General features: G+C 63.4%; 43 protein-coding genes and 1 pseudogene (1 of these 44 only partly in view). 30 read left to right on the plus strand and 14 right to left on the minus strand.

Translation table 11 applies throughout. The features are described 5' to 3' along the window. Nucleotides 1–134 precede the first annotated feature (134 nt). Nucleotides 135–1505 (minus strand): exodeoxyribonuclease VII large subunit, encoded by a 1371-nt coding sequence (locus tag FLM52_02110; protein ID NVN54599.1) that lies wholly within the window; start codon nt 1503–1505, stop codon nt 135–137. A 427-nt stretch (nt 1506–1932) separates the two neighbouring features. Between FLM52_02110 and guaB the strand changes: the two genes are divergently transcribed. Then, nucleotides 1933–3402, plus strand: coding sequence for an IMP dehydrogenase (gene guaB / locus FLM52_02115; GenBank protein ID NVN54600.1), 1470 nt, complete (start codon nt 1933–1935; stop codon nt 3400–3402). Nucleotides 3403–3566: 164 nt separating this feature from the next. Continuing rightward, a complete protein-coding gene (gene guaA, locus FLM52_02120) occupies nt 3567–5141 on the plus strand; it encodes a glutamine-hydrolyzing GMP synthase (GenBank protein NVN54601.1) in 1575 nt (524 codons plus the stop codon). A gap of 188 nt (nt 5142–5329) precedes the next feature. On the opposite strand, the gene FLM52_02125 is transcribed toward guaA, so the two are convergent. The 5 genes from FLM52_02125 to FLM52_02145 all read right to left on the minus strand — a co-directional run bounded on the left by FLM52_02125 (nt 5330) and on the right by FLM52_02145 (nt 9271). Continuing rightward, nucleotides 5330–5947, minus strand: a complete 618-nt coding sequence (locus FLM52_02125) for a hypothetical protein (GenBank protein ID NVN54602.1) — start codon at nt 5945–5947, stop codon at nt 5330–5332. Further along, the gene (locus FLM52_02130; protein ID NVN54603.1) at nt 5944–6951 is read right to left on the minus strand and encodes a DUF3500 domain-containing protein; all 1008 of its coding nucleotides are present in this window, start codon (nt 6949–6951) and stop codon (nt 5944–5946) included. Before FLM52_02130 ends, FLM52_02125 begins: the two co-directional genes overlap by 4 nt. A 324-nt stretch (nt 6952–7275) precedes the next feature. Beyond that, on the minus strand, nt 7276–8166 hold the full coding sequence (locus tag FLM52_02135; protein ID NVN54604.1) for a pseudouridine synthase: 891 nt from the start codon (nt 8164–8166) through the stop codon (nt 7276–7278). Nucleotides 8167–8408: 242 nt separating this feature from the next. Beyond that, nucleotides 8409–8723: a hypothetical protein gene (locus tag FLM52_02140; protein ID NVN54605.1), complete on the minus strand. Its 315-nt coding sequence runs from the start codon at nt 8721–8723 to the stop codon at nt 8409–8411. Between the two features lie 203 nt (nt 8724–8926). Next, complete coding sequence (locus tag FLM52_02145) at nt 8927–9271, minus strand: hypothetical protein (protein NVN54606.1); 345 nt, start codon at nt 9269–9271, stop codon at nt 8927–8929. A 321-nt stretch (nt 9272–9592) separates the two neighbouring features. Between FLM52_02145 and FLM52_02150 the strand changes: the two genes are divergently transcribed. The 3 genes from FLM52_02150 (at nt 9593) to FLM52_02160 (ending at nt 13367) form a co-directional block, all read left to right on the plus strand. Beyond that, nucleotides 9593–10027 carry a hypothetical protein gene (locus FLM52_02150; protein ID NVN54607.1) on the plus strand — a complete coding sequence of 145 codons (435 nt, stop codon included), beginning with the start codon at nt 9593–9595 and terminating at the stop codon, nt 10025–10027. 1137 nt (nt 10028–11164) lie between these two features. Beyond that, nucleotides 11165–12565 carry an ATP-dependent RNA helicase DbpA gene (gene dbpA / locus FLM52_02155; GenBank protein ID NVN54608.1) on the plus strand — a complete coding sequence of 467 codons (1401 nt, stop codon included), beginning with the start codon at nt 11165–11167 and terminating at the stop codon, nt 12563–12565. Nucleotides 12566–12794: 229 nt separating this feature from the next. Beyond that, entirely contained in the window at nt 12795–13367 is a 573-nt protein-coding gene (locus FLM52_02160) for an N-acetyltransferase (GenBank protein NVN54609.1), read from the plus strand. 474 nt (nt 13368–13841) lie between these two features. Here the strand turns inward: FLM52_02160 and FLM52_02165 are convergent, their stop codons facing one another. Beyond that, nucleotides 13842–15200 carry a NarK family nitrate/nitrite MFS transporter gene (locus tag FLM52_02165; GenBank protein NVN54610.1) on the minus strand — a complete coding sequence of 453 codons (1359 nt, stop codon included), beginning with the start codon at nt 15198–15200 and terminating at the stop codon, nt 13842–13844. Nucleotides 15201–15751: 551 nt separating this feature from the next. Between FLM52_02165 and FLM52_02170 the strand changes: the two genes are divergently transcribed. The 3 genes from FLM52_02170 to FLM52_02180 all read left to right on the plus strand — a co-directional run bounded on the left by FLM52_02170 (nt 15752) and on the right by FLM52_02180 (nt 18374). Next, a complete protein-coding gene (locus tag FLM52_02170; protein NVN54611.1) occupies nt 15752–16327 on the plus strand; it encodes an ANTAR domain-containing protein in 576 nt (191 codons plus the stop codon). Nucleotides 16328–16377: 50 nt separating this feature from the next. Continuing rightward, nucleotides 16378–17586, plus strand: a complete 1209-nt coding sequence (locus FLM52_02175) for an ABC transporter substrate-binding protein (protein ID NVN54612.1) — start codon at nt 16378–16380, stop codon at nt 17584–17586. A gap of 167 nt (nt 17587–17753) precedes the next feature. Further along, nucleotides 17754–18374, plus strand: a complete 621-nt coding sequence (locus tag FLM52_02180; protein NVN54613.1) for a TetR family transcriptional regulator — start codon at nt 17754–17756, stop codon at nt 18372–18374. A 130-nt stretch (nt 18375–18504) separates the two neighbouring features. On the opposite strand, the pseudogene FLM52_02185 reads toward FLM52_02180, so the two are convergent. Next, nucleotides 18505–18654 (minus strand): annotated as a pseudogene (locus FLM52_02185) (NAD-dependent dihydropyrimidine dehydrogenase subunit PreA). A gap of 201 nt (nt 18655–18855) precedes the next feature. Then, nucleotides 18856–19749, minus strand: a complete 894-nt coding sequence (locus tag FLM52_02190; protein NVN54614.1) for a LysR family transcriptional regulator — start codon at nt 19747–19749, stop codon at nt 18856–18858. 285 nt (nt 19750–20034) lie between these two features. Between FLM52_02190 and FLM52_02195 the strand changes: the two genes are divergently transcribed. From FLM52_02195 to FLM52_02240, 10 genes are all read left to right on the plus strand, one after another. Further along, a complete protein-coding gene (locus tag FLM52_02195; GenBank protein NVN54615.1) occupies nt 20035–21144 on the plus strand; it encodes an S-(hydroxymethyl)glutathione dehydrogenase/class III alcohol dehydrogenase in 1110 nt (369 codons plus the stop codon). Nucleotides 21145–21266: 122 nt separating this feature from the next. After that, nucleotides 21267–22130 (plus strand): S-formylglutathione hydrolase, encoded by an 864-nt coding sequence (gene fghA / locus FLM52_02200; protein NVN54616.1) that lies wholly within the window; start codon nt 21267–21269, stop codon nt 22128–22130. A gap of 687 nt (nt 22131–22817) precedes the next feature. Next, nucleotides 22818–23999 (plus strand): GlxA family transcriptional regulator, encoded by a 1182-nt coding sequence (locus tag FLM52_02205; GenBank protein ID NVN54617.1) that lies wholly within the window; start codon nt 22818–22820, stop codon nt 23997–23999. Between the two features lie 275 nt (nt 24000–24274). After that, a complete protein-coding gene (gene mtgA, locus FLM52_02210; GenBank protein NVN54618.1) occupies nt 24275–25045 on the plus strand; it encodes a monofunctional biosynthetic peptidoglycan transglycosylase in 771 nt (256 codons plus the stop codon). Between the two features lie 248 nt (nt 25046–25293). Next, nucleotides 25294–26304, plus strand: a complete 1011-nt coding sequence (locus FLM52_02215; protein NVN54619.1) for a membrane dipeptidase — start codon at nt 25294–25296, stop codon at nt 26302–26304. Nucleotides 26305–26417: 113 nt separating this feature from the next. After that, nucleotides 26418–26954 (plus strand): hydrocarbon binding protein, encoded by a 537-nt coding sequence (locus FLM52_02220; protein ID NVN54620.1) that lies wholly within the window; start codon nt 26418–26420, stop codon nt 26952–26954. 287 nt (nt 26955–27241) lie between these two features. Then, nucleotides 27242–29320 carry a dimethylglycine demethylation protein DgcA gene (gene dgcA, locus FLM52_02225; protein NVN54621.1) on the plus strand — a complete coding sequence of 693 codons (2079 nt, stop codon included), beginning with the start codon at nt 27242–27244 and terminating at the stop codon, nt 29318–29320. 89 nt (nt 29321–29409) lie between these two features. Beyond that, the gene (locus tag FLM52_02230) at nt 29410–31629 is read left to right on the plus strand and encodes a DUF3483 domain-containing protein (GenBank protein ID NVN54622.1); all 2220 of its coding nucleotides are present in this window, start codon (nt 29410–29412) and stop codon (nt 31627–31629) included. Beyond that, complete coding sequence (locus FLM52_02235; protein ID NVN54623.1) at nt 31626–33116, plus strand: electron transfer flavoprotein subunit alpha/FixB family protein; 1491 nt, start codon at nt 31626–31628, stop codon at nt 33114–33116. Before FLM52_02230 ends, FLM52_02235 begins: the two co-directional genes overlap by 4 nt. Nucleotides 33117–33149: 33 nt before the next feature. Continuing rightward, the gene (locus FLM52_02240) at nt 33150–34055 is read left to right on the plus strand and encodes an electron transfer flavoprotein subunit beta (protein ID NVN54624.1); all 906 of its coding nucleotides are present in this window, start codon (nt 33150–33152) and stop codon (nt 34053–34055) included. 103 nt (nt 34056–34158) lie between these two features. On the opposite strand, the gene FLM52_02245 is transcribed toward FLM52_02240, so the two are convergent. After that, nucleotides 34159–34935, minus strand: coding sequence for a DUF4174 domain-containing protein (locus FLM52_02245; GenBank protein ID NVN54625.1), 777 nt, complete (start codon nt 34933–34935; stop codon nt 34159–34161). Nucleotides 34936–35478: 543 nt separating this feature from the next. Here FLM52_02245 and FLM52_02250 point away from each other — a divergent pair. Further along, on the plus strand, nt 35479–35871 hold the full coding sequence (locus FLM52_02250) for a DUF4168 domain-containing protein (protein ID NVN54626.1): 393 nt from the start codon (nt 35479–35481) through the stop codon (nt 35869–35871). 169 nt (nt 35872–36040) lie between these two features. On the opposite strand, the gene FLM52_02255 is transcribed toward FLM52_02250, so the two are convergent. After that, the gene (locus tag FLM52_02255; GenBank protein ID NVN54627.1) at nt 36041–37630 is read right to left on the minus strand and encodes a BCCT family transporter; all 1590 of its coding nucleotides are present in this window, start codon (nt 37628–37630) and stop codon (nt 36041–36043) included. Between the two features lie 438 nt (nt 37631–38068). Between FLM52_02255 and FLM52_02260 the strand changes: the two genes are divergently transcribed. From FLM52_02260 to FLM52_02270, 3 genes are all read left to right on the plus strand, one after another. Continuing rightward, on the plus strand, nt 38069–39832 hold the full coding sequence (locus tag FLM52_02260; GenBank protein NVN54628.1) for an NADH-quinone oxidoreductase subunit F: 1764 nt from the start codon (nt 38069–38071) through the stop codon (nt 39830–39832). Further along, a complete protein-coding gene (locus tag FLM52_02265; GenBank protein ID NVN54629.1) occupies nt 39829–42855 on the plus strand; it encodes a molybdopterin-dependent oxidoreductase in 3027 nt (1008 codons plus the stop codon). Before FLM52_02260 ends, FLM52_02265 begins: the two co-directional genes overlap by 4 nt. A gap of 264 nt (nt 42856–43119) precedes the next feature. Next, nucleotides 43120–43359, plus strand: a complete 240-nt coding sequence (locus FLM52_02270; GenBank protein ID NVN54630.1) for a hypothetical protein — start codon at nt 43120–43122, stop codon at nt 43357–43359. Nucleotides 43360–43500: 141 nt separating this feature from the next. Here FLM52_02270 and FLM52_02275 read toward each other — a convergent pair whose 3' ends face one another. Further along, complete coding sequence (locus tag FLM52_02275; GenBank protein NVN54631.1) at nt 43501–44130, minus strand: flavin reductase family protein; 630 nt, start codon at nt 44128–44130, stop codon at nt 43501–43503. A 1443-nt stretch (nt 44131–45573) separates the two neighbouring features. Between FLM52_02275 and cyoA the strand changes: the two genes are divergently transcribed. Genes cyoA through cyoE form a run of 5 tightly spaced genes read left to right on the plus strand, consistent with a single transcriptional unit; the run spans nt 45574 to nt 50378 of the window. Further along, a complete protein-coding gene (gene cyoA, locus FLM52_02280; GenBank protein ID NVN54632.1) occupies nt 45574–46542 on the plus strand; it encodes a ubiquinol oxidase subunit II in 969 nt (322 codons plus the stop codon). A 3-nt stretch (nt 46543–46545) separates the two neighbouring features. Next, nucleotides 46546–48555: a cytochrome o ubiquinol oxidase subunit I gene (cyoB, locus tag FLM52_02285; GenBank protein NVN54633.1), complete on the plus strand. Its 2010-nt coding sequence runs from the start codon at nt 46546–46548 to the stop codon at nt 48553–48555. A gap of 2 nt (nt 48556–48557) precedes the next feature. Next, on the plus strand, nt 48558–49184 hold the full coding sequence (gene cyoC, locus FLM52_02290) for a cytochrome o ubiquinol oxidase subunit III (protein ID NVN54634.1): 627 nt from the start codon (nt 48558–48560) through the stop codon (nt 49182–49184). Continuing rightward, nucleotides 49181–49510: a cytochrome o ubiquinol oxidase subunit IV gene (gene cyoD / locus FLM52_02295; protein ID NVN54635.1), complete on the plus strand. Its 330-nt coding sequence runs from the start codon at nt 49181–49183 to the stop codon at nt 49508–49510. The genes cyoC and cyoD overlap by 4 nt, the downstream gene beginning before the upstream one ends. 13 nt (nt 49511–49523) lie before the next feature. Then, nucleotides 49524–50378 carry a protoheme IX farnesyltransferase gene (gene cyoE, locus FLM52_02300; GenBank protein ID NVN54636.1) on the plus strand — a complete coding sequence of 285 codons (855 nt, stop codon included), beginning with the start codon at nt 49524–49526 and terminating at the stop codon, nt 50376–50378. 146 nt (nt 50379–50524) lie between these two features. On the opposite strand, the gene FLM52_02305 is transcribed toward cyoE, so the two are convergent. Beyond that, nucleotides 50525–51808, minus strand: coding sequence for an aromatic ring-hydroxylating dioxygenase subunit alpha (locus FLM52_02305; GenBank protein ID NVN54637.1), 1284 nt, complete (start codon nt 51806–51808; stop codon nt 50525–50527). Between the two features lie 620 nt (nt 51809–52428). Between FLM52_02305 and FLM52_02310 the strand changes: the two genes are divergently transcribed. Both FLM52_02310 and nhaC read left to right on the plus strand, forming a co-directional pair. Beyond that, a complete protein-coding gene (locus FLM52_02310) occupies nt 52429–53538 on the plus strand; it encodes a hybrid-cluster NAD(P)-dependent oxidoreductase (protein NVN54638.1) in 1110 nt (369 codons plus the stop codon). 198 nt (nt 53539–53736) lie between these two features. Continuing rightward, nucleotides 53737–55269, plus strand: a complete 1533-nt coding sequence (gene nhaC, locus FLM52_02315) for a Na+/H+ antiporter NhaC (protein NVN54639.1) — start codon at nt 53737–53739, stop codon at nt 55267–55269. A gap of 559 nt (nt 55270–55828) precedes the next feature. Here the strand turns inward: nhaC and FLM52_02320 are convergent. Next, complete coding sequence (locus tag FLM52_02320; GenBank protein NVN54640.1) at nt 55829–56719, minus strand: AEC family transporter; 891 nt, start codon at nt 56717–56719, stop codon at nt 55829–55831. 373 nt (nt 56720–57092) lie between these two features. Between FLM52_02320 and FLM52_02325 the strand changes: the two genes are divergently transcribed. Continuing rightward, nucleotides 57093–57671 carry the 5' portion of a serine hydroxymethyltransferase gene (locus FLM52_02325; GenBank protein NVN54641.1) on the plus strand. It continues 732 nt past the right edge of the window, so only the first 579 of its 1311 coding nucleotides appear in the window; it begins with the start codon at nt 57093–57095; the stop codon falls past the right edge of the window.

The raw sequence follows: 57671 nt of genomic DNA on the forward strand, positions 1-57671 counted from the left end.
AAGTGTGAGATCAAAAGCGGCTCGCTGTGGCGGACGTGAAACGCCCAAGAATAAGCCCCGTTACCGGTTCTGGTAGCGGGGCTTTTTTCGTCTTGTTCTCGTCTTGTTCTCGTCAGTCCGAGGCAAGACAGGGCTCAGGGGCGCGGCTTGTAGCGGCGTTTGACCTCGACGGCGAGGCGGCCTTCGCCGAGGCGGATCGAGAGCATCTCACCGGGCTGGGTCTGGTGGGCGGCGCGGATGACCTTGCTGTCGCCATGTGCTGGTGTCGAGTGACTGCCGACGCGTTCGACGATGGCGTAGCCGCGGCTGAGTACATTGAGCGGACTGACCGCATTCAGCGCACGCATCGCGCCTTCCAGGCGTTCGCGGTCGGCGGCCAGACGGCGGGGCAGGGTGTTGTTGAGGCGCGGGGTCAGCATCGCCAGTTGCTGACGATGACGCTGGATGTCGCGCGCCGGGCTTGCCTGCTGCAGGCGCCGGGTCAGCTGGTCGGCCTTCTGCTGCTCACTGGTCATGCGCATGCGCACTGCAGTGTGCAGGCGGCGTTCCAGCTCGCGGGCACGCTGGCGCTGGGTCTCGAGCTCTCGGGCCGGATGACGCAGGCGTGAACGGGCGTGATCCAGACGTTGCGCCGCCTGATCGAGACGGGCACGCTGCGCGCGCCACAGGCGCTGCTTGAGGGCGGTCAGCTGCTGCACCTGGGCGAGCTGATCAGGATATAGCGCCTCGGCAGCGGCGGAGGGCGTCGGCGCGCGCAGGTCGGCGGCCAGCTCCGCCAGGGTGGTGTCGGTCTCGTGGCCGATGGCCGCCACCACCGGCAGGCGCGAGTGGAAGATGGCGCGCGCCAGATGCTGGTCATTGAAAGCCCACAGGTCTTCCAGGCTGCCGCCGCCACGTGTGATCAGCAGAGCATCACAGTCGCTGTCGCGATTGGCCATCGCCACCGCGCGAATCAGCTGCGGCACCGCCTGCGGCCCCTGCACGGCGACCGGCAACACGCTCAGCTGCGCCTGCGGCCAGCGCTTGCGCGTCACCGCGATCACATCCTGCAGCGCCGCACCGGTGGCGGAGGTGATCACGCCCAGATGGCGCGGCGGATGGGGCAGGGCGCGCTGATTGGCGAACACGCCCTCGGCCGCCAGTTGCTCCTTGAGGCGCGCCAGGCGCGCCAGCCACTCCCCCAGCCCCGCCTGCTGCAATGCCTCGACGATCAACTGATAGTCGCCGCGCGCCTCGAACAGTGACACCTTGGCGCGCACCCGCACCCGATCTCCGTCCTTGGGCTTCTCGCGCAGAAACTGGGCACGGCTCTTGAACAGCGCACAGCGCACCTGGGCGTTGTCATCCTTGAGCGTGAAGTAGCAGTGGCCGGAGCGCGGCTGCGAAAAGCCCGAGATTTCCCCCTCGATCCAGAGCTCCCCCAGGCCTCGCTCCAGCAGGCCCTTGGCCTCGCGGTTGAGCTGGGTCACGCTGATGGCGTTGGCGGCAGACGAGGTTTCGAACACGCGACTTTCCTTGTGCTGGAGCTGACGGGGAGCTTGAGTGAGGGCGACTATTGAAGTTGTGAAGCACTGAAGCTGGTGAAGAGAACAAGACAATGATGCCACAGGCGAGAAGCGAGAGACGATCCAAGGCGACCCATCGGGATGCGCTGGATAGCACCCAGCGAGGCGCGGCCCTGGCAAGGTGACTCACCGCCCGCCAGCCCGCAGGCCGCGTCATCCGTGGCTTTAGTTGACCAGATGGTCAATGCCGTCGGGACGAGGTGTCGCGAGATTGATAGCCTGCGACGTTTGTCTCGGGCGTGGCGAATGGGTTATCATGGGTGATTACCTCGCAGCAATCGCAAGAACCGTAGTCATGGCGCCTGTCCCACGGGCCCTGCACTGCGGCTTTCGCGCATCCCTCATAAACTGCTACTGGGCGTTCGACATGCTACGTATAGCGCAAGAAGCTCTGACGTTTGATGACGTTCTTCTCGTCCCCGGCTACTCCGAGGTCCTCCCCAAGGACGTCAGCCTGAGATCACGTCTCACACGCGACATCAGCGTCAATATCCCGCTCATCTCCTCTGCGATGGATACCGTCACCGAAGCTCGCCTGGCCATCGCCATGGCGCAGGAAGGTGGTGTCGGCATCATCCACAAGAGCATGAGCATCGCCCAGCAGGCCGCGGAAGTCCGCAAGGTCAAGAAGCACGAAAGCGTCATCGTGCGTGACCCGGTCACTGTCAGCCCGAAGGCCAAGATCCAGGATCTGCTGGCAATGTCCGAGGAGCATGGCTACTCCGGCTTCCCGGTGGTTGAGGGTGAATACCTGGTCGGCATCGTGACCGGTCGCGACATGCGCTTCCAGCCTGACTTCAGCGATACCGTCGCCGGCATCATGACCGGCCGCGACAAGCTGGTCACCGTACTGGAAGGCACGCCGCTGGATCAGATCAAGGCCAAGCTGCAGGAAAGCCGCATCGAGAAGATGCCGATCGTCGATGACGAATTCCGCCTGCGCGGCCTCGTCACCGTTCGCGACATCGAGAAGGTCAAGACCTACCCGAACGCGGCGAAGGACAGCAATGGCAGCCTGCTGGTGGGCGCCGCCGTCGGCACCGGCCCGGAAACGCCGGACCGCATCGCGGCACTGGCCGAAGCCGGCGTTGACGTCATCGTCGTCGATACCGCGCACGGTCACTCCAAGGGCGTGATCGACCGCGTCGCCTGGGTCAAGGAGCACCACCCGAAGATTCAGGTCATCGGTGGCAACATCGCGACCGCCGAAGCTGCCATCGCCCTGGCGGAAGCCGGCGCGGACGGCGTCAAGGTCGGCATCGGCCCGGGTTCCATCTGCACCACGCGTATCGTCGCCGGTGTCGGCGTGCCGCAGATCAGTGCCGTCGCCAACGTCGCGGCCGCCATGGCCAAGTACGACGTGCCGGTCATCGCCGATGGCGGTATCCGCTTCTCCGGTGACATCGCCAAGGCCATCGCCGCAGGCGCCAGCATCGTCATGATCGGCGGTCTGCTCGCCGGTACCGAGGAAGCGCCGGGCGAAGTCGAGCTGTTCCAGGGCCGTACCTACAAGGCGTATCGCGGCATGGGTTCCATGGGCGCCATGTCCCAGACCCAGGGGTCCAGCGACCGTTACTTCCAGGACAAGAATGCCGGCGTCGAGAAGCTGGTGCCGGAAGGCATCGAAGGCCGCGTGCCCTACAAGGGCATGATGAGCGCCATCGTGCACCAGCTGATGGGCGGCCTGCGTGCCTCCATGGGCTACACCGGTAGCCAGACCATCGAAGAGATGCGCACCGTGCCGCAATTCGTGCAGATCACTGGTGCCGGCTTCGCCGAATCCCACGTCCACGACGTGCAGATCACCAAGGAAGCGCCCAACTATCGGCGCGACTGAGACATAGCGAAGCGCGACGCAAAGCGGGAGCCCTACACGGGTTCCCGCTTTGCTTAGGTCGAGAAAACTTCTTCCCCGGCGGTTTCGGGGGCCGGAAGGAGACGACGCCGCGCTCCCTCGCAGCTCCGAAGCGGGTCACATGACTCCCCAATGAGAGACTGAAGATGCAAGACATCCATTCCCACAAGATCCTGATCCTCGATTTCGGTTCCCAGTACACACAGCTGATCGCGCGTCGCGTGCGTGAGCTGGGCGTGTTCTCCGAGGTGCGTGCCTTCGACATCACTGAAGAAGAGATCCGCGAGTACAACCCCAACGGCATCATCTTGGCCGGTGGCCCGGAATCCGTCACCGAGCTGGACTCGCCGCGTGCGCCCGAGTGCGTGTTCGAGATGGGGCTACCGGTGTTCGGCATCTGTTACGGCATGCAGACCATGGCCGAGCAGCTCGGCGGCAAGGTCGAAGGCTCCAACGTGCGCGAATTCGGCTATGCCCAGATTCGTGTCGACGGTGAGTCCGCGCTGTTCAAGGACATCAAGGACCACCTGGACGACGAAGGCCGCCCGCTGCTCGACGTCTGGATGAGCCACGGTGACAAGGTCGCGAAGATCCCGGAGACCTTCACCGTCACCGCCTCCACCCCGAGCTGCCCGATCGCCGCCATGGCGTGGGAAGAGAAGCAGTTCTACGGCGTGCAGTTCCACCCGGAAGTCACCCACACCCTGCAGGGCCAGCGCATCCTCGAGCACTTCGTGATCGAGATCTGCCAGTCCGAGCGCCTGTGGACCCCGGCCAAGATCATCGAAGACCTGACCGATCGCGTTCGCGCCCAGGTCGGTGACCGCAAGGTGCTGCTCGGCCTGTCCGGCGGCGTCGACTCCTCCGTGGTCGCGGCGCTGCTGCACAAGGCCATCGGCGACCAGCTGACCTGCGTCTTCGTCGACAACGGCCTGCTTCGCAAGAATGAAGGCGACCAGGTCATGGAAACCTTCTCTCGCCACATGGGCGTCAAGGTCATCCGTGTTGACGCTGAAGATCTCTTCCTCGGCAAGCTGGCTGGCGTCAGCGACCCGGAAGCCAAGCGCAAGGCCATCGGCAACACCTTCATCGAAGTGTTCGATGCCGAAGCCGCCAAGCTGACCGAAGTCGACTTCCTCGCCCAGGGCACCATCTACCCGGACGTGATCGAATCCGCCGCCAGCAAGACCGGCAAGTCCCACGTCATCAAGTCCCACCACAATGTCGGCGGCCTGCCGGACGACATGAAGATGGAACTGGTCGAGCCGCTGCGCGAACTGTTCAAGGACGAAGTCCGCAAGGTCGGCCTCGAACTCGGCCTGCCGTATGACATGGTCTACCGTCACCCCTTCCCGGGGCCGGGTCTGGGTGTGCGTATCCTCGGGGAAGTGAAGAAGGAATACGCGGACATCCTGCGTGAAGCCGACGCCATCTTCATCGAAGAACTGCACAACTTCGGCTGGTATCACAAGACCAGCCAGGCGTTCGCCGTCTTCCTGCCGGTCAAGTCCGTCGGCGTCGTCGGCGATGGCCGTCGTTACGAGTGGGTCATCGGTATCCGTGCCGTCGAGACCGTCGACTTCATGACGGCCCGCTGGGCGCACCTGCCGTATGAGCTGCTGGAGAAGGTCTCCAACCGCATCATCAACGAGCTGGAGCATGTCTCGCGCGTCACCTATGACGTCAGCAGCAAGCCGCCGGCCACCATCGAGTGGGAATGATCGCCTGACGATCACCCCTCGCTGAGCTGACGCAGCGTTCTGTCGAGACGGTCTTTAGAACCGATCAAGACGAGAACGCAGCAAGCAAAAAGCCCTTCTGGCCATTGGCCGGAAGGGCTTTTTTGTGGGCGCGATTCAGGAAACGCTTACCGGCTTGTTTATGCCAGCTCGGCTCATTCCTGCTCGACTCATTCCTGCTCGACTGGCGCCTGTCTGGCTTTCTGCAAATTCAGTCGGACGCCGTGGGCGGAGTGGAAGAAGCCGAAGCCGGCCAGTGGGCGGGTGTCGCCATCAGGGGTCTGCCAGTAGACATCGGCGCGGTGGTTGCGGACTTCGTGCATCACGGCGTCGTATTTCAGCAGCAGGGAGTCCGGTTCGGCCTTGTCGGTCTTCACGTTCCATTGCGTGACGACCAGCACGTAGTCGCCAAGTTGTGGCTGATAGGTGGATGCGAGGCGCGCTCCCACCAGTTGCAGCGTCAGTTGTGTGTGATTCGCTGACAAGGCGAGGTGGTGACTGAGATAGTCGCCGAGTTGATCCACCAGTGGCTGCGGCAGGGGCTGGCCTGGTGCCTGCTCACCAAGGGCTGCCAGTTCCGGCGCGGCGATCAGCAGATCCTCGCGCGGGAACTGGAGCGTGAGGTGCAGCGTGTGCTGCGGTTGCTGCTCGAATGTCAGCACGCTGCCGGGCAGGGCGTGGGCGTGAGCCGTCTCGATGAGGCCGCCTCCCGCCCCGCTGGCCCCGTGGCCGAAAGAGATCATGACAAGGGCGAGCAGGGCGGTGCGCCAGGAAACGCGCCGGCTCATTCGGTCTGGCCGCCGTAGTCGTCGGTGCGATCCCGCCATACCGAGTGCGGGTGGTTGCCGATCTTGTCGGTGGACTTGTTCGACTGCAACGAGAATTCGATCCACAGCGAGGGGCCGTGGAGACGCACGTAGTCATTCTCGGCGCTGACCTGCGGCGTGCCGGAGAAGCCGAGATAGGTCTCGGGAAGTTCGGAGGTGTACTTCTCCATGTAGGCCGCGGCTTCGGGGGCGGAGATGTCGTCCACGTAGGACTCGATGGCCGTCAGCAGCAGCGCTTGCTGGTCATCATCCAACTCGGAAACCGGCAGGCCTTCATAGCTTTCGGGGATGGCGTCGTCGGCCTGGGGGCCAGCGAGGATGTCGCGGTAGGTGCCTTCCAGCGTGGCCTCGGCCTTCTGGTCATCGGAGAGCGAGCTCAACAGGGTGGCGAAGGCATCGCGCTCCTGGGTCAGCGGCTCGTTCACGCGACCGTTCATCTCGAAATAGGGGAAGGGTTCCACGCCCCGGAAGGAGGGCGTGGCCCCAGCCAGCTTGCCGTCGGTGTAGGTGTTGGCGAAGGCCATGTGGTGGCCGCCGTAGTACAGCTCCCAGGTGCCGGTCTCGCCGGGCGTGCCGAGGAGGGCGAACTTGGTGTTGTAGGAGGAGTAACCGGCCTTGTAGTCGGTGCTGACGGTGTTGATGTAGTCATCGGCGTTGAGCGTCTGGAGCATCTCGTCGAAGCCTTCATCGGGCGCGTGGCCGGTGGCTTCCAGCATGATGGCCTTGACCAGTCCGCGCTGCTTGATGTTCAGCTCGCCCAGTAGCACGCCGGGGCGTTTCGGGAAGGCACCGGCTGGCAGATTGCTCCAGTTCTCGGCCTCTGCGAGGGAGTAGTCATGCTGCAGGTTCTCGAGAAGATCATCGGAGATATCGGCCTTGAGCAGATCGATCAGACACAGCATGCGCTCGTAGCCCGGCGTATCGCCGCACTCGGCGGCGCTCTCGGGTATGGGCACGCTCTGCATCTGGGTGCTGGTATCGCCCATGCGCGCACGCAGCGCCTCGCTCAAGGCCTGGTCTTCCGCTGACATCGGCGGCGGTCCGTCGTGGCCGGGCGGCGGCCCGTCGTGCCCTTGTTGTGCGAGGACGGGGAAGGACAGGAGCGCGGCCAGCGCGGCTCCTCCGGTCACTGCGAGACGTCGGGACATCGGTAGGCCTATTTTCCGGGGGCGAAGGAAAACCTTAGCCCGCCTGACGTCGAGCAGGAAGCTTTCGTCAGATGATTTCTTTGTGCACATGCCGTGGCCTGTGCGTCGGTAGGCGATGACAGCCACGGGCCATGCCACGGCTCACGCCAGTGTCAGGTCACCGTCGTATTCGAAGCGTCTTTCCTCGCCGCTGACAGGGTCAATGAACTCGAACCCCTTGGAGAGCAGCTGCAAGGGGCGCGCGTAGTCATCCGGCGAGAGCGGTTGCAGCTCGGGGTAGTAGCGGTCATTCAGGATCGGCCAGCCCAATGACTGCATGTGCACCCGCAGCTGATGGCGTCGTCCGGTGATGGGGTGCAGCTCGAACAATGCCCGGCTGCCACGCTGGTCTATGCAGCGGATCACGGAGTGGCTGTTGGCTGAGCCTTCAGTGACATGAATGCGGAAGCGCTGCTCGCTCTGCTCAAGACGTTTCTTCACCTCCCACTGCTGGCCCACCAGGGACTCATCGCTGTGTGTCTCGGCGATGGCCTGATAGGTCTTGTGGATATTCCGTGATTTGAACAGTTGATGGTAGAGGGGGCGCGTGTCGGGATTGACTGAGCACAGCACCAGCCCTCCCGTGACTCTATCCAGGCGATGCACCGCCTGCAGCGCCTCTATTCCGGTACTGTCGCGCAGGCGCTGCTGCAAGCACTCGTTCACGTACAGACCGCCAGGCGTTACCGGCAGAAAGTGCGGCTTGTAAGCCACCAGAATGTGCTCATCCTGATAGAGCACCTGCTCCGCGAAGGGAATGCTCGGCTCGCTTGCCACCTCGCGGTAATAGAACACGCGAAGATGCGGCTGGTAGGGCGACTCTGGCGTAATCCGCGAGCCATCATCGCGATGTACCTTGCCCTGGGCCATGCGCTCGCGCCAGCGTGACTCGGCAATCGCCGGAAACTTGAGCAGCAGATACTCCAGCACCGTCGTCACACCGGGGTTGACCTGCGGCAGGCTCAGCTTGGAAGGACGTGCGGAAATGGACATGGAAGGCCTGAGGTTGAGAGGAGCGGCTTGAGGGAGCCATTGTACAGGGAATGGTGGGGAGCGACGTTGTCAGTATTTTTGCCGCTGTTTCAGGTAGGGGGGCTGGGGCCAGAGGTCTGTTCAAGGCGCTGAGATACAACATCAAAAAAGCCCTCCCGGCATCGCCGGGAGGGCTTTTTCATGCGTCTTGCGGACTACTGTTCCCGATGGGTCGATCTGCGGGTTCTACTGAGATCAAACCATTACATCGGGTGTTGCTCTTCTTCGTAGAGCTCGGCCTTGGCGTCGCGCAGGACATCTTCGCAGGCGCTGTGGTTGGCCAGTTGCAGCATCAGATTCTGGCTGAGGGCGAAGCCCTTGCCCAGGCAGGTGTCGACCTCTTCGCGGGTGAGCGCCGGGGTGACATTGCAGTCAATCTTCATCGTACGACTACCGCCATCAAAGCGGTCGGCGAGGGCGCGCAGGCGCCAGGCAAGCCGTGTTTTCCAGCGGGCGGTGGGGTCGGGGCCTTCCGTCACGTCGAGCGTGCAACGCCATTCAGGTTTGTAGACCTTCATGTGAACCTCCTCGGCTGGTCGTTTTCAATGATCGATCGTGATGTTCTGCTCCGCGTGCTGTGCTTGATGTCGTGCCTTGTTGCTCGTACCAGAAATGCGTTCCAGTCGTGCATATGACAGTCGTGCTCGAGGCTCGCGCGTCATCTTGATCGACGACAGGCCGAGCCTCTCTCTCACCATACGAGTTTTGGCGCCGAGATACATCAGTCTGGGTGCAAACGTTGCTTGTCCTGATGTATCTGCAACAGCTGCTCCAGCGCCAGATGCAGCCAGTCGAAAGTATCAAGGGGCCTCACGACCCGCGCTGGCGCGCCACTTTGTGCAGCGGTGGTGGGGCTGTCAGGCGGCGTGTGCTCACCCAGCAGCTCCGCCAGGCTCTCGATCTGGATGCCTTCGCGTAATGCGAATGTCTCAAGCTCGCCACTGGCCAGCCAGATCTCCTGAATTACCGTCGGCACTGCACTCATGGCACAGGCGTCGTCGAGAATCTCGCCGCGCTCGCGTTCTGCTGCAATGCGCGCGGCATGCGCCAGCAGTTGGGCGCTCAAGGCCGGAAAGCGCGCCTTTGCAATGCGGGCCGGCAGGCCGGACCAGGGGCAAGGGGCCAGGATCAGGGCGGGTAAGTCGGCGTTTTTACAGAAGCAGTGACTGCTGATATTGCGCCCAACAATGGCAGCTTGAGGTCGCTAGACCCTCCAGTGCGGCAGGCGTTTGCGCCAAGGGGACGCGAGGCGGGATTGCGCTGCCAAGTGGTTAATCTGGTGAGAAAAATCATCAATCGATGCAACCAGACGGCCACTTGGTGCGTACACAGCAGCACGTGCGCGCTGCCTTGCAGCGCCGGACCCTTCCCCCTGGAGAGAATTGACATGACGAAGTACGCCGATCGAATCCGCATTTCCCTGTTGCTGCTGCGCCTCGGGGTCTTCCTCGTGATCTTGATGTGGACACTCGACAAGTTCTTCCATCCCGGCCATGCCGCGGCCATCTTCGAGAAGTTCTACGCCATCGGCGGCCTGGGCGAGGGCATCGTCATCGCGATCGCCGTCGTCGAGATGGTGCTGTTGCTGATGTTCGTCGCGGGCGTGAAGAAGACGCTGACCTATGGCCTGGTGCTGTTGCTGCACGCCGGGTCTACCTTCTCTGCCTTCAAGCAGTATCTGGACCCGTTCGATCACCTGCTGTTCTTCGCTGCCTGGCCGATGCTGGCCGCCTGTGTCGCGCTGTTCATGCTGCGCGAGATCGACACCTGCTTCACCCTTGGTGGCAAGCAGGCGCGTCTTGAGGAAGAAGCGGCACGCTAAGTGGCCGTGGCCGAGCTGGCTGCAAGCTCGGCCCTTTTCCTTGATGAGATGACACACAAAAGCGCCGCTCGGGCCATGCCCGGGCGGCGCTTTTGTGTGGGGAGGTATCGCCATCGTGCGTCTTCGTGTGGCCTTTCTCGCTTGCGCCGGGGAGAGTGGGGCTCCAGCGTCATTATGTGTTGTTTCTTGTCATGTTTATCAAAAAGGTAATCAGTTAGCTTGTGTGAAGGTAGTAAAACCCATAATTGTGTCTTCTGTTCTCCATAGCCGGCATTACGTAATCATCTGATGACAAGGCCCACAGGCAGCACTGTGCTTGCTCAGGTCACGTCATGCCGTGCATTGCGGCAATGAAGCTGCAGGATTCACGTCAATGGTGTTTCCAAGGTGTTGCCAGCTCTGTGTCTCGGCGACCTGTGTCTTGCGCCGGGCTTGATGACCGGTTTCGTACGGGCTGTCAGTACGCCTGCAATGATCCGATTCGGGAGCTCCCGAGATCGAAAACGCCTGTGCGGCATAGACAGTATTTTTCTATCTGCAAGTCATTGATATTCATGACATCGATTCAGATTTAGTCTCTGGGCGAGCAGCGGCACCACTGATGAGAGCTGGCATTCCTCATATCCAGCATGAGGGCATCTCGGTATGCACCAATCCTGGTATGTCATTGGCATTGATAGTCGGAGGCAGATAACAAGAACGTCACGATGACTATTCCGTCATGAGTAGCGACGTCATTTGTGTGAATACGCTGCATGAATCAAGGCTCGGGAAACATCAGGCAATCTGATAGGCGTTTCCGTGTCATGGCATGCCAGCTGACAATTGGCCATTCTGTTTAATTAACGATAATTGATAAATGATATTTGGCGGGAATCGAATCCTGTCGTGACGAAAATCATGCTTGAGTTGAGTCACGTTCTAGCTGGCTCATACGGTGTGCTGAGAGATGATTCTGGCGGGCAAGGGAGGGCGTTGCTCCAAAAGGCTATCTCGCCTGGGGAGCCGGTATCAGGGGCTGGCATTCGTGGCAGGCGCTATCCGCAGCAGGCGTCGGTGGCCACGCTCTGCTATGCTCTGCGCCCGCGCGTAAGCCCGTTCGGCTCGTGCCTGTTCATCGATTGAAGGAATGTCCTCGTGACTGACGCCACCGCCACCCCTGCCTTTGCCTCTCTGGCGCTGGCGCCCGAGCTGCTCGACAACCTCGCCACGCTCGACTACCACACCATGACGCCGATTCAGGCGCAGAGCCTGCCGCCGATGCTGGAAGGCCGCGATGTCATCGCCCAGGGGCAGACCGGCTCCGGCAAGACTGCTGCCTTTGGCCTGGGCCTGCTGTCGCGCCTCAAGGTCTCGCGCTTCCGGGTGCAATCACTGGTGCTGTGCCCGACGCGTGAGCTGGCTGATCAGGTCGCCGGCGAGATCCGTCGTCTGGCGCGCGGTCTGCACAACGTCAAGGTGCTGACATTGTGTGGCGGTGCACCCTTCGGCCCCCAGCTGGGTTCGCTGGAACACGGCGCGCACATCATCGTCGGCACGCCGGGGCGCGTGGATGAGCACCTGCGCAAGGGCAGCCTCAGCCTTGAGGAGCTCAATACCCTGGTGCTGGATGAAGCCGACCGCATGCTCGACATGGGCTTCGCCGAGGTGCTGGATGCCATCGTCGCCGAGACCCCGGAGGAGCGTCAGACGCTGCTGTTCAGCGCGACCTTCGCCGATGGCGTGCGTCCGATCGCCGAGCGCATGCTGCGTGACCCGGTCAGCATCGAGGTGGCCTCCACCCACGATGACAGCAGCATCCGTCAGCTGTTCCACCGTGTCGCCGATGACGAGGCGCGCTTCGAGGCGCTGCGTATCCTGCTGCTCAAGTACCGTCCGGAATCCAGCGTGGTGTTCTGCAACACCAAGCGTCAGGCGCAGGAAGTCAGCGATGCCCTCAATGAGCACGGCTTCAGTGCCATGGCGCTGCACGGTGACCTCGAACAGCGCGAGCGTGACCAGACGCTGGTGATGTTCGCCAACAAGAGCACCTCGATTCTGGTGGCCACCGATGTCGCGGCGCGCGGGCTGGATATCGATGCGCTGGATGCGGTGTTTAACTACGAGATCGCGCGTGATCTCGACGCCCACGTGCACCGTGTCGGGCGTACCGGCCGCGCGGGCAGCTCCGGCATCGCCTGTACGCTTTACACCGAGAAGGAAGACTATCGCCTGACCAGGCTGGGTGAATTCCTCGAGCAGACCCTGGAAGCCGAGCCGCTGCCCTCGAAGAGCATGCTGACCCGCGAGCCCTTCCATGCGCGCATGGCGACGCTGCAGATCGATGGCGGCAAGAAGGACAAGCTGCGTCCCGGCGATATCCTCGGCGCGCTGACCGGTGACGGCGGCCTGGAAGGCAGCAAGATCGGCAAGATCAAGGTACTGGCGCGGACCACCTTCCTCGCCGTGGAGCGTGATGTCGCCAAGTCGGCACTCACCCAGCTGATGAATGGCAAGCTCAAGGGCCGCTCCTTCCGCGCGCGTCGTCTCAAGAGCTGAGGCGGGCAGCGTCGGCGACGTGTCTGACTGCTGGCGGCGAGATGCCTGAGAGGGGCTGAACCAGGCACTTCATCTGTCATGCGACCTTGATATCACCCCAGGCGATGCCCGCCACCACGGCGGGCATCGTGCTTTTTGAGCAGCAGATTGACGCTCGCAGCCGCTGCGGGCGGTGGCTACGCTTGAGGTAACGTCCCTGATCATCAGGGCGCTGATCCGGTACCTCGTGATGACTGCCAACGCCGTCGATAACCTTCGCATTCGTGAAGAGCGTCTCATTGATCATGAGCGCATCTACCGCATTCATGAATCCGTCTTTGCCGGCCATCGTGAAGCGCGCCTGGGTGACAGGTTGCGTCGAGGCAATCTGGCGCAGATCTCGCTGGTGGCCGAGCGTGTCACCGACCCGGAGACCGGCCGCCACCTCAGTGAAGGCGAGGGCGGTCTGCTGGGGCATGTGATGGTGTCGCGCGTGGAGCTTTCCGGCTACCCGGACCGCGTGCTGATGGCGTTGGCGCCGCTGGCGGTGCTGCCCCAGCATCAGCGTCACGGCATCGGCAAGCGACTGGTGATCTCGGCGGTCAAGCGCTGTCGACTGCTGGGGGCGGGGGCCGTGGTGGCGGCCGGTCATGCGGATTTCTATACCCACCTGGGCTTTCATCCGGCGTGTCATTACGGGCTCTACTGCCATCATGACGACGTGCCGGGTTCCTTCGTCGCCTTCGAGCTGCTGCCGGACTATCTGGAGGGGCTGGGCGGTGAAGTGCAGTTTCCCGATACCTTCTCTGAGCTGGGTATCTGATCAGCCCTGCGCGGTTGAGCTGAGCAGCCCTGAGCGATTGGTTTTGATCAGCCACAGGCAACTCGGCGTTGCGTGACCCTTGAAACGGCAAGGCTCCTGCTCCATGTCATGGGTAGCACCACGTGGCAGCCTGCGGGTGATGGCAGCTGTCGCGTCATTCCGACCGATGATTCAAGGAGAGACATCATGAAGCTCAAGACTCTGGGTAGTTCGCTGATGATTGCCATGCTCGGTCTCGGTGGCCTGTCGCTCGCCGGTTGCGAGGACGAAGGCCCGATGGAGAAGGCCGGTGAGAAGATGGACAACGCCGTCGAGGAAGCCGGTGATAGCGTCGAGAACGCCACCGATAGCTGAGGCTCGGCTGTCAGCGCCGCGATGAGTCGCCGCTGACCTGAGCTGTCATCAGACACAAGAAGGCCCCGCCTCCCAGAGGCGGGGCCTTCTTGTGTCTGGCTCGGGGAGAAGGAAGTCCGCTTATGCAGAGACGGGCTGCTGCTCGCTCTGCTGCTTGCGGTCCGCGATGGCGGCGTCGTAGGCGCGGCTTTCCTCGGCTTCGGTGGCGGCGCTGAAGCGCACCAGCAGCGCGAACAGCGAGATCACGATCACGCCCATGCCCAGATACATCAGGCCTTCCTGGTAGGTCAGCTCCTCACTGCGGAACAGGAAGCCCGCGGCGACCGCGCCTGCGTTGCCGCCTGCACCGACGATACCGGCGACCGCGCCGAGCGCCTTGCGATTGACGAAGGGCACGATACCGAAGGTCGCGCCCTCCGCCATCTGCACGAAGAGGCTGAAGACAAGCATGATGCCGATGGCCACCGCGAGGGTTTCCATCTGCGCGAAGCCGACCAGCGCGACGCCTTCACACAGCAGCGCGATGAACAGCCAGCGCACGCGGCCCTTGAGGCCAGACTGGCGGGCGAACAGATCGGAGAAGACGCCGCCCAGGGTGCGGGCGAACAGGTTCATCAGGCCGAACAGGCCGGCGATGAGACCGGCGGTGGCGAGATCGAGATCGAAGTGGTCGAAGAAGTAGATGGCGGCGACGTTGTGGATGGTCAGCTCGACCCCGAAGCAGGCGCCGTATACGAGGAACAGGGCCCAGACGCGGATGTCGCGTGCCGCCGCACCGAAGGTGGCGCGCATGCTGTATTCCTTCTCGGCCTTGGGCAGCTCACCACGCTCACGCAGCTCGCTGAAGTTGCCGTCCGGCGCATCCTGGGTGAAGAAGTAGTAGGCGATACCGGTGAGGAACAGCACGATGCCCGGCACGACCATCGCCAGACGCCAGCCCAGGGTCTGCTCGACGCCCAGCATCAGCAGGCCGGCCATCACCAGCGGCATCAGCATCTGGGTGGTGCCGCCGCCCAGGTTGCCCCAGCCTGCGGTGGTGGCGTTGGCGGTGCCGACCACGTTGGGGCCGAACATCACGGAAGTATGGTACTGGGTGATGACGAAGGAAGCGCCGATGGCACCGATGGCCAGACGGGCCAGGAAGAAGGATTCGAAGCTGTCGGCGAAACCGATGCACATCACCGGCAGCGAGCCGAGGCACAAGAGCCAAGTATAGGCCTTGCGTGGCCCGATGCGGTCACACAGCACGCCGATGGCGAGACGCACGATCACCGTGATGGCGACGGAGGCGATGATGGTGTTGCCGATCTGGGTCTTGGTCAGGCCGAGGTCGTCACGCACCACGGCCATCAGCGGCGCGATGCCGAACCAGCCGAAGAAGCAGACGTGGAAGGCGAACCATGACATGTGGAAGGCGCGCATTTGCGGGGTGTTGAAGCTGAACAGCCGGATGCGGCTGGCCTTGTTGCGGATATCCATGAGTGGGCTCCTGATTCAGCGTCGGTGCCGGGCACGAAGTCAGGTGTGCTCGGCGAGTGGTCGAACGGCTGTGAATGAACGACAGCAAGGGCGCCTCGTCATTGAGGGGCCTGGTTCGACGCACTCGTACTCCGAAGAGCCTGGTCCACGTCATGGATAGCGATGGCAGCAGTCGGTGATGCCATGGTTGCCGGCAGCAGAGTGTCCGTGCGGCAAGTGACAGGAACAAAGCAAGTAGCGCGCCAGTTGTGGGGGTGTGAGAGGGACAAGTCCCAGAAGATCAATGGCTTGGCAAGGACAGTAGGGTGGCACGTGCAGGCGGTGTCCCGGGCTGGATGCGCGCTGGCGGTGCGTCAGCAAGGCGCGAGGTACCAGACTGGCGCACGCGAATGGCGCTGGGAGGGTCGGCAAGGCGCGTGCCTCATTGCAGTGCAGCGGCGCTTTCGACTCGGCCGCTCTGAAGGCCTTTGGCCGCAAGGTTGCACCAGATTGCGGCACGGATCCTGCTTGGGTGTATTGCAAGATTCATGCCCGACCCAAGGAAACCTGACATGCCCGTGACCGTGCTGATCGTCGATGTCCGCAGTGAGCGCTCCGCCGCGCTGGAGCAGGCGCTGTTGAGCGCCGGCTTCGAGGTGGCGCTGCGCGTTGACGAGCACGAGGACCTGCACGCGCTGGTCGAGCAGCATCAGCCCGATGCGGTGATCATCGACGCCGACCTGCCCAGCCGCGACACCCTGGAGCATCTCGGCCAGCTGGGGCGACGCTATCCCAAGCCGATGATCATGCTGGCCAGTGAAGATGCGCCGGACCTCGTGCGTGAGGCGGCCGGCGCCGGTGTCTCGGCCTATGTGGTGGACCACGTCATGCCAGCGATGGTGCGCAGCATGGTCGAGGTCGCCATCACCAGCTTCGAGGCGCACCGTGCACTCAAGGGGGAGCTCAACCGTACCCAGACCACATTGGTGCAGCGGCGCAGCGTCGATCGCGCCAAGGCCGTGGTGATGGAGACGCGCGGGCTCAGTGAAGATGCCGCCTATCAATATCTGCGCAAGACCGCCATGAACCGGCGCCTGGCCCTGCATGAGCTGGCCGATGAGCTGCTCAAGGCCGCGCGTCGGCGTTGAGCCGGTCGCCGTACTGTCCTTCTCTCTCGATCGTTCAAGAGGTGTGCGTGATGCCCACAGATGTACCCCTGAATGGCCATCAGCTGACGCTGGGCCTGATGCCACTCAATGATGCCGCGCCCTTCGTGGTCGCTGAGCAGTTGGGGCTTTTCCGCGAGGAAGGGCTGGCGGTGACACTCAAGTGGCAACCCTCGTGGGCGGCGTTGCGTGATGATCTGCAGACCGGCGTGCTGCAGGGCGCGCAGATGCTGGCGCTGATGCCGCTGACCTCGACCCTGGGCCTGGATGGCCGCGCCACACCGGTGATCAGTGCCATGACGCTCAATCTGGGCGGCAACTCCATCACCCTGTCGCGCGCGCTGATGGCCAGCCTCGGTGAGGATGGCCACGACCTCGCCAGCCCGTTGCAGGTCGCGAAGGCGCTGGCGGCGCATGTGCGCGAGCGCAAGCAGCGCGGCGAGCCGCTGCTCAAGTTGGCCAGCGTGCACCCGTTCTCCTCGCACCGGTATCTTTTGCGCTATTGGCTGGCGGCCGGCGGTATCAACCCGGACCGCGACGTCGAGATGCGCGCCGTGGCACCGCCGCTGATGGCGGCGCAACTGGCCAGCGGTGCGCTGGATGGCTTCTGTGTCGGTGAGCCTTGGAACAGCCTGGCGGCGGCGCAGGGCATGGGGCAGGTAGTGGCGGGCAGTCATGATATCTGGCGCTTCGGGCAGGAAAAGGTGCTGGGCGTGCGCGAGGACTGGGCGGAGCAGCATCCGCTGGCGCATCAGGCGCTAATTCGCGCGCTGCTCAAGGCCTGCGCCTGGCTGGACCGCCCCGGCAATCGGGCCAGGGCGGCCGAGTGGCTGCATGATGAGGGCATGCCGGAGGTGCCGATGAGTGTGGTGACGCGCGGACTGGAAGACGTGGATGTCGAGCAGTCGGTGGAGGAGTTTCAGCAGCAAAATCCCGGCTGGACCATCTTCCATCGCTACGCGGCCAACTTCCCGTGGCGTTCCCAGACACGCTGGTACATTGCCCAGATGCAGCGCTGGGGCCATCTGCAGGGCTTCAGTGACGAGGATCTCGAGGCGACGCTGGCGCGGTGCGTCCGGCCGGACCTCTACCGAACGGCGGCTCGCAAGCTGGGCATGGTGGTGCCGGTGGTGGATGAGCGCAGCGAAGGCACGCATCCGTCGCCCTGGTGGCTGAGCGGCGAGGCGGGCCAGGTGCCGATGCCGGCGGATGGCTTCATCGATGGTGCGGTCTTCGAGTGATGTCGCAGGCGCGGTGCTTGCCGATCCGCGCTGGCGCGGGATTGCACAGCACTTGCAGAGTCGCCATCTCCCTTGCCGGATGGCAGGGGGAACCTGACGGCTCAGACATGTTGGCAGTGCGGTTGTGATATTCTCATCGCACTGCCAGCACCGCGTCAGGGGATCGCATGACCACTCGCAAGTCTCAGATTCGCAAGGATAATGTCGGCCGCATCCTGCTCGCCGCCGAAAAGATCTTCGCTCTCAAGGGCTATGTCGGCGCCAGCATGGTCGATATTGCCGCCGAGGTAGAGCTGCCCAAGTCCAATCTGCATTATTACTTCAGCACCAAGGAAGCGCTGTATCGCGCGGTGCTCGATGGCCTGCTGGCGCTGTGGAAGGAAGATGCGCTGTGCTTCGAGGCCTACGACGACCCGCAGCTGGTGCTCTCCACCTACATTCGCGCCAAGATGATGCACTCGCGCCAGCGCCCCTATGGCTCCAAGGTGTGGGCCAGCGAGATCATGCAGGGCGCGCCGGTGCTGGGCGAGGAGCTGACGGTGTGGCTCGACGAGTGGGCCGAGATGAAGAAGTCACGTCTGCGTCAGTGGATCGGCGAGGGCCGCATCGACAACGTCGATGCCTCCGCCTATCTGTACATGATCTGGGCCAGCACTCAGCACTACGCCGACTTCGATCATCAGATCGCGGTGCTCAATCAGGGCAAGGCGCTGAGTGATCGCGAATTTGAGCAGGCGGTGCAGAATGTCACGCGAGTGCTGCTGAAGGGCGTCGGGCTGTCCGCCTGAGTCACCAGGTGATCTTGCCTGATGGTTGTCTTCAGGCTAACGAAGGGTGTCGCTGACAGGTCATGAAGCCAACAGGAAAGGGGCTGCCATTGCTGGCGGTCCCTTTTTTGATTCTCATCCATTGCTGGCTGTTCACCGCCGCCGCATATTTCCCCAGCGTCTTCCTGACCACGCCGCCCCAGCCGGCCTCGAAGGCGCGTACCACGTTGTAGGCCCTGTCGGTGAGTGGGGCGTTGGCCAGCCAGAAGGGGGTGGGTGCACGGATGTCCGCGCCGGTCACTTCCGAGTGTCTGGGCACTGCCAGGGCGTTCAGTTCGCCGCTCTGATGCAGCATCTTGATGAATTCGGTGGCCGCCATCAGGGCGCTGATGAAAATTGTCAGTGCAATGACAGACGAGCTGCCGATTGGCAGCCCGTCTGTCGTTCGTCGGCTCATCAACTTATTCGCTCATCAATTCGGCAGCTCATCCGCGGCGGCGCGTCATGCGTCAAGGCCGGGGATGCCGCCCTCGAAGCGCTCGACCATGAAGTCGACGAACTGGCGCACCTTGGGCGAGAGGTGGCGGTGGCGGGGATAGACGATCCACACCCCGGTATCGCGCACCTGGTACTCATCCAGCACCGAGATCAGCTTGCCGCTGGCCAGATAGGGCGCGACGTAATAGTCGGGAATCTGAGCAAGGCCAAGGCCCTTGAGCGTGGCGTCCAACAGTGCCGGGCCAGAGTTGGCCTGCCAGCTGCCGGTGATGCGCACCTCACGGCGCTGGCCCTCGACCTCGAACAGCCATTCGCGCTTGGAGCCGGCCAGACAGCGGTGGCTGGAGAGCTCGGCCAGCGTGTGCGGGCGCGGCGCCTGCTGGAAGTAGTCATGCGAGGCGACGACGAATTCGCGGCGATCCACCAGCCGCCTTGCGATCAGCGAGGAATCCTTGAGCACGCCCATGCGGATGGCGACGTCGAAGCCCTCGTCGATCAGTTCCACCGGACGGTTGGTGAAGTGCATCTGCACTTCCAGTTGCGGGTGCAGCAGCTGGAAGTCGTTGACCAGCGGTGCGACGTAGCGCTCGCCGAAGGTGGTGGCGCTGGTCAGCTTGAGGACGCCACTGGGGCGGGCATGGAAGTCGCCGATGGCCTGTTCGGCGGCGCGGAAGCCATCGAAGAGATGTTGGCAGTGCTCGAAATATACCTGTCCGGCATCGGTGAGACGCGTCTGCCGGGTGGTGCGGTAGAGCAATTGGGTATCGAGCTGGGCTTCCAGCTGGCTGATCAGACGACTGACATGTGAGCTGGACACCCCGAGATGACGGGCGGCACCGGAAAATGAGCCGATTCTGACGACTTCCACGAAGGCTTCGATACGGTCCCAGCGCTGCATGCTGGCTCCTCTTTCATTGTTGTTGAGTGGCAATAATCATCTGAGTGCCGACGGCTTAATCCCACCCGCATGACTGCGTAGACTGTGTTCCATGCCAAGCCCGCAAGGATGATCCGCAAGGACGAGCCCAGTGCCTGTCGCGTGGGGAGTCCCTCGGGCGACTCATCTATGCAACCTGTCAGGTGCTGCTACCTTTCAGGGTGGCCTCCGTGGTGATCATCACCACACCAGGGGCATGAGATTGGCAGCCAGTTTACCGCTATTGATGCTCACTAGGAGAGATTCATGAAATCACGTGCTGCGATTGCGCTGGAAGCCGGCAAGCCGCTGGAACTGGTCGAGATCGATGTCGAAGGGCCGAAGGCCGGTGAGGTGCTGGTACGCATCGTCAATACCGCCGTCTGTCACACCGATGCGTTCACCCTGTCCGGCGCAGACCCGGAAGGCCTGTTCCCGTCCGTGCTGGGCCACGAAGGCGCCGGTATCGTCGAGGAAGTGGGCGAAGGCGTGACTGGCCTGGTGCCGGGCGACCACGTCATTCCGCTCTACACCGCCGAATGCGGCAAGTGCAAGTTCTGCCTCTCCGGCAAGACCAACCTGTGCAGCGCCGTGCGTGCCACCCAGGGTCGCGGCCTGATGCCGGACGGCACCTCGCGCTTCTCCCTCGATGGCAAGATGCTGCACCACTACATGGGCACCTCTACCTTCTCCGAATACACCGTGGTGCCGGAAGTCTCGCTGGCCAAGGTGTCCAAGGAAGCGCCGCTGGACAAGATCTGCCTGCTGGGCTGTGGCGTCACCACCGGTATCGGCGCGGTGATGAACACCGCCAAGGTCGAGCCGGGCTCTACCGTCGCCATCTTCGGCCTCGGTGCCATCGGTCTGGCCGCCATCCAGGGTGCGGTGATGGCCAAGGCGTCGCGCATCATCGCCATCGACATCAATGAAGACAAGTTCGACCTGGCCCGCAAGTTCGGCGCCACCGACTTCGTCAACCCGAGCAAGCTGTCCGTGCCGGTCCAGGAAGCCATCGTCGACATGACCGACGGCGGCGTCGACTACTCCTTCGAGTGCATCGGCAACGTCAATGTCATGCGTGCCGCGCTCGAATGCGCGCACAAGGGCTGGGGCGAATCCATCATCATCGGCGTCGCCGGTGCCGGTGAAGAGATCGCCACCCGTCCGTTCCAGCTGGTGACCGGGCGCGTCTGGAAAGGCTCCGCCTTCGGTGGCGTCAAGGGCCGTACCGAACTGCCGGGTTACGTCGAGCGTTACATGAGCGGCGCGATCAACCTGGACGACTTCATCACTCACCAGATGCCGTTCGAGAAGATCAACGAGTCCTTCGATCTGCTGCATGAAGGCAAGTCGATCCGTACCGTGCTGAGCTTCTGATCCGGGGCTGAGCTGCCGCCGGGCAACGCGCGAAAGCGTGTTGCCCGGTGAGATCTGGAACGCGAAACGGCGTCGGCTTGCCGACGCCGTTTTCATGACGCGATACCACAAGGGAGAGCATGATGACCGCGACCGAACAACTCGAGCTGGTCAGCGCCAACAAGGTGCATGGCGGCTGGCTCAAGCGTTACCGTCACCGCAGCGGCAGCCTGGATTGCGACATGGTGTTCGCCATCTATCTGCCGCCCCAGGCCGAACAGGGCCCGGTGCCGATGCTGTGGTGGCTGTCGGGGCTGACCTGCACCGACGAGAACTTCATGCAGAAGGCCGGCGCGCAGAAGAAGGCGGCGGAGCTGGGCATCGCCCTGATCTGCCCGGACACCAGTCCGCGCGGCGTCAATCTGGACGGCGAAGACGACAGCTACGACTTCGGCAGTGGCGCAGGCTTCTACGTCAATGCCACCCGCGAGCCGTGGGCGCGTCATTACCGCATGTATGACTACGTCACCGAGGAGCTGCCGGCGCTCGTCAAGCGGCACTTCCCGGTGGACGGCGAGCGTGAGTCGATCTCCGGTCACTCCATGGGCGGCCACGGCGCCCTGATCTGCGCGCTGAAGAATCCGGGCCGCTATCGTTCGGTCTCGGCCTTCGCGCCGATCGTCAATCCGATGGCCTGCCCGTGGGGCGAGAAAGCCTTCAGCGGCTATCTCGGCGATGACCGCACCCAGTGGGCGCAGTGGGACACCTGCGAGCTGGTCAAGCAGGCGAGCAAGAGCGGCGCCGCGCGTCAGGAACTGTTCGTCGAGCAGGGCGAGAGTGATCAGTTCCTCGAGGAGCAGCTCAAGCCGGAGCGCCTGGAGGCGGTCTGCGCCGAGCTGGATCACCCGCTGGTCCTGCGTCGTCAGCCCGGCTACGACCACAGCTACTTCTTCATGGCCAGCTTCATCGATGAGCATCTTGCCTACCATGCGAAGCACCTGCTTTGAGGTGTGAGTGTGGTAGCCGGTAGAAATGAAAGGCATGCGAAACACCTGCTTTGAGGTGAGCCTCAGGCGTTGAGGTATGACAGTGCCAATCGCAGCTGATCGCTCGACGAGCAGAGACACTGCGTGAAAGACAGAAACGACAGTCCCGCTATCGATTGATGGATAGCGGGACTGTCGTTTTTTCGTCATGAGAAGCAGAGTTTTTCAGAACCTTCAGGCATGAAGGCCCGTTCTGGTGGGGTTTGCTTATGCTGCGTCAGCAGTAGCCAACTCAGGCGTTATTCTGTGCCGTATGGCAACGATGATTTGCTGCACAGCGGCGATAAAGTCACTGCGCCAGGCAGGCGCGATGGTTTACTGTCGAGAGGTGGACAACGCACGACGTCCAGGCAGTGAATCACGACATCCCTGACGCTATCGGAATTGCAGAGGTCGCTTATTGACCTCCCCCTGATGGGGCCGATCGCCGATGTCGTCGCTGCTGGAGCCGACCCCTCAGGGTTTGCTCCCTGCTGAGACCCAATAACGATAATACTGCGGACCCCCGCCGGCCTCATCAGGCCACGGGAGAGGGCACTACGAGGCCCCGGTCTGCCACTCAAGCAGATATAGAGAAGGACTCCCCTCATGGCATTGACCAGTGGCCGTTTCGCCCGCCCGTACGAAGCTCACTCATCCGCTGCAGGAATGGCCGGCGAGACGCGCCAGCCACAGACCATCGGCTTCCTGCTGCTCGACAGCTTCACGCTCATCTCGCTGGCCTCGGCGGTGGAACCGCTGCGCATGGCCAATCAGCTGGCCGGACGCGAGCTGTACCGCTGGTATACCGTGACGCTGGAAGGCGCCCCCGTGCGCGCCAGCGATGGCCTGCAGGTCACACCCGATACCTCCACCGAGGCCTGCCCGCCGCTGGATATCGTCATCGTGTGCGGTGGCGTCGGCATCCAGCGCTCCGTGCATCGTCCGCATGTCAGCTGGCTGCAGGCGCAGGCGCGTGCCGGTCGCAAGCTGGGTGCCGTCTGCACCGGCAGCTGGGCGCTGGCCCAGGCAGGGCTGCTCGAAGGCCATGAGACCAGCATCCACTGGGAGTGTCTGGCCGCGATGCAGGAAGCCTTCCCGCGCGTGCCGTTGACCACACGACTGTTCTCCATCGATCAGGACCGCGCCACGGCCTCCGGCGGTACCGCGCCGATGGACATGATGCTGACCATGATCGGTCGCGAGCATGGCCGCGAGCTGGCGGCGGGCATCTCCGAGATGTTCATCTGCGATCGCGTACGTGGCGAGCAGGACCAGCAGCGCGTGCCGCTCAAGCATGTGCTGGGCACCACCCAGCCCAAGCTTCTGGAAATCGTCGCGCTGATGGAGGCCAATCTGGAAGAGCCCATCGGCCTGGACGAGCTGGCGCACTATGTCGATGTCTCGCGCCGTCAGCTGGAGCGGCTGTTCCAGCGCTATCTGCACTGCTCGCCGTCGCGCTACTACCTCAAGCTGCGCCTGACCCGCGCGCGTCAGCTGCTCAAGCAGACGGCGCTGTCGATCATCGAGGTGGCCTCGGCCTGTGGCTTCGTGTCCACGCCGCACTTCTCCAAGTGCTACCGCGAGTACTTCGGCATGCCGCCGCGTGACGAGCGCATCGGTGGCGAGCGCAGTGTCAGCGTGCTGGAGGTGCCGTGTCGCGCCGATGGCGATCACCAGCTGACCGGTGTCGCCAGTCTGGAAGGGCTGCTGCACCAGTCGATCGGCCAGAGCATGGTCGGCAATGCGCCCCTGCAACCGGCCAGCGAGTCCCCCGTCTCCTCGGCGATTCTGGCACTGGCCAATGCGCGCGGTGAGCCGACCTACGCCAGCGTGCGTCTGCAGGGCTGACGCCGCCGACTGACACCAGCTTCCCGCAACGTCCAACGCCTCTGCCGCTCCGGCAGGGGCGTTGTCGTTTTCACAGGAGCCACCGGCACGCTCTGGTACACTCGAAGGCACCAGAAAGCAGTAGCTGACACGACAATGGCTCGGCGGCGAGCCACGACACGCACGACAGGGGACGGCAAGGGATGGCACGAGGACAGCAACGCAGGCAGGAAGGCACGGAGCGTGTGGCGGGTGCTCGGCGCGGGGCGACACGCCGTCCGGCGCTGCGTGCCGGCATGCGCCCGATGGAGCGCCTGCGCTGGCTGGCGGTGTGGGCATTCAAGGTCGTCGCTTGCTGGATGGTGGCCTGCATCGGCCTGGTGGTATTGCTGCGCTTCGTGCCGCTGCCGGTGTCGATGGTGATGCTGGAGAAGTGGGGCTATGGCCTGGTCACCGGCGAGCCGATGGCGCTGCAGCATGACTGGGTGCCGATGGAGCAGATTTCCAACAATGCCCGTCTGGCGGTGATCGCCTCGGAAGACCAGAAATTCCCCGATCACTACGGCTTCGATGTCGATCAGATCGTCAAGGCCATCGATGCGCGGCTGGCCGGTGAGCGTCTGCGCGGCGCCAGTACCATCAGCCAGCAGACCGCCAAGAATGTCTTCCTGTGGAACGGGCGCAGCTGGGTGCGCAAGGGGCTGGAGGTCTGGTTCACCATCCTGATCGAGATGATCTGGCCCAAGGAGCGCATTCTCGAGGTCTATCTGAATGTCGCCGAATGGGGGCCGGGGGTCTTCGGCGTCGAGGCCGCGGCCGAGCATCACTTCAATACCGATGCCGCCAGCCTTTCCGCCTACCAGGCCAGCCTGCTGGCGGCGGTATTGCCCAACCCGATCCGCTTCAATGCCGGCAAGCCCTCGGCCTATATCCAGCGCCGCGCCAGTTGGACGCGCCGTCAGATGAACAATCTCGGCATGGGCTACTTGAAGCGTCTGGAACAGCCGCGTGGCTGGCTGAGCTGGGACCTGCTGCCTTCGCTCAAGGAGCTGTCCCCCGCGCATTGACCGGCCTGACGGTACACCATCGGCTGTCCCACGACGCCCCGGCTCTCTCGAGTCGGGGCGTCGTCGTTTCAGAAACGACAGCCCTGACGCGATTCGATAGCCACGGGTCGCATCTGGCGTCAGAGGGGAAAGAGGGCAGGACTATGCTGGCACAGCCTGCTGGAGATCGTGTTCCGGCAGGCCCTGTCCGCCGGGTACGGGCAGTGACCTGACTTTTAGAGCCGCCTGCCCAGCGCCGGAGCGACATGATGTCCGAATTCTCCTCCTCCTTCGGTGGGTCCGATGCGGCCCGCGCCCTGCACGATGACAGCATCGTCATCGATGGTCTGGTGATCGCCAAGTGGCAGCGCGAGCTGTTCGAGGACATGCGCAAGGGCGGTCTGACCGCTGCCAACTGCACTGTCTCGGTCTGGGAAGGCTTCCAGGCGACCGTCAACAACATCGTCAAGAGCAACCAGCTGATCGCCGAGAGCAGCGATCTGGTCTGCGTGGCGCGCACGGCCGCCGACATCCGCGCCGCCAAGGCCGCCGGCAAGACCGGCATCATCTACGGCTTCCAGAATGCCAACGCCTATGAAGACCAGATCGGCTATGTCGATGTCTTCAAGCAGCTCGGCGTGGGCATCGTGCAGATGTGCTACAACACCCAGAATCTGGTCGGCACCGGCTGCTACGAGCGCGACGGCGGCCTGTCCGGCTTCGGCCGCGAGATGGTCGCCGAGATGAACCGCGTCGGCGTGATGTGTGATCTCTCCCACGTCGGCTCGAAGACCTCCGAGGAAGTCATCCTCGAGTCCAAGGTACCTGTCTGCTATTCCCACTGCGCGCCGGCCGGTCTCAAGGACCACCCGCGCAACAAGTCCGATGCCGAGCTGCGCTTCATCGCTGAACACGGCGGCTTCGTCGGCGTCACCATGTTCACCCCCTTCCTCAAGGCCGGCGTCAACGCCACCGTCGACGACTACGTCGAGGCCATCGAATACGTGATGAACCTGGTCGGCGAGGATGCCATCGGCATCGGCACCGACTTCACCCAGGGTCACGGCCAGGACTTCTTCGAGTGGCTGACCCACGACAAGGGCTACGCCCGTCGTCTCACCAACTTCGGCAAGATCGTCAATCCGGAAGGCATCCGCACCATCGGCGAGTTCCCCAATCTGACCGAGGCGCTGCTGCGTCGCGGCATGAGCGAGCATCAGGTACGCAAGATCATGGGCGAGAACTGGCTGCGCACGCTGGAAAATGTCTGGGGCGGCTGAGTCTGGCTGCCCGTGCCCTTTATTGATCGTACTTTCTTGACCGCACTTTCCTGATCTCTCTTTTCTGAGCTCTCTTATGCAATTCCCTCAAGCCCCTTTTGGAGGACACCGACATGAGCAAGATGGCCCCTGAACTGCCGATCGAAGTGGATAGCGAGACTGGCGTCTGGACGTCCGATGCGCTGCCGATGCTGTACGTGCCGCGCCACTTCTTCATCAACAACCATGTCGCGGTGGAAGAGGCGCTGGGCGTGGAGAAATACGCCGAGATTCTCTATCACGCCGGCTACAAGAGCGCCTGGCACTGGTGCGAGAAGGAAGCCGAGCTGCATGGCCTGGTCGGCGTGGAAGTCTTCGAGCACTACATGAAGCGTCTGTCGCAGCGCGGCTGGGGTCTGTTCATCACCGAGGAGATCGATCTGGAGCGCGGTACCTGCAAGGTGCGCCTGGAACACTCCTGCTTCGTCTATCAGCAGGGCAAGACCGGCACAAAGCTTGAATACATGTTCACCGGCTGGTTCGCCGGCGCGATGGACCAGATTCTGGCCGCGCGTGGCAGCGAGCTGCGCACCGACGCCGTCCAGACCCAGAGCGGGGGTGAGGAAGGCTGTGACGTGGGGTATTTCGAGGTCGCTCCCGGAACAGTGTGACGTTTTCGGATCCGCCACTCTCTATTCCATGGTTCGGGCCCAGACCCGGCCCAGGCAACAGGCAACAGGCAACAGGCAACAGGCAACAGGCAACAGCACAAGCCGGCCGCCCGATCATCTCTCTGTCACGACACTCATCACCCACAACAACGACAACGCAACGCCTGAGCGCCGACTCTCCTGACATGCAAGACACCTGACGCCAACCCCGTCGCCACGACTCGTGGCGGCGGGCAGGCCAGGCCAGCGTGACGAGGCGGCGCTCTCCCCGGCGAGGAGCTCTCACCATGGCATTCGACGCACTCTTCCAGCCGATCGAGATCGGCAAGCTGACCATCCGCAACCGCGTCGTCAGTACCGCCCACGCCGAGGTGTATGCCACCGATGGCGGCATGACCACCGAGCGCTACGTGCGCTACTACGAAGAGAAGGCCAAGGGCGGGTGTGGCCTGTGCATCTGTGGTGGCTCCTCGGTGGTCTCCATCGACAGCCCGCAGGGCTGGTGGAGCTCCGTCAATCTGTCGACCGACCGCATCATTCCGCATTTCCAGAATCTGGCCGATGCCGTGCACAAGCATGGCGGCAAGATCATGATCCAGATTACCCACATGGGCCGTCGCTCGCGCTGGGACGGCTTCGACTGGACCTCACTGATGTCACCGTCCGGCATCCGCGAGCCGGTCCATCGCTCCACCTGCAAGACCATCGAGGTGGAGGAGATCCAGCGCATCATCGCTGATTTCGCCCAGGCGGCGCGGCGTGCCAAGGAAGGCGGCCTGGACGGCGTCGAGCTGTCCGCCGTGCACCAGCACCTGATCGACCAGTTCTGGAGCCCGCGCGTCAACAAGCGCACCGATGAGTGGGGCGGCAGCTTCGAGGGCCGCATGAAGTTCGGCCTCGAAGTGCTCAAGGCGGTGCGTGCCGAAGTCGGCGACGACTTCGTGGTCGGCATGCGCATCTGTGGCGATGAATTCCATCCCGATGGCCTGTCCCACGACGACATGAAGCAGATCGCGGCCTATTACGACGCCACCGGTCTGCTCGACTTCTTCGGCGTGATCGGCTCCGGCTGTGATACCCACAACAGCCTCGCCAACGTCATTCCCAACATGTCCTACCCGCCGGAACCCTTCCTGCACCTGGCGTCCGGCATCAAGGAAGTCGTCTCGATTCCGGTGATCCACGCCCAGAACATCAAGGACCCCAACCAGGCCGAGCGTATCCTGGAAGGCGGCTATGTCGACATGGTCGGCATGACCCGCGCCCACATCGCCGACCCGCACATCATTGCCAAGATCAAGATGGGCCAGCTCGACCAGATCAAGCAGTGCGTCGGCGCCAACTACTGCATCGACCGCCAGTATCAGGGCCTCGACGTGCTGTGCATCCAGAATGCCGCCACCTCGCGCGAATACATGGGCCTGCCGCACCAGATCGAGAAGACCAGCGGCCCGGTGCGCAAGGTCGTCATCGTCGGCGGCGGTCCGGCCGGCATGGAGGCGGCCCGCGTATGCGCCGAACGCGGCCACGACGTGACGCTGTTCGAGGCCCGTGACGAGCTGGGCGGTCAGATCACCATCGCCGCCAAGGCGCCGCAGCGTGATCAGATCGCCGGCATCACGCGCTGGTATCAGCTGGAACTGGCACGCCTGAAGGTCGACCTGCGCCTGGGTACCCGAGCCGATGAGGCCACCATCCGTGACCTGCGCGGCGATGTGGTGATCCTCGCGGTGGGCGGTCGTCCGTTCATGGACCAGTTCGCGTCCTGGGGCTACGACGAAGACCCGGCCAAGAGCCTGATCGTCTCTTCATGGGACGTGCTGGACGGGCGCGTCGCGCCGGGCAGCAACGTGCTGATCTACGACAGCATCTGCGAGTTCTCCGGGGTCTCGGTGGCCGACTATCTGGCCGACAAGGGCGCCAGGGTCGAGATCGTCACCGACGACATCAAGCCGGGTGCGGCGGTCGGCGGCACCACCTTCCCGACCTACTACCGCAGCCTGTATGCCAAGGAAGTCGTGATGACCTCCGACATGGTGCTGCATGAGGTCTACCGCGAAGGCGAGGGCCTGGTAGCGGTGCTCGAGAACGAATACACCGGCACGCTGGAAGAGCGCGTCGTCGATCAGATCGTGGTCGAGAACGGCGTACGCCCGGATGAGGCGCTCTATTACGCCTTCAAGGACGGCTCGCTCAACAAGGGCCAGATCGACGTCGAGTCGCTCTACGCCATCAAGCCGCAGCCGTGCCTGAGCCAGGCCACCGAGGGCAATGATTACCTGCTGTTCCGCCTCGGTGACTGCAACGCACCGCGCAACACCCACGCCGCCATCTATGACGCCCTGCGTCTGTGCAAGGACTTCTGATGACGTGATCTGCCGAGCCGGCCGCGCCTATGCCGCCGGCTTGGCAGTCGTCCGGTCGACAGCGGGCTTGAAGAAAGAGGGTGAGCAGCATGAATGACACGATCTTGTCGGTATTGATCTTCACCGCGCTGGCGCTGGCTGCCCTCGGTGCGGTCAAGCGCATCGGCCTGTGGCGCCAGGGGCGGGCGGACGCCACGTCCATGAGCATGGGAGAGCTGATCGCGAGCCTTGCCAAGGTACCGCGCCGCTACGGGGTGGACCTGCACCACGTGGTCGCGCGGGACCGCTACATGGCCAACACCCATGTCGCCACCGGGGGTGGCTTCGTGGCCGCGGCGCTGCTGATGGTGGTGGTCTACGGCTTCGGCATCGACTCCGCCTGGCTGGGCGTCTTGCTGCTGCTGGCCAGTGGCGCGATGTTCGGTGGCGCGCTGTTCGTGCGTCGTCGTCGCCTCGACCCGCCGGCGCGCCTGTCGCGTGGTCCGTGGATGCGTCTGCCCAAGAGTCTGCTGGTGTTCTCCGCCAGCCTGTTCGTGATGAGTCTGTCACTGGTGCTTCCGGAAGGCGTCGGCGGCATGATCTCCGGCGGTATCCTCGGGCTGGTGCTGGTAGCGGGCATCGCCTGGGGATTGCTCGAGATGATCGTCGGCATGACCGGCGGCGGCTCGCGCATCACCGGGCCGATGAAGCATGCCTTCGCCGGTGCGCTGCATCTGGCCTTCCATCGGCGTCCGGCACGTTTCAGCACCCGTGACAGTGCGGGCATCCGCGACAGCGCGCTGCTGCCGCTGGACCTGACCAACCCTGAGGCACCGCTGGGTGTCGGCAAGCCGTCCGATTTTAACTGGCGTCAACTGCTGGGCTTCGATGCCTGCGTGCAATGCGGGCGCTGTGAAGCGGTGTGCCCGGCGTTCGCGGCCGGTCAGCCGCTCAATCCCAAGAAGCTGATCCAGGACATGGTGGTCGGCATGGCCGGTGGCAGCGATGCCGCCTACGCCGGTTCGCCTTATCCGGGCGATGAGCCCAGGCGCGCGCCCGGCCAGCATGGCGGCGGCCCGCAGCAGGCCATCGTCGGGGCCTCTCCGCATGCTCGCCCGGCAGCTCAGGCAGCCTCATCCGGGCCGATCCAGATCAAGGCGGCACCGGGTGCAGTGGGTGAGGCGACAGATGGCGACAAGCTGATCCACGAGTTCAAGGTACTGGTCGAGCCGGAAACCCTGTGGGCCTGCACCACCTGTCGCGCCTGCGTCGAGGAGTGCCCGATGATGATCGAGCACGTCGATGCCATCGTCGACATGCGCCGTCACATGACGCTGGAGCAGGGCGCGACGCCGGGCAAGGGCGTAGAGGTGCTCGACAACCTGATCGCCACCGACAACCCGGGCGGCTTCGCGCTCGAAGCGCGCCTGCATTGGGCGGCGGACCTCGACCTGCCGCGCATCGCCGAGCTGCAGGCCGCCCGCGAGGCAGCGCGTGATCCGCGTCCTGTGGAAGCGCTGCTGTGGCTGGGCGATGGCGCCTTCGACATGCGCAACCAGCGCACGCTGCGCGCCTTCGTGCAGGTGCTGCGCGCCGCCAGGGTCGATTTCGCCATCCTCGGTGCGGAAGAACGTGACAGTGGTGATGTGGCGCGCCGTCTGGGGGATGAGGCGACCTTCCAGTCGCTGGCCACTCGCAATATCGCCACCCTGTCGAAGTATCGCTTCGCGCGCATCATCACCTGCGATCCGCACAGCTTCCATGTGCTGGGACGTGAATACGCCGCCTTCGGTGGCGACTACCTCGTCAACCACCACACCAGCTACATGAACGAGCTGCTGGCGGCCGGTCGCCTGAGCCTCGATGCCACCAGACTGGCGACGCTCGGCGCGGTCACCTGGCACGACCCCTGCTATCTGGGTCGCTACAACGGTGAATTCGAGGCGCCGCGCAGCTTGTTGGCGGCGCTGGGACTGGAAGTGCGCGAGATGCAGCGCTCCGGCTTCCGCTCACGCTGTTGCGGCGGCGGTGGCGGCGCGCCGGTGACGGACATCCCCGGCAAGCAGCGTATCCCCGACATGCGCATGGGCGATGTGCGCGAGACCGGCGCCGAGGTCGTGGCGGTCGGCTGCCCGCAGTGCACCGCGATGCTGGAAGGCGTGGTGGCACCGGCCGGTGAAGCCGAACCCCAGGTGCTGGATCTGGCGGAACTGATGGCGCGGGCGCTGGTAACGGATGCGTCCACGCAGGGCTCGTCCACACAGGGCTCGTCCACACAGGGCTTGGCGGCGTCGACCACGCAGCCCACTGACGCGGAGGTGGCGGCATGACGATTTCCCCGGATCTTCACGCATCAGAGCAGCCACAAGCAACCGAGCGCCCACCGGTATCCCATCGAGAGGCGTTGCCACGCCGTGACCCGCGTCTGGAACAGCAGGCACGCAATCGCCTGCACCCGCAGCATCTCATCGCGCTGCAGGCGCTGGGCCGCGGCGCGGCAGCCCCTCAGGAACGCTGGATGGGCCCGCAGGGCGTAATGCGTCGCGACCCGCATGTCGGCCACTTCATCGCCGCCAATGGTCGCAAACGCATCGACCGCAGTGGCCGCTCCGGGCCTGCCGCGGCGGGTGCTGGCCAGCCCGCGGCCGTGGCCAAGGCGCGCGTGCTGCCGCTGGTCGAGATCGCATCACCCGCCTTCCTGATCGCGGTGGTGCCGGACATGACCGGTGGGCGACTCTCGAGTCAGGACCGCGATGTGCTGGGGCTGGCGCGTCAGATCGCTGATGCCGACCCCGCCCATCAGGGCGCGGTGCTGGCCGTCACCTTCGGCACCTTGCGTGAGGATGGTGACGCCGCCGACAGTGTCGGGCTCGGCGCGGCGGGTGCCGATCGCTGGCTGCACTTCGCCGATACCCTCCACGATGGTTATGCGCCGCTGGCCCAGCTGGCGGAGCTTGAGGCCATCGATGGCAAGCTGGCACCACGGCTGTGGTTGCTGCCGGAATCCCGCACTGGCGGCGGCGAACGCGGCCGACGTCTCGGCGCGCGCCTGCTGTGCCAGGGCGATGCGCTGGCGCGGCCCAGCGGCAATGCCTATCAGCTCGACGGCGAGCTTGCCGCCATCGGGCGTGGCGAGCTTGCCGAGGTGAACGTCACCGGGCGCAGCGGCAATGGTCAGCAGGACCTGACCCGCCCGCTGACCCGTATCGTGCTGTGCGAGGCGGAATGCGCCGAGCCGGTGGAAGATGTGCGCCACGCCGCGCTGCCGCTCGAGTGGGAGGCGGCCAGCACCGCGCACGCCGTGCCAGACGTGATCGAAGACCTTGGCCCGGTCGCCGTCGACCCCTCCGCGATCGCGTTGGGCGAGGCTGAATTCATTCTCTCGGCGGGCAACGGTATCCGCGATTGGGATGGCTTCCACCGCGCCGCCAGCCTGCTGGGTGCCACCGAAGGCGCCTCGCGGGTGGCGGTGGATGACGGCTTCATGCCGCGTGCCCGCCAGGTCGGTGCCACCGGTACCTGGGTGACGGCGCGGGTCTATGTCGCGGTGGGCATCTCGGGGGCCATCCAGCATCTGCAGGGCATCCAGCGCTGCGACAAGGTGGTGGCCATCAACACCGATGGCGGCTGTGACATGGTCAAGCGTGCCGATCTTTCGGTGATCGGTGACGCCGGGGCGATTCTCGCCAGTCTCTGTCAGCAGCTCGAGGCCGAACGCAGTGCCGGCGGTGATACCTCGGCGGCGGGTCAGGTGCCTGCCGCGGCCTCGGCGTCATCCAGTACGTCATCCGCCACGCTTGCCGCCGACGCGGCCTGAACTCGCGCCTGCGACAGGGGAAAGGAGAAGGACATGAAGGCAGATCGTTCATCTGTTGCGCAGCAGGCCTCGGCGCCGCTTGAGGTCGTGAGTCTGGTGTCGTTGGGGCAGCACCCGGTTTCGGGGCGTCTGCGGCGCGCCGAGCAGGACGCCCGCGCTCTGGAGCTGTGTCTGGCGCTGGAGCGTCAGTCGGCACCCGGTGCCGTAAGTCTCAGCGCCTGGCACGCCAGTGGCAGCGAGATCGCGCCCGGCAGCGAACAGGATCAGGCGCTACGCGGTTATCTGGGCATGGGGCTGGAGTCGTTGACGCTGGTGTCGCCCGATTCCCTGCAAGCGGAACCGCTCAAGGCTGTTGATTCGCTCAAGGCTGCTGATCAACCGGTCATCGATGTCTGGCCGCTGTTGGTGACGCGCCTCAAGCAGGCGGCCCCGCAGCTGGTGGTGTGTGGCGGCCAGGGCGAGACCGGTGAGGGCAGTGGTCTGCTGCCGCATCTGCTGGCGGAGAGTCTCGGCTGGCCGCTGGTGGAGGGTATCGTCGCGATCGAGAGCTGCGATGGCGCGCATCTCACCGCCTTGCAGGCGCTGCCACGTGGTCAGCGGCGACGGTTGCGCGTGAAGCTGCCGGCGCTTGTCAGTGTCGATTCCGCGGCGCCGGCGGCGCGTCAGTCGGCCTTCGCGCAGGCGCGGCGCGGTGAGCTTTCCTCACTGGCCAGCGGCGAGCTTGTCCATGATGCGCAGGCCGAGGCCTTCGGCGTGGCTCCGGCTCGCAAGCGTCCCAAGCGCTTGAAGCGCATCAAGGCGACCAGCGCGCGAGACCGCTTCAAGGCCGCGGCCGCCAAGGCCGAAGGGGGTGGTGGCAAGCGGCTGGAAGGCGTGAGCGCCGAGGAGGGCGCGGCGGAAATCCTCAAGCTGCTGCGTGAGGAAGGCGTGCTGCGCTGAAGTCGCGCAGACGGTAAAAAGCCCCTGTCAGCCGAGCTGACAGGGGCTTTTTCATGCAACACAGAAAGTCGCTCCTCACAGAAGGTCGCTCCTTACAGAAAGGTCACTCCTCCCACTGCCAGTCCTCATCGTTCAAGGGTTCGGGCGAGGTGTGCTCGTCGGTGCCCTGGGGGGCCTTGCGCGCTGCCTGACTGGCTTCGCGCTGGCGCATCGGCATGTTGTCGATCACCTGATAGATCTGGGCGGGGGAGACGAAGCCTTCCTGCTGCATCTTCTTGCCGCCGTCCTTGCCCATCAGAATGACGGTGAAGGGCGCGCCCTCGCGCAGTTGCATGGCATCGCGCAGGGCACGCACCTCCTCGAAGCTCATCGGCACGCCATCGTGGATGCCGCGCGTGCCCATCAGCGTATAGAGCGTCATGTCGCGTTGCTGCATCTCGCCACGCGTGGCGCGCAGTTCCTCGCGCTGACGCTCGAGATCCCGGTCCTGCTCATCCGGCGCGATCAGCACCAGCGAGCGTCGGTTCCAGGTCTCGCCCAGCAGCGGGTTGGCGGCAGGGTCGACATTGGCGGCGGTCATGGTGGTCTCCGCGGTGTCCGGCGAGGTCGGGGGCGGTGGTGCACCAGTGGATGTCTCGGCGGGCGCGTTCAGGTCGGCGTCCGAATCCAGCAGGCTGATGGCATGCACCGGCGAGCTCAACAGCAGGGCCGGCAGCAGGGCCAGCAACAAGAGGCTCATCAGGCCCGGCGTCAGCCTGTGATGCGAGAGCCGTCGAGGCAGCGCGGACGGTATCTGTGTGGACAGTACCTGCGAGGACAGTACCTGCGAGGACAGTTTCTGCTTGGACAGTCTCTGCGTGGACGGTATGTGCGTGGACATGGCACTCCTCCGGCAACGAATGTTATGAGCTGGGCTAGCCAGCCTGGGCTGCAGAAGCAGGTTGCACAGGAGAATGGCACACCCCGGATGACAGCCTCTCCTTCAAGACTAAGACAGTCGCCGAGAGTTTGCTGCCCGTTGGCGCGCGATTTATGTGGTACTTCACGACATGCCGCCCTCATTCAGCCTGTGAAAAGGCCAATGGCGACATGCCGATAGCGGCGGCAGCAGGTGACATGCCTTGCTAGAGCGCGTAGCGAGCGCAGAGGCATGTCTGTATCGAGGGCGGGTCGAGTGGGTGGCGGGCAGACTTCACGCGGCTTGCTGCAGATATTTTCACAATCGTGGCGCAAGCTGTATGCGCGTCCAGCCGTCATGACGCCCGCCATGCGCGGCCCCGCGGTTTTTACGTTGCTGATCTGCGACTCATGTAACTCTGGCGATACAGAATGTTTTCAAAGAGTTGCATGAAAAAATGAACATCCTGTCGTCAGGCCCGTCTGAGTTAGGGCAAACACTTATTGATCACTGCTGGAGGCTGCAATGAAACGGATGACTGCATACATGACGGCTGCCCTGATTTCCGCGGGCATGATGTCGGCACCGGCGTTCGCTGCTGACGCACCGGCCCAGGGTCAGTCTACTGCCCAGGCGGCACAGGCTCAGGCTGGCGATTTCACTGACGCTCAGCTGGAACAGTTCGCTGCGGCCTCTCAGGACATCGCACGCATCTCTCAGGAATTCGCCGGCAAGCTGCAGAAAGCCGACGACGAGACTGCCAAGCAGAGCGTGCGTCAGGAAGCCAACGACGAGATGGTCAGCGCTGTCGAAGACTCCGGTCTGGAAGTCGCCACCTTCAACTCCATCGGTCAAGCGGTCCAGAACGACCCGGACCTGATGAAGAAGGTGCAGAAGCTGGCTCAGGAAAACTCCTGATCTCGCCTGGATGACGTTCGGGTCATCCAATGAAAACGCCGCCCCCGGTTACCGGGGGCGGCGTTTTTTTTGTGCCCATGTCCTGCGGCCTGTCAGTCAGTACCGCCTTGGTCAGTAAAGCTTTGGTCAGTAAAGCTTCGGTCAGTAAAGCTTTGGTCAGCGCCGCATGTCAGGCGCCGGCGACCGGACGAATGAGCATGTCCTGTGCCTTCTTTTCCTGCATCAGGCCACGGAACAGCGAATAGCACATCACCAGCAATACCAGCGTGAACGGCAGCCCCGTGGCGATGGCGCCCGCCTGCAGCGAGCCCAGCGCAGCGCTTCCGCCGCCATAGAGCAGGGCACCGGCGATCAGGCCTTCCATCGCTGCCCAGAACATGCGCTGGCTGATCGGTGCGTCGATCTTGCCGCCGGCGGTGATCGAATCGATCACCAGCGAACCGGAATCCGAGGAGGTCACGAAGAACACCAGTACCAGCACGATGGCGATCAAGGACGCCACACCGGACAGCGGCAGGTTGTCGAGCATCTGGAACATGGCCAGCGACACGGAATCGATGCCATTGGCCAGCGCGCCGACGCCATTGATGGCCTGTTCCAGTGCGGTACCGCCGAAGACTGACATCCACACGATGGTGACGAGTGTCGGCACCAGCAGCACGGCGGTGACGAATTCGCGTACGGTGCGGCCGCGCGAGACTCGCGCGATGAACATGCCGACGAAAGGTGACCAGGAGATCCACCACGCCCAGTAGAAGACGGTCCAACCGTGGAACCAGCTTTCATCGGGGCGGCCGATCCAGTTGGACAGCGGCAGCAGATATTCCACATAGCTGAGGGTGGTGGTGCCCAGGCCCATGAGAATGGCGAGTGTCGGCCCGAAGATGAGGATGAAGATGATCAGGACAGCGGCGATGATCATGTTGATGTTGGAAAGCAGCTTCACGCCGCCATCCAGGCCGCGACTGACCGAGTAGATGGCCACCAGCGTCACCAGGATGATGATCGCGATCTGGGTCGGCAGGCCATCGCCGACGCCGAACAGGTAGTCCAGCCCCGATGCTGCCTGAGCGGAGCCCAGCCCCAGTGATGTCGCCAGACCGAAGATGGTCGCCAGCACGGCGAGGATATCGACGATATGCCCCATCCAGCCCCAAGTGCGCTCACCGAGTAGCGGGTAGAACGCCGAGCGGATGGTCAGCGGCAGGCCCTTGTTGTAGGTGAAGAAGGCCAGCGACAGCCCGACCACGGCGTAGATGGCCCAGGGGTGCAGGCCCCAGTGATACATGGTGGCGCCCAGCGCGGCGCGTGCCCCTTCCGGCGTCCCGGCGGGTGCGTTCAGTGGCGTGCCGTACCAGTCGGTGTAGTAGGCCACCGGTTCGGCGACGCTCCAGAACATCAACCCGATGCCCATGCCAGCGGCGAACAGCATCGCGAACCAGGAGCGTGTCGAGAACTCGGGCTTCGCCTTCTGACCGCCCAGGCGCAGCTTGCCCACCGGGTGCACGATCAGCAGCAGGCAGAACAGCACGAAGAGGTTGCCGGCCAGCATGAACAGCCAGTCGCCATGTGCGATGGACCAGGCCTTGGCGCCGCCCAGGGCACTTTCCGCGCCCGCTGGGAAGAGGATGGCAAACAGGATGAAGCTGACGATCAGCACGGCGCTGATCGCGAAGACGGGGTTGTGAACATCGAGACCCATGACCTGGACATTGTCCTGGCCGATCTCGTAGTCCGTGTCATACGGATTCGATGACATGTGGTGACCTCATGTTGTTATTGGTGTCGCCTGCCGGGCAGGGCAGCTGGCGCGAAGCGAGGTGTTGTCGTGGGTGTCTCCCGGGTCTGCGATGTGGGAAGTGGGGGGAATGGCAATCCAGAGCGCGGTGGCAATCCAGAACGTAATGACGAGCTGACTGCGGGGCAGGTCGCCACCGGACCTCGGTGATTGTGTGAGGGCTGGGCGAGAGCGAGTTAGCTGGATACGACGCCGGCATATGCGTGACTGACATAGGGGGCGATTCAGCGCTCAGAGCGGTTGTCGCAGGTGTGCCCGCTTTGTAGATTGCGATCTACAGTGAAGGAAAGTGGTGCGTACTCCCTGACCGCGCACCACTTTCGCGCCCGAGACTTCACTCCTCGCGCGATACGCCAGTACTTGCCTGCTCCTGCCCAATAACAACACCGTGGTGCCGCCATGACGCCTGAGACCCTGACCGAGCCGACACCTGTCGCTCGCCGCCGTTCGCGCAGCCAGTTGCGCGGCCGTCCGCTGGATGCCGAGGCCTGGGCCGAGGTACAGCGCCTGCTGGGCGATGCCCCGGCGCAGCGTGACCTTCTGCTCGAATATCTGCACGTGCTCAATGATGAGGTCGGCTACCTGACGCTGGCCCATCTGCGTGCGCTGGCCGAGTGGATGCGCCTGCCGATGGCCGAGGTCTACGAGACGGCCACCTTCTATGCCCATTTCACCGTGGTTCGCGATGGCGAGACGCCGCCCGCGGCACTGACCGTGCGCGTCTGTGATTCGCTGTCCTGTCAGCTGGCCGGCTCCGAGGCCTTGCGCGCCGGTCTCGCCTCGGGGCTGGACCCCGAACAGGTGCGCGTGCTGCGTGCGCCCTGCATGGGGCGCTGCGACAGTGCGCCGGTGGCGGAGGTCGGGCATTACCATCTCGGCCACGCCAGCGTGGAAGGCGTCACGGCGGCGCTTGCCGAAGGCCATGTGCATGCCGCGCCGGCTGCGAGTCTCGACTATCCGCGGCTGGCGGAATATCGCGCCAGTGGCGGCTATGGGCTGCTCGCCGCGCTCGATGGCGGCGAGGTCAGCATCGAGGACCTGGCGCAGATGATCGAGCAGGCCGGACTGCGTGGCCTGGGCGGGGCGGGCTTCCCGACGTTTCGCAAGTGGGGCTTCGTGCGTGCCGAGGCGGGGCCGCGCTATTGCGTGATCAACGCCGATGAAGGCGAGCCCGGCACCTTCAAGGACCGCTGCTATCTGGAGCGTGAGCCGCACACCTTCCTCGAGGGCGCGCTGGCCAGTGCGCATGCCATCGAGGCCGAGGCACTCTACCTCTATCTGCGCGACGAGTACCCGACCCTGAATGAGGTGCTGCGCGAGTGCATCGCGGAGCTGGAAGCCGCAGGCCTCGTCGCGCCGGGCTATATCCAGCTGCGGCGTGGCGCCGGCGCCTATATCTGTGGCGAGGAATCGGCACTGATCGAGTCGCTGGAAGGCAAGCCCGGCAAGCCGCGTCAGCGTCCGCCCTTCGTGGCCCAGTGCGGGCTGTTCGGTCGCCCGACCCTAGTCAACAACGTCGAGACGGTCTATTGGATCGCGCGGCTCCATCGCGAAGGCCATGACCACTACGTCGCGGCCGGGCGTCAGGGACGTCAGGGGCTGCGCAGCTTCTCGCTCTCCGGGCGCGTCAGACGCCCGGGCATGTATCTGGCACCGGCTGGTATCACGCTCAGCGAGCTGGTCGAGGAATATGGCGGCGGCATGGCCGACGGCCATCGCCTGCGTGCCTATCTGCCCGGCGGGGCCTCCGGCGGCATTCTGCCGGCCAGCAAGGCGGACCTGCCACTGGACTTTGACACCCTGCAGGCCCACGGCTGCTTCATCGGCTCGGCCGCGGTGGTGGTGCTGTCGGATAAGGACGACCTGGCGGCGGTGGCACGCAATCTGATGAGCTTCTTCATGGACGAGTCCTGCGGCCAGTGCACGCCGTGTCGTGTCGGCACGCGCCAGATGCTGGCGGCGCTCAGTGGTGATGAGTGGGATGAGACGCTGCTGACGCGCTTGTCGCAGGTGATGATGGACGCCTCGATCTGCGGGCTTGGCCAGGCCGCGCCCAATCCGGTGCTCGGCCTGCTCAAGGACTTCCGGGAGACCCTCGCCAGCAGCGGGGTGCGCTTGATCGCCACGAGCCACGCGGCTGACACCACGGGAGGTGAGGCATGAATGCGCTGACAGGATTGGGCAACTCGTCCTCGGATGATCAGCCGCTGCGCGAGGATGGCTTCACCATCACGCTGGATGGCGCCGAGGTGACGGCCTATCCCGGCGAGACGCTATGGAAGATCGCCAAGCGTGCCGGCGAGACGATTCCCCATCTCTGCTACAGCGAAGCGCCGGATTATCGCGGCGATGGCAACTGTCGCGCCTGCATGGTCGAGATCGATGGCGAGCGCACCCTTGCTGCCAGCTGCATCCGCGAGGCGCGGGCGGGCATGGTGGTGCGCAGTGCCAGTTCACGGCGTGCCGGCGAGGCGCGCGCGATGGTGGTGGAGCTGCTCGCCGCCGACATGCCCGCCGAGGCGCACAATCCCGATGTCAGCAGTCACTTCATGGCGATGGCCGAGCTGCTGGCGGTGGATGTCGGGCACGCTCGCGAGACCCTGGGCGGCGCCCGCGAGACGGTCCGCGAGTGGCTGGGGGAGACCGTGGAAGAGTGGTTGCCGACGCAGGCCAGCGCTCTCGATCACTCCCATACCGCGATGGCGGTCAATCATGACGCCTGCATCAGCTGCGGTCTGTGCGTGCGCGCCTGTCGCGAGGTGCAGGTCAATGACGTGATCGGGCTGGCGGGGCGCGGCAGCAATACGCGCATCGTGTTCGATCTCGAGGACCCGATGGGCGACAGCACCTGCGTCGCCTGCGGCGAGTGCGTGCAGGCCTGCCCGACCGGCGCCCTGATGCCCGCCGCTCAGGTGGATGAGCAGGGCTTCGGCGACAGCGCCGCCGTCGATGAGCGCGTCGCCTCCATCTGCCCGTACTGCGGCGTGGGCTGTCAGCTGGAGTATCAGGTCAGTCGCGGCAGCGGCGAGGCATTGAGTGTCGAGGGTCAGCCGGTCGCGACCCTGGCGGATGCCCAGCAGGGCATGGCGGACGGCGGCTCCCTCCAGACTGACAAGCGCCGGCAGCGCGTCGCGGATACGCGGCTGGACAACATCATTGCGGTCAGTGGCCGCGACGGGCCCTCCAACCACGGTCGGCTGTGCGTGAAGGGGCGCTTCGGCTTCGATTATCCGCGCCATCCGGAGCGTCTGATCCGCCCCCTGATTCGCCGTGACGGCGTGGCCAAGGGGCTGGATGCGAACTTTGACCCCGCCCATCCGCTGACCCACTTCCGTGAGGCCAGCTGGGACGAGGCCCTCGAGGTCGCGGCCGAGGGGCTCATGCGCCTCAAGCGCGCGCATGGCCCCGACAGCCTGGCGGGCTTCGGCAGCGCCAAGTGCACCAACGAGGAGGCGTGGCTGTTCCAGAAGCTGGTGCGCACCGGCTTCGGTTCCAACCATGTCGATCACTGCACGCGCCTGTGTCATGCAAGCTCGGTGGCGGCGCTGATGGAAGGCGTCGGCTCGGGCGGCGTGAGCGCCTCCTTCATGCAGGCCGAGCAGTCCGATCTGATCGTGCTGACCGGCTGCAACCCGGGCGTCAATCATCCGGTGGCGGCGACCTTCTTCAAGCGCGCCGCCAAGCGTGGTACGCGCATCGTGGTGATCGACCCGCGCGCGCTGGCGCTGCGTCGTCAGGCGCATCGCTCGGTCCAGTTCACGCCGGGGGCGGACGTGGCGCTGTTCAATGCCATGCTCAACGTCATCATCAGCGAGGGGCTGGCCAATCAGGCCTATATCGAGGCACACACCGAGGACTTCGCCGCGCTGGCGGAGCATGTCGCGGCGCTGACACCGGAGGCGATGTCGCCGCTGTGTGGCGTGGCGGCAGAAGAGATTCGCGCCGTGGCCCGCGAGTATGCGACCGCCAGGCGCGCGATGATCTTCTGGGGCATGGGCATCTCGCAGCACACCCACGGCACCGACAACGCGCGCTGCCTGATCGCGCTGGCGCTGGTGTGTGGTCATGTCGGGCGTGAAGGCACCGGCCTGCACCCACTGCGCGGCCAGAACAACGTCCAGGGCGCCTCGGATGCCGGGATGATTCCAATGGTCTTCCCCGACTATCAGCCGGTGGGTGACACGGCGGCGCGCGAGCGGCTGGAAGCGCTGTGGGATACGCCGCTCTCGGCGACGCCGGGCCTGACGGTGGTGGAGATCATGCACGCCATCCACGCCGATCAGATCCGCGGCATGTACATTCTCGGCGAGAACCCGGCGATGTCGGACCCGGATCTCGAGCATGCGCGCAGCGCGCTGGCGCATCTGGACCACCTGGTGGTGCAGGACATCTTCGTCACCGAGACGGCACAGTTCGCCGATGTGGTGTTGCCCTCGTACGCCTGGCCGGAGAAGGACGGCAGCGTCACCAATACCAACCGGCAGGTGCAGCGCGGGCGAGCGGCACTGCGCGCCCCGGGCGAGGCCAAGCCGGACTGGTGGATCACCCAGCAGCTGGCGCGGCGCATGGGGCTTGGCTGGGATTACGCCGGGCCGGAGGACATCTACGCCGAGATGCAACAGGGCATGGATTACCTCGACAACATCGACTGGGCGCGGTTGTCCGAGGAGCACTCGGTGACCTATCCGTGCCTGACGCCGGGAGGTGAGGGCGAGGATGTGGTGTTCGGCGAGGGCTTCCCGCGCGCCAGTGGCCGTGCCCGCTTCGTGCCGACCTGGCCCACGCCGCCGGATGAGACGCTGGATGACGACTACCCGACGGTGTTGACCACCGGTCGTCAGCTGGAGCACTGGCATACTGGCTCGATGACGCGCCGCGCGGAGGTGCTCGACAACCTCGAGCCGGCCGCCGTGGCCACGCTCAATCCGGTGGAGCTGGAGCGCCTGGGCATCACGCCGGGCGAGCCGCTCTCGATCACCACGCGGCGTGGCCAGATCACTCTTGCCACCCGCGCCGATCCGCTGACGCCGGCCGGCATGGTCTTCGTGCCATTCTGCTACGCCGAGGCTGCCGCCAACCTGTTGACCAATCCGGCGCTCGATCCGGTGGGCAAGATTCCCGAGTTCAAGTACGCCGCCTGTCGTCTGGCCAGAGCTGAACCTGCTTCGGCCAGTCTGGACACCTGAACCCGAGGGGAGGTGAGAGGAGGAGAGGGAAAGAGAGGCGAAAGAGAGGGAAAGAGAGGCGAAAGAGAGGGAAAGGAAAGGGCGCGTCTGGCGCAAATGCCTACGCCAGTGGCGTGGGCAGGCACGCAGAGGCCGCCCCGGTCTGACCAGAATGTCGGAGACAGCCCGTCGTGCATTTCGGCTATCCTCACAAGGGCGATGCTCAGAACAGAGTGGGTCAATACCAATGACAATGCCCGCCGTCAGCGAGCAAGGAGAATGACGATGATGATCGTGGAGCTGATTGATCACGAAGACTTTCGTGAGCGGCTGGTGGCGCTTGGCGTGCAGATTTCCGAGCATGCCTGCGCGGACACCTGCGCACGCATGGCACTCAGAAAGCATGCCGAGGTGGGTGTGCCGGGCTTGCAGGAACTGGTGCGCGAGCTGGTGATGCACTCCGATATCCTGCTGCCGTCGGTGCGCCAGGCGCTGGACAAGTATCTGCTGCCCGGGCTTCGCTAGGCGCGCGCCGGGAAGATTGCGCGCCACGCACTGACACCGTTTACCTGATGTACACAAGGGCCTGTCGACTGACAGGCCCTTTTGCGTATGGGAGGCTCATCATCGAAAAGGGCGGAGTAAATGTCTCTGCACCTGCGTCCGTTACTCGGGGCGCTCCAGGCTGAACAGGCTATCCGTGCGTGCATAGTCACTGCCGGTCATGCGCCCGATGGCACGCAGTACCGAATTGTCGACATGCCGTCCATCCCAGACCGCTTCATCGGCATGCACCACCACTACCTCGGCCAGCACCAGTGAACCGGCCAGCGGTTGATCACCGAACGAGATGATGTCGCGCAGTCGGCAGCCGAAGGCGATCGGGGCGCCCTCCACGCGCGGAACCGCAAGCGGCGGCATGGCCACCTTGTTCAGGCCGGCATGGGTGAACTCATCCTCGTCGGCCGCGAGGCTGGCGCTGGTGAGGTTGAGCGCCTCGCTCATCGCCTCGCCACCGATGTGAATGACGCACTCCGCCACCTGCCCGAGGTTGTTGAGGGTGTCCTTGGTCTTGCCTTCGCCATTGCGCAGCGGGCTGAAGGCGAGTACCGGCGGATTGATGCTGGCGATGGTGAAGAACGAGAAGGGCGCGAGATTGGTGTTGCCTGCCGCATCGATGGTCGATACCCAGGCGATCGGTCGAGGTGCGATGCTGCCCGATAACAGGCGATAGAGGGTGCCCGCGGGAAGCTGGTCGGCGGCGATGAGGGGATGCGTGGTCGAGGAGGCAGTCATGGTGAGGGTCTCGTTGCAGGGCTCTGGTGGTAGGGCCGATGTCATAGAGCTGTCATTGCGGAGTTGTTGTTATGGAGCTGTCATGGCAGAGCCTGCGTCGCAGGGCATGGCGCTCGACCCGCTCAGGCAGCATCTCGCACGGCGACTGACATTCGAGAGAGTGAGAGCCTGGCAGGTCAGGTGATTGCCGGACCAAGAGCTCGCGAATCTGGGCGCCTCGGCTAGCGAGGGCCGTGAATCATCGTTGATGCGGAACGCGAATCGCGCCTGGCCATAGGCCGGTGGTGCTGGTGAAGAGTGGCCTGTCTGGCCGCCGGGCGTGGAAAAGGTCTCGGGAAATTCTCCCAGATCATTGTCCCTATTTTTGGTGTGGTCAATTGTCGCAGGTCTTGACCTTTTTTGAGGGTGTTGTTCCTGACGCCTCGGTCGAGTTCATTCCTGGTCTGACTCAAGTCACACAATGGGGGCGAGAAACCGGATTTTTGTGCAATATTGGTAACCAGAAGGTTTCTGTATTGTGTTTATTTGTATATTTTTTATGATGTCGGGCTGGGCGTCATCTGGCAGAAAGGTGGTGAGTCCGCGTAAATGGATGACGGAAAATGACAGCCATCAAGCCATTTGGTTCGGCATTGATCATGAGAATGGCATGCCAAGGTTGCGAAAAAGTGTCCCCTGTTGATCGAGGGTGTCAGTATCATGCGAGACGCATCATGGTGCATTTACCTGTCAGATCATGATCGATAATGCTGCATGTTTCTCGCCAATGAATGCCGACGTCACTTGAGTATCATGTCGGGAAAATGCCTCTCGCGCCCTGGTTGGGAGAGTACTTCAGTCACTTTTGAAAGGCTAAAGAGCAGTTTTTTTGGTATTTAATGTCGATATTTGGTTATTTTTTGGTTTTTAATTGCGCAACATCGTATGACGGCAGTGATTGCTTCGATATCGCGTGATGCGCCGATGTTCAGGACATCTGCGGTGATGCACTGAATTATGGCGCGACAAGGTCGTGATTCTCTCGGGCATCATCAGGCACGGCAGGGGGGCTGGCATTGTGGAGAAGGCTGGCGATTGAGGTTCTGTCTGTTCCTGCAGGGCATGCACTGTCGCGACATCATCGCGGTGTGTGTCGGCTTTGCCACCCGATCCCGCTGCCTGAACCCCCCTGGAGCGTGAGAGAACTCATGCCGCTCAAGGCATGATTGGCGCGCGCCGGATGGCCGAAGTCATCCGCATGTGGCCCCTGGTGCGTCATCGTGCCCCGTAGTCAGCCCCCCTGTCTTTTCTCTATCCTGTGCCCGCCTGCGGGAAATCTTCTGATTTCGTTCGAACGATCGACGGCTTCCTGTTGGTCATTTCTTCGAACGCTGTGTTCCACATGTGGGCTCGTCATGACGTCATGGCGTGTTCCAACGAGGTCGTGAGATGAGAAAAAGCCTAATGCGGGGGGCTCTGCGGGGACTCCCTATCCTCGCGGGATTATTGATGCTGTCCGGCTGTGACGCCGTACTCTTCGATCCCAAGGGGCCTATCGGTGAATCCGAAAAGTCGCTGATCCTGACTGCTACCTATCTGATGCTCGTGGTCGTTATCCCGGTCATCTTCATGACGCTGTGGTTCGCCTGGCGCTATCGCGATACCAAGCAGAGCAAGGCGACCTACACGCCCAACTGGGCGCATTCCACCAAGATCGAGATCGTGGTCTGGGGTATTCCCTGCATGATCATCCTCGCGCTTGGCATCCTGACCTGGAAGAGCACGCATGAGCTGGACCCGCGTGCCGAGATCGTCGACGGCGGTGAGCCGATCGAGGTGCAGGTCGTGTCCATGGACTGGAAGTGGTTGTTCATCTATCCGGAGCAGGGCATCGCGACGGTCAATGAACTGGCCATGCCGGTGGATCGTCAGGTTCGCTTCCACATCACATCCGACACGGTGATGAACTCGTTCTTCGTCCCGCAGCTCGGTAGCCAGATCTATGCAATGGCGGGGATGGAAAACCGTCTGCACCTGATCGGCAGTGAAGTGGGTACCTACGACGGTATCTCTGCCAGCTATAGCGGCGCCGGCTTCGCCGACATGCACTTCAAGGCGCATGTCATGAGCGAAGGCGACTTCGACGCCTGGATCGAGAAGGCACGCGGCAGCAGCAAGGTGCTGGATGATGCTGGCTTCGCCGCTCTCCAGGAGCCGAGCGAAGACGTCGCCCCGACCTTCTATGGTCAGGTCAAGCCGAACCTGTATGAGCAGATCATGGCGCCCTACATGGACGGCATGGAGCTGGGCATGAGCGATGATCAGATGCGCCACATGAAGAAGGGTGGAATGCATCACGACAGCGCCGAACACGGCATGTCCGATCATGACGCTTCTGGTCACGCCGAATCTGCGATGGCAACCGAGGAATAAGCAATGCTTGGAAAACTCACAATAGAGGCTGTTCCGTATCACGAGCCGATCATCATGATCGTGCTTGCGGCGGTAATCCTCGGTGGTGCAGCCCTTGTCGGCTTCATCACGGTAAAGAAAAAGTGGGCCTACCTGTGGAATGAGTGGTTCACCTCTGTCGATCACAAGAAGATCGGCATGATGTACATCATCGTCGCGTTGGTGATGCTGATCCGTGGTTTCTCCGATGCGATCATGATGCGTTCCCAGCAGATGCTGGCGTCCAGTGGTGGTCAGGGCTATCTGCCCCCGGATCACTACGACCAGATCTTCACTGCCCACGGCGTGATCATGATCTTCTTCGTGGCGATGCCGCTGGTCATCGGTCTGATCAACGTTGTCGTGCCGCTGCAGATCGGCGCACGTGACGTGGCCTTCCCGTTTTTGAACTCGCTCAGCTTCTGGCTGTTCGTGGTCGGCGCGCTGCTGGTCAACATCTCTCTGGGTCTGGGTGAGTTCGCCAAGACTGGCTGGCTGGCCTATCCGCCGTTGTCGGGGGCCAATTACAGCCCCGGGGTCGGGGTGGATTACTGGATCTGGTCATTGCAGATCTCCGGTGTCGGTACCCTGCTGACAGGTGTCAACTTCATCGCCACCATCCTCAAGATGCGTGCGCCGGGCATGTCCCTGATGAAGATGCCGGTCTTCACCTGGACCGCACTGTGCGCCAACGTCCTGATCGTCGCGGCCTTCCCGATTCTGACCGCTACCATCGCGATGCTGACGCTCGATCGCTACCTCGACTTCCACTTCTTCACCAATGACCTTGGTGGAAACATGATGATGTACGTCAACCTCATCTGGGCCTGGGGCCATCCTGAGGTGTACATCCTGGTGCTGCCGGTCTTCGGTGTGTTCTCCGAAGTCATCGCCACCTTCTCCAAGAAGAAGCTGTTCGGTTACACCTCGCTGGTGTGGGCGACTCTCGTCATCACCGTCCTGTCGTTCATCGTCTGGCTGCACCACTACTTCACCATGGGTGCCGGCGCTGACGTGAACGCCTTCTTCGGTATCGCGACGATGATCATCTCGATCCCGACAGGTGTGAAGATCTTCAACTGGCTGTTCACCATGTACCGTGGTCGTGTCGAAATGACCTCTCCGGTGCTGTGGACCCTGGGCTTCATCGTCACCTTCACCATCGGTGGCATGACCGGCGTTCTGCTGGCCGTTCCGGGCGCCAACTACGTACTGCACAACTCGCTGTTCCTGATCGCCCACTTCCACAACGTCATCATCGGCGGCGTGGTCTTCGGTGCGATGGCCGGTATTACCTACTGGTTCCCGAAAGCGACCGGCTTCATGCTGTGCGAGAAGTGGGGCAAGCGTTCCTTCTGGTTCTGGATCACTGGCTTCTACCTCGCCTTCATGCCGCTGTACATCCTCGGCTTCATGGGCATGACCCGTCGTCTGCAGCACGTCGACAACCCGCTGTGGGTGCCGTACCTGGTCGTCGCCTTCATCGGTGCTGTCCTGATCCTGATCGGTATCGCCTGCACCGTGATCCAGATCGCGGTCAGCATCAAGAACCGCAAGCAGCTGCAGGACACCACTGGCGATATCTGGGGCGGTCGTACCCTGGAGTGGAGCACCACTTCACCGGCACCGTTCTACAACTTCGCTCACGAGCCGCAGGTTTCCGAGCTCGACGAGTTCTGGGAAATGAAGGAACGTGGCATCGAGCAGGAGGCCAAGAAGCCTTATGCGCCGATCCACATGCCGCGCAACGCCGCTGCTGGCGTCATCATCTCCGCCTTCAGCCTGGTGTTCGGTTTCGCTCTGGTCTGGCACATCTGGTGGATGGCCGTGGTCGGGCTGGTCGGCATGATCGCTACCTTCATCGTGCGCTCCTTCAACTACGACATCGACTACTACGTGTCCGTCGAGGAAGTGGAGCGTGTCGAGCGTGAGGGTCGCGAGCGTCGCGCCCTGCCCAGCGCCCGCACACCTAACGACACAGTGGTTCAGGGGTAATCATGGCGAATAATGCAATGACATCTCACGATGGGGCGCATGACGCCCATGACGATCACGAGCATCACGATACCAACGGCCTGAAGGTCTTCGGTTTCTGGCTCTATCTGCTGAGCGACTGCATCCTGTTCGCGATGCTGTTCGCGGTCTACGTGGTACTGAGCCAGGCCTATGCCGGTGGCCCGACGGGCGCCGAGATCTTCGAGCTGAACTTCGTGCTGGTCGAGACCGCGCTGCTGCTGGCCTCGAGCTTCACCTACGGCCTGGCGATGCTGGGCATGAACCGCGGGGACAGCTCCGCGGTGATCAAGTGGCTGATGATCACCTTCGCCTGTGGCGCAGGCTTCATCGCGATGGAAATCTATGAGTTCTACCACCTGATCGTGAACGGCCAGGGTCCGGACAAGTCCGCGTTCCTGTCTGCCTTCTTCACCCTGGTCGGCACCCACGGTCTGCACGTGACCGTCGGTCTGATCTGGATGGCGCTGCTGATCTTCCAGGTCAAGAAGAAAGGTCTGACGGAAGTGCATCGCGGTCGTCTGATGATGCTCAGCCTGTTCTGGCACTTCCTGGACGTCATCTGGATCTGCGTCTTCACCGTCGTCTATCTCACAGGAGTGATGCTATGAGCCATTCCAACAACGACCACAACGACAATCACGGCAGCGTCAAGCAGTACGTGACCGGTCTGATTCTCTCCATCATCCTGACCATCATCCCGTTCGGGATGGTGATGATGATGGATGATCCGGGTGTCGGCGTGATCTGGGCCATCTACGGTTTCGCCATCGCTCAGGTCTTCGTGCAGCTGTACTTCTTCCTGCACCTGGACGGCTCCAAGGAGCAGAGCTGGAATGTCATGGCCATGCTGTTCACCGTGGTGATCGTGGCAATCGTCGTTGGTGGTTCCATATGGATCATGATCGAGCTGAATCAGAACATGATGCCCATCTGATAGCGTGAGCCTGATGATCAAGGACTACCTGCGTACCACCAAGCCGGGCATTATCTTCGGCAACCTGATCACCGTCAGCGGCGGCTTCTTTCTCGCTTCCGGTGGTGAGGTGGATTGGGCGCTGTTCATCGCCACCCTGGTCGGGGTGGCGTTGATCGTGGCCTCAGGCTGTGTGTTCAACAACTGCATCGATCGCGATATCGACCGCCACATGGCACGTACCCAGGGCCGTGCTCTGGTGCAGGGCGACATCTCGCTGAAGGGGGCCTTCGTCTTCGGCAGCGTGCTGGGCCTTGCGGGCTTCTGGCTTCTGGCCGCGATGACCAATCTCATGGCGATGATCGCCGTGGGGCTGGGCTTCGTGATCTACGTCGGGGCCTACAGCATGTGGCTCAAGCGTGGCTCGGTGTATGGCACCCTCATCGGCTCACTGTCCGGCGCTGCGCCGCCAGTGGTCGGCTACCTGGCCGTCACCGGTCAGGCGGACATGGGGGCGCTGCTGCTGTTGATCATCTTCAGCATGTGGCAGATGCCGCATTCCTATGCGATTGCCATGTTTCGTGTCGATGACTATCGGGCCGCCAATATTCCGGTACTCCCGGTAGCGCGAGGCATGGAGCATGCCAAGCGTGTAGTGACGGGGTACATTGCCGGCTTCATCCCGGTGTCGCTGTTGCTGACACTGTGGGGATATACCGGCATCTGGTATCTGGTAGTCGCGACCGTCACGGGTGGCTGGTGGCTGTATCTGGCCGCCTGGCGCCTCAAGGATCAGCCTGATGCCTCCTGGGCACGCAAGCTGTTCGGCTTCTCCATCATCATCGTCATGGCGCTCAGCCTGATGATGAGCCTGGACACGCAGCTGTAATCCAGCCGTAGTACCTCCCGGGTGACCCGCCTTCGGCGTGTTGCCTGGGTGAAAGCCAGAAAACCCGCCACCGGCTTGCCGGTGGCGGGTTTTTTCTTGCCTGTCTTTCAGAGACTCAGGTTTCGAGGACTCAAGGGCTCAAGCCCTCAGGCCAGCTGCAGATGCGGCTCCTGCTGTTCCTTGAGCGCTTCCTGCATGCGCTCGGCATACCAGTCGACGAAGTCGACGACACCGAACTCGAAGGTCGCCGAGTAGGGGCCGGGCTGATAGGCGCTGGAGTTGACGCCGCGCTGGTTCTCTTCCACCAGCTGACGGTCCTGATCATTGGTGGCATCCCACACCTTGCGCAGCTTCGCCAGGTCGTAGTCGATACCTTCCACCGCGTCCTTGTGCACCAGCCATTTGGTGGTCACGCGGGTCTTGAGGGGGCCGATCGGGTCGACCTGGAAGACCACGGCATGATCGCCCATGAAGTGGTTCCAGGAGTTGGGCAGGTTGAGGATGCGCAGCGAGCCCATGTCGGGGCTTTGCAGGCGACCCAACAGCTTCTTGCATGCTGGAGTGCCGTCCGTGGTCATCGAGACGGTGCCTTCCAGCAGCGGCGTGCGCGTCATGCGATTGCGACGACCGAAGCGCACCAGCTGATAGGGCACCTTCTCGGCATCCCAGTCGGCCTGCTTCTTCGCGACCATCGCCTTGTAGGCTTCGGTGGCACGGGGGTCATCGGTGTCATCGAATTCCTGCAGGGTGTTGAGCAGCTCCGGGTGGGAGCCATCGCAGTGATAGCACTCGCGATTGTTCTCGATCACCAGCTTCCAGTTGCCTTCCTCGATGATGGAGGAGCTGGCCGCGACCTTGACGTTCTCCATGTCGTAGGGCTTGAGGTAGAACTCCAGCGTCTTGAAGAAGGGCTCACAGTTCTCGGGCTGCTCGGCGAGGTTGATGAACAGCATGCCACCGGCTGAGCGCACGTGGACGGGGTGCAGGCCGTACTCACTGGTATCGAAGGTGGTGCCCATGTCGGAACCGGCGAACAGCAGACGGCCATCCAGCTCATAGGTCCACTTGTGATAGCCGCACACCAGCTTGGCGACCTTGCCACGCTCGGTGCTGCACAGGCGGGACCCGCGATGACGACAGACATTATGGAAGGCATGGATGGCCCCGTTGTCACCGCGCACGATGATGATCGGACTGTTGCCCACGTCCATGGTCATGAAGTTGCCCTTGAGCGGAATCTCGCTGCTGAGACCGGCAAACAGCCACTCGCGCTCGAAGATCTCCTTCATGTCGAGATCGAACAGGCGCTGATCATTGTAGAAGGGCTGGGGCAGGGTGTAGCCGGGACTGCGGGCCTGTAGAAGCCGCGCGGCGGCCTCGCGTACCGCCTGACGCTGCTGATCCTGAGCGTGTTCCAGTAAGTCGCTCATCGCGGTGTCCTCGCACGGTCGGTAGGCGCCGGGAGCAGGGTCGCCTTGGGTTGAGTGAGTGTGCTGATCATTGTTGTTGTGAAGCCGGGACAGAGAGAACGAGTGAACAGACCATTGCCGGGCAGCACCGCGAGTCGACATCAGTGCACCTATGAGTGAATGCCGATGCATCGCGCGGTGCGTCGTCCCGTCCTGGTCGGTTCGGGTGTCGAGGGCGGCGCATGCCAGGAGGCCGCTCGCTCAACAGGATGGTCAGCGTGGAAGTTCAGGCGGCCCGCATGAGGTCTGAATGGCATTGCCACGCATGGAGCGCAGTGTGGCTGAGCTCAAGTCGCGACCTATGTCTGATGGCGACGCTCAATGATGTATTTCCGACGTCGGTTGGCTGCGCAGGACCTTCGAGGCACAGGCAGGCGCAGCGGTGAGGCGTGGGCAGGGGACTGCGGGGCGTGATTGGAGGGATCGGGCATGTTTCTGTCGTGCACGGATAAATGTCTGCCGGGCGCTGACTCGACAATCCTGAGCATGTCCCACCGTTGGCCGCGCACGCAGCGCAGGGTGGCCTGACACTGTCTCTTCACGAACATGTCTCCAAGAACAACATGCCCAGCGAGGCCTTCATGAGCACCACTCTCAGCAACTTCAATCCGGTTACGACGCAGACCTGGACCAACGGTCGACATGGCGTGCGCTGCGTGAAGGTCATTCAGGAAACCTGGGACGTGCGCACCTTCTGTTTCATGGCCGAACAGCCGGTGATGTTCTTCTTCAAGCCGGGACAGTTCGTGACCCTGGAGCTCGAGATCGATGCCCAGCAGATCATGCGCTCCTACACCATCTCCAGCTCACCGTCGGTGCCCTACAGCTTCTCGATCACCGTCAAGCGCGTGCCGGGCGGGCTGGTCTCCAACTGGCTGCACGACAACCTCAATGAAGGCGATGTGCTGGCGGTGCATGGCCCGGTGGGCAACTTCAACTGCATCGACTACCCGGCGGAACGCATTCTGATGCTGTCCGGTGGCGTGGGCATCACGCCCTTGATGTCGATGGCGCGCTGGTACTTCGATACCAACGCCAACGTGGACATCTCCTTCGTGCACAGTGCGCGCAGCCCGCGCGACATCATCTTCTGGCGTCAGCTCGAGTTCATGGATTCCCGCGTGCCGGAGTTCAACCTGCACGTCATCTGCGAGCGCTTCGAGACGGGCCAGACCTGGTCCGGCTATCGCGGCTATCTCACCGACGCGATGCTCGAGATGATCGCGCCGGACTTCATGGAACGCGAGATCTTCTGCTGTGGGCCCACGCCCTACATGAATGCGATCAAGCACCTGCTGCGCAGCCACGGCTTCGACATGAGCCGCTATCACGAGGAATCCTTCGGCGCCACGCCGGTCGAGGTCGAGGAAGAAGCCATCGAGCAGGCCGAACAGGCCGAGGTGCTGGCCGATGAACTGGACCGCTCCGATCTCATGCGGGTCGAGTTCTCCGCCACCGGCAAGTCGGTGCAGATCGCCCCGGGCGAAACCGTCCACGCCGCTGCCGCCAAACTGGGTCTGCATATTCCCAAGGCCTGCGGCATGGGCATCTGCGGCACCTGCCGGGTGCAGAAGGTCTCCGGCGAGGTCGCGATGGAACACAACGGCGGCATTACCGACGAAGACGTCGCCGAAGGCTTCATCCTGTCCTGCTGCAGTGTGCCCAATGGCGATGTGGTGATCGATTACTGATCCACAACCTGGCCTCCCGCCCTGCTGGCTTTCGCGAGCGATATTCACGGGCGGGCGCAGGCGCTGGATAAATACGCTGGCTAAATGAGAGGACATGTCGCATTTGCGCGGTTGGATGACGCAGTCAGTCAGCCGCGACTTCTCGGGCCCCATTAGCGTTAGGAGTACAAAAAGTACAACTAGCTAATGGAGCAAGACATGACTCGGGACGTGAAGACCCCACTCCGGCCATCGCTCAAGATGGCTTGCCTGCCTATCGTGGCCACCCTGGCCGTTCTTGCGTTGCAACTGTTCGTGTTCGGCGAATTCACCCCGCATGTGCCGCTGGTATGCGGTGTCGCCATCACGGCGCTGATCGGCTGGAAGCTGGGCCACGGCTGGTCGGCGATGGAAGAGGGCATGATGCGCATCGTGCGTGTCGGCCTGCCTTCCATCGCGATCCTGATTCTGGTCGGCATGACGGTCGGGGTGTGGATCGCCTCCGGCAGTGTACCGATGATCATCTACTACGGGCTCAAGCTGGTCTCGCCGGAATACTTCCTGGCAGCGGCCATGCTGCTGTGCGCGGTGGTCTCGGTGGCGCTGGGTACCAGCTGGGGCACCGTGGGCACGGTGGGGCTTGCGCTGATGGGCATCGGGGCCGGCTTCGGCATTCCGCCGTGGTGGACCGCCGGCGCGGTGGTGTCCGGCGCCTTCTTCGGTGACAAGGTCTCGCCGCTGTCGGATACCACCAATCTGGCGCCGGCGGTGACGGGCGTGAATCTGTTCGCGCACATTCGCAACATGATGCCGACCACCATTCCCGCCATGCTGATCGCGCTGGTGGTCTACCTGGTCGCCGGCAATCTGCTCGCCGCCGGTCAGGTGCTGGATCTCGAGCGCATCACCGCCATCACCGAAGGGCTTTCCGGACACTTCACCTTCAATCTGTGGGTGCTGATGCCGCCGCTGCTGGTCATGACGCTGGCCGTTGCGCGCATGCCGGCACTGCCGGCGCTGTTCGTCGGGGTACTGGCCGGGGCGGTCGTGGCATTCGGCGTACAGGGTGAGGCGGTCAAGGCGCTGTTCGGCTATATGCAGGGCGGCTACGCCTTGAGCACCGGCGTGAGCGAGATCGACAGCCTGCTCAATCGCGGCGGCATCATGTCGATGGCCTGGGTCATCCTGCTGGTGATGATCGCACTGGCCTTCGGGGGCTTGCTGGAAATCATCGGCTGTCTGGAGGCGCTGTGTGCCGCGGTGCTGGTCAAGGTGCGCGGTATCTTCGGTCTGCAGGTCGCGGCCAGCTCCACGGCGGCGCTGACCAATGTCATCGCGGGCGACCCCTACCTCTCCATCGCCCTGCCGGGGCGCATGTACGCGCCGATCTATCGGGGTGAGGGATACTCGACGCTCAATCTGTCGCGCTCACTGGAAGAGGGCGGCACGCTGATCTCGCCGCTGATTCCTTGGAATGCCGGCGGCGCGGTGGTCGTCAGCTCACTGGGGCTGATGGCCGGTGGCGTGGGCATGGAGGGTCTGCTTTACATACCGCTGGCCTTCGCCTGTTGGCTGTCGCCGTTGCTGGGGCTGCTCTACACCCTGCTTGGACGCTGCATCATCCGGGCCGATGATGCCGAGCGCGCCGAATGGCAAGCCAGCGGACATGCCGTGACAACGCTGGCCCAGCTGCGTCAGCAGCAGGCCGAGGGCCTGGCGGGACTGCAAACCGCCACGCCTGAGGTGCGTTGACAGTCTGCCGGGTATGAGTGCTCTAAGACTTCATGCTCAGGTTCATGAGCAAGTCGACTCGCGCAGGAAGACGGCACAAACCATCTGGAGGTGCAGACGACTTCGGGGCTACCCTTCAGATGTTGCCACGTGAATGAGCGCATGCAGTGCAGGGGCTCTGCGAGAAGTCTCGCCAGGCCATGCCAGGTGTCGCCCTGGTGTCATGAGCACAAGGCCCCGTTGGGCTGCATGCCATCTTCAGCTGCGGGTCGAGAGCGGAGAGCGTTCACGTCAGGTCCACGACTGCCACTCCAGTCACGGGTTTGGTCAAAAGGGCAATGATGACACAGGGGAACGGTGCGCCACCTCCAGGCCGGGAGCGGGTGCCAGCAGGACTACAAGGCTGATCGTCGCAACAGGAAGCGCCGTGCTGCTCAATATCGGGATGGTGCAATACCGTCTTCTTCACGGCACGGCAGTTTCCGCAGGAAGGTGTCACACGACCACGCAAGCTTCAGGCTCGCGTGGTTTTTTTATGCCTGTCATTTACTGCGGGAAGGCTCGGGCAGCCGCCGTCGGGTCAGTCCAGTGTCGCCCCCATCGCCGCCAGCAGCATGGGCAGATAGAGGAAGGCGGCGAGCGTCGAGCAGAACACCAGCGTGGCCACGTACTCCGGCTCACGCCCGGCCTTCTGGGCGAACATGTAGTTGTAGACAGCCACCGGCATGGCCATCTGCATGGTCAACACATGCAGTGCCAGCGGGGGCAGGTCCAGCAGGGTGCCGATCCCCCAGGCACACAGGGCGGCAAAGGGAATGCGCAGGACACTGAAGCCCACGCCCGCGGCCAGATTCTTGACGCGAATGCTGGCCAGCGACACGCCCAGGGTGATCAGCATCAGCGGCACCGTGAAGCCGGAGATCAGCTCCAGGCTGTTGGCGACAAAGCGTGGCATGTGCATGTCGCTGAGCAGCATGCCGGTGGCGACGATGCTGGACCAGATGGTCGGCGAGCGCACCACGCTGCGCAGCGGGTTGCCGCTGGTACTGGCAAGCCAGGCGCCGAGGGTGAACTGCAGCAGCGACATGGTGACCATGATGGTGATGGCGTAGGCGAAGCCGGCCTGGCCGAAGGCGTAGAGCGAGACGGGCAGACCCATGTTGCCGACGTTGGAGAACAGCAATGGCGCCACCGCCACCTTCCAGGGCTTGCCGATCAGGCGCGCGAAGGGCCAGCTCAGCGCCAGCAGCAGGGCCATCACGGACAGCGTCGCCAGGCCCGTACGCAGGAAGCTCGAGTTGTCGATCTCGGCGCTGCCCAGCGCATTGAGGATCAGTGCCGGTGTGCCGATGTAGAGCACCAGTCGGGTGACGAAGGCCATCGGGTAGTCATTGCCAAGCCTGACCCAGAAGAAGCCGATGGCGGCGCCACACAGTACCGGTGCCATCACCGCCAGCAATTCCATCAGCATATTCTCAACTCCCTTCCCCAGGCGCGCACTTGCATGGATCAGTCGTCATCCGGTGCCTGATCGCACGATATCGGTGTCTAGCATACCTGCCCGATGGGGCGTCGGTGTAGCGCCAGTGGCGGGCAGCCATCATTCGCAGCAGCTCTGTGCGGGCCGACGGGATGTCGTTTTTGCCTGCCGATGTCGCATTCGCGCTGCGGGGTGACGCTGACAAGCAGTTTGCCGCAGGGGGGCAGGGCTAGTATCGGGTCAAGACAGCCACCCAAGGCCTTGGCGCCGGGCTGACTCGACAGGATCTGAGCGAACAGACGATCACTGATCACCCTTCATCGAACCACTCCAACAACAACGATCCGCTTACCGGAGGCGCGCAATGTCTCAGCAACATGGCTACACCCGTGATGACCGACTGGCCAGACTCGACCCTGCACTGGCCGAGGCCATCCTCGAAGAGACAGCGCGTCAGGAAGCGCATATCGAGCTGATCGCCTCCGAGAACTATGCAAGCCCGCTGGTGATGGAAGCCCAGGGTAGCCAGCTGACCAACAAGTATGCCGAAGGCTATCCGGGCAAGCGCTACTACGGCGGCTGCGAATACGTCGACAAGGTCGAGACGCTGGCCATCGAGCGCGCCTGTGCGCTGTTCGGCTGTGACTATGCCAACGTGCAGCCGCACTCCGGCGCCCAGGCCAATGCGGCCGTGTTCATGGCACTCGTCTCGCCGGGTGACACCATCCTCGGCATGAGCCTGGCGCATGGCGGTCACCTGACCCATGGTGCGGCCCCCAACTTCTCCGGCAAGCACTACAACGCCATCCAATACGGCCTGACCGAAAGCGGCGAGCTGGACTACGAGGAGATGGAGCGTCTGGCACGTGAGCACAAGCCGAAGATGATCATCGCCGGCTTCTCCGCCTACTCGCGCGTGGTCAACTGGCGTCGCTTCCGCGAT

Source organism: bacterium Scap17 (genome assembly GCA_013376735.1).
Lineage (GTDB): Bacteria > Pseudomonadota > Gammaproteobacteria > Pseudomonadales > Halomonadaceae > Cobetia.

Excerpts from the sequence above, each read along its gene's own strand:
- guaB (NVN54600.1), top strand. The coding sequence starts at position 1,933 with ATGCTACGTATAGCGCAAGAAGCTCTGACGTTTGATGACGTTCTTCTC.
- guaA (NVN54601.1), top strand. The coding sequence starts at position 3,567 with ATGCAAGACATCCATTCCCACAAGATCCTGATCCTCGATTTCGGTTCC.
- FLM52_02125 (NVN54602.1), bottom strand. The coding sequence starts at position 5,947 with ATGAGCCGGCGCGTTTCCTGGCGCACCGCCCTGCTCGCCCTTGTCATG.
- FLM52_02130 (NVN54603.1), bottom strand. The coding sequence starts at position 6,951 with ATGCAGAGCGTGCCCATACCCGAGAGCGCCGCCGAGTGCGGCGATACG.
- FLM52_02135 (NVN54604.1), bottom strand. The coding sequence starts at position 8,166 with ATGTCCATTTCCGCACGTCCTTCCAAGCTGAGCCTGCCGCAGGTCAAC.
- FLM52_02140 (NVN54605.1), bottom strand. The coding sequence starts at position 8,723 with ATGAAGGTCTACAAACCTGAATGGCGTTGCACGCTCGACGTGACGGAA.
- FLM52_02150 (NVN54607.1), top strand. The coding sequence starts at position 9,593 with ATGACGAAGTACGCCGATCGAATCCGCATTTCCCTGTTGCTGCTGCGC.
- FLM52_02160 (NVN54609.1), top strand. The coding sequence starts at position 12,795 with ATGACTGCCAACGCCGTCGATAACCTTCGCATTCGTGAAGAGCGTCTC.
- FLM52_02165 (NVN54610.1), bottom strand. The coding sequence starts at position 15,200 with ATGGATATCCGCAACAAGGCCAGCCGCATCCGGCTGTTCAGCTTCAAC.
- FLM52_02170 (NVN54611.1), top strand. The coding sequence starts at position 15,752 with ATGCCCGTGACCGTGCTGATCGTCGATGTCCGCAGTGAGCGCTCCGCC.
- FLM52_02175 (NVN54612.1), top strand. The coding sequence starts at position 16,378 with ATGCCCACAGATGTACCCCTGAATGGCCATCAGCTGACGCTGGGCCTG.
- FLM52_02180 (NVN54613.1), top strand. The coding sequence starts at position 17,754 with ATGACCACTCGCAAGTCTCAGATTCGCAAGGATAATGTCGGCCGCATC.
- FLM52_02190 (NVN54614.1), bottom strand. The coding sequence starts at position 19,749 with ATGCAGCGCTGGGACCGTATCGAAGCCTTCGTGGAAGTCGTCAGAATC.
- FLM52_02195 (NVN54615.1), top strand. The coding sequence starts at position 20,035 with ATGAAATCACGTGCTGCGATTGCGCTGGAAGCCGGCAAGCCGCTGGAA.
- fghA (NVN54616.1), top strand. The coding sequence starts at position 21,267 with ATGACCGCGACCGAACAACTCGAGCTGGTCAGCGCCAACAAGGTGCAT.
- FLM52_02205 (NVN54617.1), top strand. The coding sequence starts at position 22,818 with ATGGCCGGCGAGACGCGCCAGCCACAGACCATCGGCTTCCTGCTGCTC.
- mtgA (NVN54618.1), top strand. The coding sequence starts at position 24,275 with ATGCGCCCGATGGAGCGCCTGCGCTGGCTGGCGGTGTGGGCATTCAAG.
- FLM52_02215 (NVN54619.1), top strand. The coding sequence starts at position 25,294 with ATGTCCGAATTCTCCTCCTCCTTCGGTGGGTCCGATGCGGCCCGCGCC.
- FLM52_02220 (NVN54620.1), top strand. The coding sequence starts at position 26,418 with ATGAGCAAGATGGCCCCTGAACTGCCGATCGAAGTGGATAGCGAGACT.
- dgcA (NVN54621.1), top strand. The coding sequence starts at position 27,242 with ATGGCATTCGACGCACTCTTCCAGCCGATCGAGATCGGCAAGCTGACC.
- FLM52_02230 (NVN54622.1), top strand. The coding sequence starts at position 29,410 with ATGAATGACACGATCTTGTCGGTATTGATCTTCACCGCGCTGGCGCTG.
- FLM52_02235 (NVN54623.1), top strand. The coding sequence starts at position 31,626 with ATGACGATTTCCCCGGATCTTCACGCATCAGAGCAGCCACAAGCAACC.
- FLM52_02240 (NVN54624.1), top strand. The coding sequence starts at position 33,150 with ATGAAGGCAGATCGTTCATCTGTTGCGCAGCAGGCCTCGGCGCCGCTT.
- FLM52_02245 (NVN54625.1), bottom strand. The coding sequence starts at position 34,935 with ATGTCCACGCACATACCGTCCACGCAGAGACTGTCCAAGCAGAAACTG.
- FLM52_02250 (NVN54626.1), top strand. The coding sequence starts at position 35,479 with ATGAAACGGATGACTGCATACATGACGGCTGCCCTGATTTCCGCGGGC.
- FLM52_02255 (NVN54627.1), bottom strand. The coding sequence starts at position 37,630 with ATGTCATCGAATCCGTATGACACGGACTACGAGATCGGCCAGGACAAT.
- FLM52_02260 (NVN54628.1), top strand. The coding sequence starts at position 38,069 with ATGACGCCTGAGACCCTGACCGAGCCGACACCTGTCGCTCGCCGCCGT.
- FLM52_02265 (NVN54629.1), top strand. The coding sequence starts at position 39,829 with ATGAATGCGCTGACAGGATTGGGCAACTCGTCCTCGGATGATCAGCCG.
- FLM52_02270 (NVN54630.1), top strand. The coding sequence starts at position 43,120 with ATGATGATCGTGGAGCTGATTGATCACGAAGACTTTCGTGAGCGGCTG.
- FLM52_02275 (NVN54631.1), bottom strand. The coding sequence starts at position 44,130 with ATGACTGCCTCCTCGACCACGCATCCCCTCATCGCCGCCGACCAGCTT.
- cyoA (NVN54632.1), top strand. The coding sequence starts at position 45,574 with ATGCGGGGGGCTCTGCGGGGACTCCCTATCCTCGCGGGATTATTGATG.
- cyoB (NVN54633.1), top strand. The coding sequence starts at position 46,546 with ATGCTTGGAAAACTCACAATAGAGGCTGTTCCGTATCACGAGCCGATC.
- cyoC (NVN54634.1), top strand. The coding sequence starts at position 48,558 with ATGGCGAATAATGCAATGACATCTCACGATGGGGCGCATGACGCCCAT.
- cyoD (NVN54635.1), top strand. The coding sequence starts at position 49,181 with ATGAGCCATTCCAACAACGACCACAACGACAATCACGGCAGCGTCAAG.
- cyoE (NVN54636.1), top strand. The coding sequence starts at position 49,524 with ATGATCAAGGACTACCTGCGTACCACCAAGCCGGGCATTATCTTCGGC.
- FLM52_02305 (NVN54637.1), bottom strand. The coding sequence starts at position 51,808 with ATGAGCGACTTACTGGAACACGCTCAGGATCAGCAGCGTCAGGCGGTA.
- FLM52_02310 (NVN54638.1), top strand. The coding sequence starts at position 52,429 with ATGAGCACCACTCTCAGCAACTTCAATCCGGTTACGACGCAGACCTGG.
- nhaC (NVN54639.1), top strand. The coding sequence starts at position 53,737 with ATGACTCGGGACGTGAAGACCCCACTCCGGCCATCGCTCAAGATGGCT.
- FLM52_02320 (NVN54640.1), bottom strand. The coding sequence starts at position 56,719 with ATGCTGATGGAATTGCTGGCGGTGATGGCACCGGTACTGTGTGGCGCC.